This window comes from Corynebacterium humireducens NBRC 106098 = DSM 45392, from assembly GCF_000819445.1.
GTDB lineage: Bacteria > Actinomycetota > Actinomycetes > Mycobacteriales > Mycobacteriaceae > Corynebacterium > Corynebacterium humireducens.
In genome coordinates, this window is the sequence record NZ_CP005286.1 from 2,204,357 (window position 1) to 2,262,027 (window position 57,671).

Below are 57,671 nucleotides of genomic sequence, written 5' to 3' on the forward strand. Positions count from 1 at the left end.
CATACACGGGTACGGGAATATCAACCCGTTGTCCATCGACTACGCCTGTCGGCCTCGCCTTAGGTCCCGACTCACCCTGGGAAGACGAACTTGACCCAGGAACCCTTAGTCATCCGGCGGGCAAGATTCTCACTTGCCAATTCGTTACTCATGCCTGCATTCTCACTCGCACACACTCCACAGCCCCTCACGGTACTGCTTCACAGCATGCACGACGCTCCCCTACCCAAAAACTACTGTTTTTGCCGCGGCTTCGGCGGTGTACTTGAGCCCCATTACATTGTCGGCGCAGAACCACTCGACCAGTGAGCTATTACGCACTCTTTCAAGGATGGCTGCTTCTAAGCCAACCTCCTGGCTGTCTTCGCGATCCCACATCCTTTTCCACTTAGTACACCCTTAGGGGCCTTAGCCGGCGATCTGGGCTGTTTCCCTCTCGACTATGAAGCTTATCCCCCACAGTCTCACTGCTGCGCTAACTTGACCGGCATTCGGAGTTTGGCTGACATTGCTAAGATTGTGGTCCCGCTCAACCAACCAGTAGCTCTACCTCCAGCAAGCAACACGCAACGCTGCACCTAAATGCATTTCGGGGAGAACCAGCTATCACGGAGTTTGATTGGCCTTTCACCCCTACCCACAGCTCATCCCCTCAGTTTTCAACCTAAGTGGGTTCGCGCCTCCACGACGTCTTACCATCGCTTCACACTGGCCATGGGTAGATCACCCCGCTTCGGGTCCAGGACATGCCACTTACTCACCCTCGTTAGGATTCGCTTTCGCTACGACTACCCCTCACGGGTTAACCTCGCGACATGCCGCTGACTCGCAGGCTCATTCTTCCAAAGGCACGCCATCACACACAAGAGGTGCTCTGACGGATTGTAGGCACACGGTTTCAGGTACTATTTCACTCCCCTCCCGGGGTACTTTTCACCATTCCCTCACGGTACTATCCGCTATCGGTCACACTGGGTATTTAGGCTTACCGGGTGGTCCCGGCAGATTCACAGCAGATTTCACGGGCCCGCTGCTACTCGGGAACAACATCACGCACAGCTCCTGGTCTTCACGTACGGGACTCTCACCCTCTTCGGTGGGCCTTCCCAGACCACTTCCGCTAACCACGACACTGTGCGCCCGGGGGTGACAGCCCCCGGGAAGATGCATCCCACAACACCGCATGCGCAACCCCTGTCAGGTATCACACACACACGGTTTAGCCTTATCCGCGTTCGCTCGCCACTACTAACGGAATCATTGTTATTTTCTCCTCCTACGGGTACTGAGATGTTTCACTTCCCCGCGTCAACCTCCACCACGACTATGAATTCATCGTGGGGTGACCACCCATCACGGTGGCCGGGTTTCCCCATTCGGACATCCTCGGATCAACGCTCTATTGGCAACTCCCCGAGGCTTAACGCAGCCTTACACGTCCTTCATCGGCCCAGCATGCCAAGGCATCCACCATGTGCCCTTACACAAACACACAACAACCACACCCTAACGAAAAAAGGCGCAGCTGGTGAACTACAACTTGAACAAACCACCACACACCACCCAACCCCCAAAAGGAGCCAGGGATGTGCGGCACACAAAAAATAAAGATGCTCGCGTCCACTATACAGTTCTCACACAACACACCACCCACCCCCACCACCAGCACGAGGACATCCACGTCCCCCACCAGCAGGCGGGAAGAATAGGTGATCACCGGAAACAACCATGTTGTCCCAGACACCCAACAGCGTGCCAACATACCCACAAATCTGTGATCAAATCCTGGTCGTGTGAACCGCTACGGTGTGCGTCCACCCGATTACATTGTGGCCGGCGGGTCAACACTCGTGACCACCAACCGACCGACGCCACCGACGACAACTGTCAGACGTGGACTTTCAAAAAAGCTCCTTAGAAAGGAGGTGATCCAGCCGCACCTTCCGGTACGGCTACCTTGTTACGACTTCGTCCCAATCGCCGATCCCACCTTCGACAGCTCCCTCCACAAGGGTTGGGCCACTGGCTTCGGGTGTTACCAACTTTCATGACGTGACGGGCGGTGTGTACAAGGCCCGGGAACGTATTCACCGCAGCGTTGCTGATCTGCGATTACTAGCGACTCCGACTTCATGGGGTCGAGTTGCAGACCCCAATCCGAACTGAGGCCGGCTTTCAGCGATTAGCTCCACCTCACGGTGTGGCGACGCGTTGTACCGACCATTGTAGCATGTGTGAAGCCCTGGACATAAGGGGCATGATGATTTGACGTCATCCCCACCTTCCTCCGAGTTGACCCCGGCAGTCTCTCATGAGTCCCCACCATCACGTGCTGGCAACATAAGACAAGGGTTGCGCTCGTTGCGGGACTTAACCCAACATCTCACGACACGAGCTGACGACAACCATGCACCACCTGTACACCAGCCACAAGGGAAGGACCATCTCTGGCCCGGTCCGGTGTATGTCAAGCCCAGGTAAGGTTCTTCGCGTTGCATCGAATTAATCCACATGCTCCGCCGCTTGTGCGGGCCCCCGTCAATTCCTTTGAGTTTTAGCCTTGCGGCCGTACTCCCCAGGCGGGGCGCTTAATGCGTTAGCTACGGCACAGAAGTCGTGGAAGACCCCTACACCTAGCGCCCACCGTTTACGGCATGGACTACCAGGGTATCTAATCCTGTTCGCTACCCATGCTTTCGCTCCTCAGCGTCAGTTACTGCCCAGAGACCTGCCTTCGCCATCGGTGTTCCTCCTGATATCTGCGCATTTCACCGCTACACCAGGAATTCCAGTCTCCCCTACAGCACTCAAGTATTGCCCGTATCGCCTGCACGCCCGAGGTTAAGCCCCGGAATTTCACAGACGACGCGACAAACCACCTACGAGCTCTTTACGCCCAGTAATTCCGGACAACGCTCGCACCCTACGTATTACCGCGGCTGCTGGCACGTAGTTAGCCGGTGCTTCTTATACAGGTACCGTCACCAAAAGGCTTCGTCCCTGTCGAAAGAGGTTTACAACCCGAAGGCCGTCATCCCCCACGCGGCGTCGCTGCATCAGGCTTCCGCCCATTGTGCAATATTCCCCACTGCTGCCTCCCGTAGGAGTCTGGGCCGTATCTCAGTCCCAATGTGGCCGTCCACCCTCTCAGGCCGGCTACCCGTCGACGCCTTGGTAGGCCATTACCCCACCAACAAGCTGATAGGCCGCGGGCTCATCCCACACCGAAAAATCTTTCCACCCCCCACACTAAAGGAGGGTCCTATCCGGTATTAGACCCAGTTTCCCAGGCTTATCCCGAAGTGCAGGGCAGATCACCCACGTGTTACTCACCCGTTCGCCACTCGAGTACCCCAGCAAGCTGGGGCCTTTCCGTTCGACTTGCATGTGTTAAGCACGCCGCCAGCGTTCGTCCTGAGCCAGGATCAAACTCTCCACAAAAACTTCTATCAGAAGAATCAGGCAGGAAAGCCCAAACCCAACCAAAAACAAACAACCAGCACACCACCACCCCACAACGAGGCGATGATGAAAATGATTGTCCAAAATGATGATTCACAAACACCCCCACCACCAACCACCAAAGGCTGGTACCGGGGACATGTCCGCAACCCGGCCCCCACCACTTCGACGAGGAAGAAGAAGGAGGCCGGAAAAAATTCACGGCCATGATCATGCCTGCACCACAACAACTCACACCACACAACATGGTGGTGCGCATTATTTCCAGTGGCACCCTGTCATAGAAAAGGTACCACCCGGCACACACCCACCAACCCGAACATCATACGCCCGAGGCTGGCCGGCACACACAACCAATAGACCACAAACAAAAGTACATTGGCACACTATTGAGTTCTCACACAACACTTGCACACCTCGACACACACCCGGGAGAATATCCCTGGCACCGGTCTTGGCGACGAGTTACGAACTTACCGAAGTGATCCGACCGAAGTCAAATCCGTGTTCTGTTCGTGAATTTTTCTTAGCTTGTCAGGGCCTGTTTTCCTGCCGCCTACTCACATCCAGCACTCCCTGGTGGGGGTGTTGTCTGCGGGGCGTTGTCGGTCGCGCTGACTCACATAAAGTTACACACCCCCACACACCAACACAAATCCCCAGCTCACAGCACCTAAACGTCACACACCACACACACCGAAAACACGCCGGAACGACAAAGGTCCCCGGTTCACCACCAGGTGAACCGGGGACCACGTTGACGTCGAGAAGCAGTCCCTAGGAGCTGACCCGCTCGATCTGTGCCCCGAGGGAACGCATCTGTTCCACGAAGTACGGGTAGCCACGGTCGATGTGATAGACGTCGTGCACCGTGGTGACGCCGTCGGAGACCAGGGCCGCGAGCACCAGGCCGGCGCCGGCGCGGATGTCGGAGCTCCACACCTCGGTGGACGAAAGCTGCTCGATGCCGTGCACCACCACGTGATGCCCCTCGACGGTGGCGTTCGCCCCGAGGCGCTGGAGTTCGTAGACGAACTTGAAGCGGGACTCGAAGACGTTCTCGGTGATAACGCTCATGCCGTTGGCGATGGTGGAGATGCCGATGGCCATGGGCTGCAGATCCGTCGGGAAGCCCGGGAAGGGCAGGGTCTGGTAGTCGACGGCGTCGGGACGGCGGTCCATGCGGACGCGGAAACCATTCTCGTAGGTCTCGACCTCGGCGCCTGCGACCTTGAGCTTCTCCAGCGCGAGGTGGAGATGACGGGGCGCAATGCCTCCGACCGTGACATCACCCTGGGTCATGGCGGCGGCGTACGCCCAGGTTCCGGCGACGATGCGGTCACCCATGACCTCGTAGTTGGTCGGCTCCAGCTTCTCCACGCCGTCGATGGTGATGGTGGAGGTGCCGGTGCCCTCGATACGCGCACCCATGGTGACGAGCATGTCGCAGAGATCCGCGATCTCCGGCTCGCGGGCGGCGTTGTCCAGGATGGTCCGCCCCTCCGCGAGGACCGCGGCGGTGAGGATGTTCTCCGTGGCGCCGACCGAGGGGAAGTCCAGGGAGATGCGCGCACCGGTGAGGCGCTCGGCCTCGACGACGACCGCGCCGTGGGAGATGCGGGTGGTGGCGCCGAGCTTCTCCAGCCCCGACTGGTGCATGTCGAGAGGGCGGGAGCCGATGGCGTCACCGCCGGGCAGCGCCACGACGGCCCGCCCGCAGCGGGCCGTCAGCGGGCCGAGCACACAGATGGAGGCGCGGAACTGGCGGACGGCGTCGAAGTCGGCGTCCGTGGCCAGCTCCGCCGGGGTGGTGATGGTGACCGTCGAGCCGTCGATGGTCACCTCGCAGCCCAGGCCCCGCAGGACGTCGCCCATGAGAGGGACGTCGAGAATCTCCGGACAGTTCGTCAGGGTCGTGGTGCCCTCGGCCAGCAGTGCCGCGGCCATGAGCTTGAGGACGCTGTTCTTGGCGCCGCTGACCCTGACGGCACCCTGCAGGCGGGCGCCACCGGTGACGAGAAATCGATCCTTCACGTTCTCCGACACTAGCTGACCCCGCGTATCAGGGCAGGGCGCCGATACGACGTGCCGCGTTGACGGCCTCGTAGCGGGTGTGGGCGCCGAGCTTGCGCATGACGGAACGCAGGTAGGACTTCACGGTCTCCGCGCCGATGCCCATCTCCTCCGCGGCCTCCACGTTGGTGTGGCCGAGTGCCACACAGGAGAGGACGTCGAGCTCACGGGCGGACAGCTTCGTGGACTGCTTGACCCGGACCGGGGACACCATCTGGTCGCAGAGCTGCTCGAGCTCCTTGCGCAGCGCCTCGTCCTCGACGCGGTTGGCCAGCATGCGCAGCTTCGAGTGCGTGGAGCGGACCTGCTCCCACTCGGCGCCGTTCATGACGCGGCCGTTCTTCGCGGCGCCCGGCTTGCCGCCCTCGACGCGGCGCATCGCGGAGTTCACCGCGAGATCCTGCTCCAGGGTGCGGGCGGTCATGGTGACCTCCTCGATGACCTTGTCACCGAGACGGACCGGGGAGTGGACGCCGACGTAGAGGACGCCCCGGATCTCCCGGTTGACGATCACCGGCACCGCGACGATGGAGTGCAGCCCCTCGTCCTGGATGGCGCGGTCGTTCTCGTGGGAGATGATGTTCGCCCGCGTGTAGTCGGAGACGCCGACGGGGCGGCGGGTGGTGACCACGCGACCACCGACGCCGGAACCCGGCTCGATGATGAGGTTCTGCAGGGCCGGCGTCCGCAGGCCCACCCAGTGGGTGATCTGCAGGCGGTTGTCCGGGAGCAGCGTCGCGTACATGGTGACCGGAATCCCAGTCGCAGTCTTCAGGGACGTGAGGGCCGCCCGGACGGCTTCGTCGTCATCCTTGATTCTCTGGGAATCCATTATGAAAAATCGTCCTCCTCCGGGTACACCCGTACAGGTGCACCCGATGGGCACATGAACGGGGGTAACTTTCCTTTACAGATGGGCATTATAACGCGACTTCGGGGGTAAACGGAATCGAATCCGCCGTAACTTGCGCATTCAAGACCGTTCTGATCGGAACAACGGCACCCACTGAAGGGGTGATATCCCGCGCCGGAGACCACCCCCGCAACCTTGGAGAAACCATGTGGTCTGCCAGGGACATACCATCCTGTCTACTCACATGGTGTACGCTGACACCACCAACGTCAGACGAAGCAAGGAAGCAGTCACCATGAGCAAGATCTACGACAACATCCTCGACACCATCGGAAACACCCCGCTGGTGCGCCTCAACGGCCTCACCGAGGGCCTCCAGGCGGAGGTGCTCGTGAAGGTCGAGTCCTTCAACCCGGCGAACTCCGTCAAGGACCGCATCGGCAAGGCGATCATCGACGCCGCCGAGGCCGACGGGTCCCTCCAGCCGGGCGGCACCATCGTGGAGGCCACCTCCGGCAACACCGGCATCGCCCTCGCCCTCGTGGGCGCGGCCCGCGGCTACAACGTGATCCTCACCATGCCGGAGACCATGTCCAACGAGCGTCGCGTCATGCTCCGCGCCTACGGCGCTCAGATCGTCCTGACCCCGGGCGCGGCCGGCATGCAGGGCGCCGTCGACAAGGCGAACGAGATCGTCGCCGCCGAGGACAACGCCATCCTCGCGAACCAGTTCGCGCACCCGGCGAACCTGCGGATCCACCGCGAGACCACCGCCGAGGAGATCTGGAACGACACCGACGGCGAGGTCGACATCTTCGTCGCGGGCATCGGCACGGGCGGCACCGTCTCCGGCGTCGGCCAGGTGCTCAAGGAGCGCAAGCCGGAGGTCCAGATCTACGCCGTCGAGCCGGCCGCGTCCCCGCTGCTGTCCGCCGGCAAGGCGGGCCCGCACAAGATCCAGGGCATCGGCGCCAACTTCATCCCGGAGGTCCTGGACCGCAAGGTCCTCGACGACGTCATCACCGTCACCAACGAGGACGCCATCGAGACCTCCCGTCAGCTGGCGGTCAAGGACGGCATCCTGGGCGGTATCTCCTCCGGCGGCAACGTCTGGGCCGCGCTGGAGCTGGCGAAGAAGGAGGAGAACGCGGGCAAGACCATCGTCACCGTCGTCACCGACTACGGCGAGCGTTACGTCTCCACCGTCCTGTACGAGGACATTCGCGACTAGGAAACGGCTTAGGCCCCCGCAGCGCCCACCAGGCGACGGGCAAGCAAGTAGACTCTGGGCCATGCTGCTGTTGAACATCGCGAAGATGGTCCGGGAGGACCTGCGCAACGCCCGCGACCACGATCCCGCCGCCCGCGGCGACATCGAGAACGCCGTCGTCTACTCGGGCCTGCACGCCATCTGGGCACACCGTGTCTCCCACTGGATGTGGGAGCGCGGTCTCCGCGGCCCCGCGCGAATCCTCGCGCAGCTCAACCGGTTCTTCACGGGCATCGAGATCCACCCCGGTGCCACCATCGGCCGCCGTTTCTTCATCGACCACGGCATGGGCATCGTCATCGGCGAGACCACCGAGATCGGCGACGGCGTCATGCTCTACCACGGCGTCACCCTGGGTGGTCAGGTGCTCACGCAGACCAAGCGCCACCCGACCATCGAGGACAACGTCACCATCGGTGCCGGCGCCAAGGTGCTCGGCCCGATCACCATCGGCAAGGGCTCCGCGATCGGCGCCAACGCCGTGGTGACCAAGGACGTCCCGGCGGACCACATCGCCACGGGCATCCCGGCGAAGAACCGCCCGCGCCGCCAGTCCGAGCGCATCAAGCTCGTCGATCCGGACTACTACACCTCCAACGATCCGGTCGACTACAGCATCTAGACACAAGGAAGGCCCCGGTTTCCCGGGGCCTTTTTGTGCTTCACGACGTCGGCGCGTGCCCGACGTCACCCGACGAGGTCGCGGTACTCCTCGTTCTTGCTGATGAAGTGCTCGACCGCGGAACAGCTCGGGCGCACCCGCGCCCCCTCCTCCCGGGCCCAGTCGAGGGCCTCGCGGATGAGCGGGGTGGACAGCGCACGTCCGCGGTAGGCCTGGTCCACCACGGTGTGGTGGAAGTCCAGTAGGCCACCGTGGCGGACGTAGGAGGCGTAGCCGACCTCCCGGTCGTCCACGGAGATGACGAAGCGCTGCTTCGCCTCGTTGTGGGAGATATCGTAGGAGTCGGTGGAATTGGTGTTGGTGTCGTTCATGGCACCCAATTATGCCCCGCCCAGGCCACCTCGTGCACCGGATGAGCCTGCGGTGCCTGGCTGGCCCAGCAGCCTCTCCACGAGCTCCCTGGCGTCGTCCAGCTCCCCCACAGCGGTCCCGGTGTCCGGGGTCGCCTCCTCGAAGATCTGGCAGGCGTGGTCGGGGACGACCTCGGCGCTGGGGGTGATGCCCCGCTGCTCGAGATAGTCGTCCAGGTCCCGGTCGATGCTCATTCCGTCACACCCTACCCCTCCCCGCGGTCCGGTTGCGGGCAGCAAAAAAGCCCCGTCCCGGTGTGGACCGGGAGGGGGCTTGATTGTGGCCAGAGCCAGGATCGAACTGGCGACCTTCCACTTTTCAGGCGGACGCTCTACCGACTGAGCTATCTGGCCGAAGACTGTCACAAAGAACAATCTCTGCGACCCTGACGGGGCTCGAACCCGCGACCTCCGCCGTGACAGGGCGGCGCGCTAACCAACTGCGCCACAGGGCCATATTCTTTTGTACTTCTTCTCTGTGTTTCGGACCTGCCTTGCGGCTTGCTCCGTTGCACGAGATGTAACTCTACACAGAGCTTGTCATTAACCACAAATCGCCAGTTGGGGAGCTGTTTTGCGGGAGGGTGCCCGGGGGCTGGACGGGCGTCGGAAAGCATCGGAAAACACTGTGTGAGGAAAAGAAAACAGGCCCCGGCGGCTTCCTCATGGAAGCTGCCGGGGCCTGTTGACACTGGCGACCCTGACGGGGCTCGAACCCGCGACCTCCGCCGTGACAGGGCGGCGCGCTAACCAACTGCGCCACAGGGCCATATTCTCTTGCATCCGAGGTTCAGAACCTCAGCACCCCCAACGGGATTCGAACCCGTGTCGCCGCCGTGAAAGGGCGGTGTCCTAGGCCACTAGACGATGGGGGCCAGTCTTTTCGCCAGAAGGGCTCTGGGACGTGCGACTGGCTACAGATGTTACTTCATCGCCATGAAAGATCAAAACCGCTGGTTCCGCACGGTTTTGCCGACGCCTCCCCGGGGCGGCGTCGGCTACCCTGAGGGCATGAACGACCACGACACCTGCTCGTGCCATGAGCCCCACGTCCACGGCTACAACGAAAACAAGTCGAAGTACCTCGCCCGCCTCAAGCGCATCGAGGGGCAGACCCGCGGCATCCACCGCATGATCGACGAGGATCAGTACTGCATCGACATCCTCACCCAGGTGTCCGCGGTGACCTCCGCGCTGGAGAACGTCGCCCTCGCCCTGCTGCAGGACCACATCGCCCACTGCGTCACCGGGGCCGCCAAGGCCGACGGTGAGGCCGCGGAGGCGAAGATCGCCGAGGCCATGAAGGCCATCCAGAAGATGGTGAAGTCCTAGGAGTCCGCTTCCTCAGATTCCTCCGCTTCCTCGGCCAGCAGCGCCCGCAGCCGCTCCAGGGTGGAGCGGTAGCGGGGCACGGTGGCGTCGAGAAGATCCTCCACCATGGACCGCAGCGCCTGCGGCACCTGGGCGGACCCCTCCGCGTAGAGGTGGACCTCGGTGACGGATTCCTCGATGAGGGTGGTGATCTCCTGCGGGAGATGGACGATCCGGACCGGCCGGCCCACGATGTCGCCGCCGTCCTCCGCGATGTAGGGGCTCGGCTCAATGCAGGTGACCAGGTAACGCAGCACGCGGTGCAGCTCCTGGACCGACTGGACGGCGGTGGTCGGGTCGTTGGTGCCGGGGGACAGTGCGCGGTCGGCGATGTCGACGAGCTGCCGCAGCCCGAAACCGACGTCCTGCGTGAGCGTTCGTTCCATGCGCACCCCCACCGCCGCGTTGAGGTGCTTCCGGTCCTCCTCCGTGAGCTCACCGTCCCACCAGACGCGCATGACGCACTGCCCCTCGACGATGTGCTCGCCGACGCGGCGGTCCACCGTGATGACCGCGTCATTCTCCGTCGCCCAGTTCAGCAGGCGCCGGTAGTCGAACCACACGATGGAGCCGGTCTCCGTGGTCGCCACCGGCTGACGGGCGTCGCCCGGACGCGGTGACCACGTCGGCCCCTGTTCCAGCGACGCATCCCCCTCCTGCACGAGGTACATCTTCTTCGCCAGGGCGAGGGTCTCCTGGCCGATGGCGCTCACCGCGTTGGCCACCTTCATCGAGGAGAGGATGTGCCGGATGAACGCCAGGAAGAAACCCAGGCAGGTCAGCACCATGACGAAGGCCACGGTCACGGACAGACGCGGCACGAAACCGTCGTCCCCCTCGCGGCTGTTCCACACGTAGCGGGTGACGGTGAGGGCGAACACGAAGGTGGACAGCCAGATCGCCAGCGTCCCCTGGACGGTGCGGCTGCGCAGGAAACCGTCCATCATGCGGGGGCTGAAGGAGCTGTTGACCAGCTGCAGCACGACCAGCGTGATGGAGAAGACCAGACCCGTCACCGAGATCGTCGCCGAGGCGATGACGCCGAGCACCTCGCGGGCCGCGTCGGGGCCGCCCTCGAAGGCGAAACGGAGAGGGTCGCCGGCGTCCCTGGCCTCATAGGAGGGCAGGAGCACACCGAGGACGACCGCCGCGATGACGCTCACCGCGGGGATCATCCAGAACGGTGTCCACAGGCGCTGCCACCACGTCTCGCGTGGCACGTCGGGGACCGCCCCGCGGACGCGGACGGTCGCATTCCCGGTCGACTTCTCGCTCACAGTCTGCTCAGTCACACCTCCAGTATCCCTACCGCAGGCCGGTGAGGCGGGAGACCAGCCCCCGATTCGCGGCCACCCACCGGTAGCTCCCGGACCACAGTCGGTCCAGGCCCCGCAGCAGCAGGATCCGGCCGGCCGCGCGCACCCACCACGCTCCCCCGCCGGCCACCAGGGCGGACCCGATGGCGCGGTGGCCGAGTTCGTCGCCGCCTGCGGAGCGGAACACGGCGTGGTGGCGGAGGGGGAGCGGGGCGACGTCGACAAGCGGGGCGAGACCCACCAGACGTTGCGCCGCAGCGCGGCAGAAACCACAGTCCCTGTCGTAGTAGAAGGTCATGCCCGTCAAAACTACTCTGGGACGCATGGACACCCTTGCCGTGGAAGCAGTCGGCCTGACCAAGAGCTTCGGCTCCGTGCGGGCGCTGGACGAGCTCGACCTGAGTGTGCGGACGGGGGAGGTGCACGGTTTCCTCGGACCCAACGGCTCGGGTAAATCGACGGCGATCCGCGTCCTGCTGGGGGTGCTGCGACATGATTCCGGCCGGGTCCGCGTCCTCGGCGCCGACCCCTGGCGCGACGCCGTCGACCTCCACCACCGCCTGGCCTACGTCCCCGGCGACGTCGAGCTGTGGCCGAACCTGACCGGCGGTGAGGCGATCGACCTGTTCGGCCGGTTGCGGGGGCGCGTCAACCAGCGGCGCCGTGACGACCTCATCGACCGTTTCGACCTCGACCCCCGCCGCAAAGGACGCACCTACTCCAAGGGCAACCGACAGAAGGTGGCGCTCATCGCGGCACTGTCCGCCGACGTCGACCTCCTGCTTCTCGACGAACCCACGTCCGGACTCGACCCCCTCATGGAGGCGGTGTTCCAGGAGCTCATCCGCGAGGCCTGCGCCCGCGGCACGACGGTGCTGCTCTCCAGCCACATCCTCTCGCAGGTGGAGGCGCTGGCGGACCGGATCTCCATCATCCGGAAGGGGCGCGTCGTGGAGACCGGCACGCTGCTGGACATGCGGCACCTCTCCCGCACCGTGGTCACCGTCCTCACCGACCGTCCGACGGAGAAGCTGGTCCGGCACGAGGGCATCCACAACGCCCACCGGGAGGGTGAGCAGGTGCGTTTCGACGTCGATGCCGCCCACCTGCCCGCCGTCATGCAGGAACTGGCCACGCTGGGGGTGCGCGCACTCACCGCGACGCCGCCCTCACTGGAACGTCTCCTGCTGCGCCACTACGGCGACACCCCGGACGGGGTGGACCAGCCGTGAGCACCCTGACCGGTACCGGCACCCTGCTGCGGTTCATGCTCCGACGTGACCGGCTGCGCCTGCCGCTGTGGGTGCTGGGCATGGGCCTGATGGCCCTGTACATCTCCACCGCCCTGGGCACCGTCCTCGACGAGGAGTCGCTCCCTGGCATGGCGCAGATGGCCGCCACCCCGGTGATGGCCCTCATCGGCGGTCCCGGCTACGGCTTCGACGCCATCACCATCCCCCGCTTCTTCGCCGGCCTCTACGGCGCGTACCTCATGCTGGGCGCGGCCCTGATGTCGATGACCACCCTCTCCCGGCACACCCGCGTCGAGGAGCAGTCCGGACGCGGCGAACTGGTGCTCGCCGACGTCGTCGGCCGCCACGCCCAGCTCACCGCCGCCCTCCTCCTCGCGGTGCTGATGAACGTCCTGGTCGCCGTGACGATGACCGGCATCATCCTCGTCGCCCCTCTCGAACCCGCGCCCGGTGTCGGCTCGACCGCGCTGTTCACGGCGTCCATCGCGGCGGTGGGCGTCGCCTTCGCCGGCGTCGCCGCCACCACGGCGCAGCTCTCGCCCTACTCCCGCACCTGCACGGCCCTCGCGGGCGTCGTGCTGGCGGTGGCCTTCCTGGTGCGTGGCATCGGCGACATGTCCCGCAGCCAGGGCGGTGACCTCGCCTGGCTGTCCTGGCTCTCGCCCCTCGGCTGGGCCCAGCAGACCGCCCCCTACACCCTCGACCGCTGGTGGCCCCTGGTATTCCCGCTGCTCTTCGCCGCCGTCGGCGCCGGGCTGGGGTACCTGCTGCGTTCCCGGCGCGACTTCGGGGCCGGCGTCCTGGCGGACCGCCTGGGCCGGGAGCGCGCCCCCTCCTGGCTGGGCACTCCCCTGGCGCTGGCGTACCGGCTCCAGCGCGGTGCCCTCCTCGGCTGGTCCGTGGCCATCTTCCTCACCGGGCTGCTCCTCGGGGCATTCACGGACTCCATGGCGGACGTCGCCGACTCCCTGCCCCCGGAGATGCTCGCGGTCATGGGCGGTGACGGTGCCGCGGACGCCTTCGTCAACGGCTACCTCGGTTTCATGTCCGTCTACTTCGGCGTCATGTTCGCGGTGTTCGCGGTCCTCGCCGTGCAGTCGCTGCGCTCCCAGGAGACCGAGGGCCACACCGAGGCCGTGCTGGCCACCGCCGTAGGCCGGGCGCAGTGGGTGCTGTCCTGGGTGACGGTCACCGCACTGGGGGCGGTGTGGCTGGCGGTGCTCGCCGGCCTCGGCGAGGGGCTGGGGGCCGTCCTGGTCACCGGCGACGGGTCACTGTTCGCCCCGACGCTGCTGGGCCACGCCGTGCAGTTCTCCACGGTGTGGTTCTTCCTCGGCCTGGCGGTGGCCCTGTACGGCCTGGCACCCCGCCTCATCGGCCTGGTGTGGGTGCTCTACGTCGTGGGTACGGTCCTCATCTTCTTCGGCCCGATGCTGGATCTGAGCCAGGCCTGGCTCAACCTCTCCCCCTTCCAGCACACGGGCCAGCATCCGGCGACGGACGTGCAGTGGCTCGGTGTCACCGTGCTCTCGCTCGGGGGCGTGGCCCTGGCGCTGCTCGGCGCCGTTGCTTTCCGACGCCGCGATCTCAGCGCCTGAGCCACTGCCACCGCGTGTGGACGTGACGAGAGGGCCTCCCACTGGTGGGAGGCCCTCTCGGTGATGGTGGGCCCCGCGGGGCTCGAACCCGCGACCTGCGGATTAAAAGTCCGTAGCTCTACCAACTGAGCTAGAGGCCCGTGGCTCAGATAGTAGTCGCCGGGGTGTCGACAGCGAAAACTGCCCGGCACGGGCACAGGAACGGCCACCGGGAACGGGTGACGTTTCCTTTTCCGGGTTCCTTTTTGTCCGGCCAGCGTCGCCCCCCGATGCCCCTCGGCGCCGATGTCCGACCGCCCGCCGACGGCCCGACGACACGATGTGGCCAGACCACCCCCGCTACCCCCGCCCCTTCCGGACACAAATGAAACGCCTGGTCACAAGGGTGAAATCAGGCGACCGGGGTGCCCATCCATCCTTTTATCTACCCCCTTAAAAGGGTATGCCACATAGGAGACGGGTCACATCATGGAACCATTCAGGGTGACCTGACCGACTGTTTGGGTAACCTCCCCCGTTCTCATCGGGCCATGCCACAGTCACGGGCCGCCACAAGCCGACCGGATCGTCGCATGGACCGGAAAGGTATCCGCTGTGGAACTAGATCTCGTAGATGTCTCCCGGTGGCAATTCGGTATCACCACCGTCTACCACTTCATTTTCGTCCCACTGACCATCGGCCTCGCACCCCTGGTGGCCGCCATGCAGACCGCCTGGCACGTCACGGGCAAGGACCACTGGTACCGGGCGACCCGGTTCTTCGGGGTCCTGTTCCTGATCAACTTCGCCATGGGCGTGGTCACCGGCATCGTGCAGGAGTTCCAGTTCGGCATGAACTGGAGTGAGTACTCACGCTTCGTCGGCGACGTCTTCGGCGCCCCACTGGCGTTGGAGGGTCTGGCCGCCTTCTTCATCGAGTCGATCTTCCTCGGCGTGTGGATCTTCGGCTGGGGCCGCGTGCCGAAGATCCTGCACCTGCTCTCCATCTGGATGGTGGCCGTCGCCGTCAACGTGTCGGCCTACTTCATCATCGTGGCCAACTCCTTCATGCAGCGCCCGACCGGCGCGGCCTACAACCCGGAGACCGGCCGCGCGGAGCTCATCAACATCGGCGAGCTGCTCACCAACCCGATCGCCCTCACCGCGTTCCCGCACGCCGTGACCGGCGCCTTCCTGGTGTCGGGCACCTTCATCGCCGGCATCAGCGCCTTCTGGATGGTGCGCTCCCGCCTCCATGCAGCCGAGCTGTCCGCTTCAGGAGAAGACGACGCCGCCACCCTGTGGCGTCCCCTTCTGCGGATGGGTCTCTGGGTGATCATCATCGCCGCGATTGGCCTGTCGATCACAGGGGACCTGCAGGCGAAGCTCATGTTCGAGTACCAACCGATGAAGATGGCCTCCGCCGAGGCGCTGTGCCACACGGAGGAGGACCCGTGGTTCTCCATCCTGGCGATCTCCACCTTCAACGACTGTGACTCGGTCATCGAGATCTTCTCCGTGCCGTGGGTGCTGCCCTTCCTCGCGGCCGGCTCCTTCACCGGCGTCACCCTGCAGGGCGTCACGGATCTGCAGGCCCACTACGAGACCATCTACGGCCCAGGCAACTACACCCCGAATCTGTTCGTCACCTACTGGTCCTTCCGTCTGATGATCGGCCTGATGGCGGTCTCACTCATTCTTGTGGTCGTCGGTTTCTGGCTCACACGCAAGGGCCGCGTCAGCACGAACAAGTGGTTCGCGTGGGGTGCCCTGGCGGCGATCCCCTTCCCGTTCCTGTCGAACTCCTTCGGCTGGATCTTCACCGAGATGGGCCGTCAGCCGTGGATCGTGCACCCGAACGTCAGCTTCGGTCCCGACGCCCCGAACATGGAGAACGAGATCCACATGATCGTCGATTTCGGCGTTTCCAACCACTCCATCGCGACGGTGTGGACCTCGCTCATCTCCTTCACCCTCCTCTACGGTGCCCTGGCCGTCGTGTGGTTCTGGCTTATGCGCCGTCACACCCTGGTCGGGCCGCTCCCGGTCGGCGCGTCCGAGAACATCGCGGCCGACACCTACGGCCCGAAGGAGCAGGAGCTCGAGCCCCTGAGTTTCAGCACCCGCGGCGCCAACGACACAGCCACCGCCACCGGCACCACCGAGAAGGAGAAGTAGTCATGGATCTGCAGACCCTGTGGTTCATCCTCATCGCCGTCCTCTTCCTCGGGTACTTCGCCCTCGAGGGTTTCGACTTCGGCGTCGGCATGCTCCTGCCCTTCCTCGGCCGCGGGGAGGACAAGGAGGAACGCGCGCGGCGTCGTGACGCGGCGGTCCAGAGCATCGGCCCTGTGTGGGACGGCAACGAGGTGTGGCTCATCACCGCCGGTGGTGCGCTGTTCGCCGCGTTCCCGGAGTGGTACGCGACGATGTTCTCCGGTTTCTACCTGCCACTGCTGCTCATCCTGCTGGCCCTCATCATCCGTGGTGTGTCGCTGGAGTGGCGCACGAAGGTGGACACGCCGCAGTGGCGCCGTTACTCCGACATCGGCATCGGCATCGGTTCCTGGGTGCCGGCGATCCTGTGGGGCGTGGCGTTCGCGAACCTCGTGCGCGGTGTGCCGGTCGACGCGGCCCGGCAGATCCCCTCGGGTCTCGACGGCCTCGTCCAGCTCCTCAACCCCCTCGGCCTGCTCGGCGGCCTGGCGTTCGTGGGGGTCTTCGCCCTGCACGCCGCCACGTTCCTGGGGCTGAAGACCGCGGGTCCCCTGCGTGCCGACGCCCACCGCCTCGGCCGTCTCCTCACCGCCCCGGTGATCCTCCTGGTCGGCGGCTTCGCCCTGTGGCTGCAGCTGTCCCACGGCCGCCCGGAGACCTGGATCGCGGTGGCCGTGACGCTGGCCTGCCTGCTGCTCACCGTGGTTCTGCTGCTGCGTGGCCGGGACGGCCTGGCGTTCACCGCCACCTTCGTCGCCGTGCTGGGCCTCGGCGCGCTCATCTTCGGCGCGATGTTCCCGTACCTCATGCCGACCACGCTGGCCGACGGCGTCAGCCTCGACATCTGGAACTCCTCCAGCTCCGACTACACGCTGAAGATCATGTCCTGGGCGGCACTCTTCCTGGTGCCGGTCGTGCTCATCGCCCAGGGCTGGACCTACTGGTCCTTCCGTCAGCGCATCCGCGCCTGATGGCCACCGGGAGTGCCCGCCGCGCCCCGGTCGACCCGCGCCTGCTGCGGCTGGCGCCCCCGGTCCGGCGGCTGATCCTCCGGGCGGGTGCGGCCCAGGCCCTGACGACGGTGCTCGTCCTGGCCCGGGGCGTGCTGCTCGGGTGGGGTGCGGCCGAGCTCATCGTGGAGCGGGCCCTGCCGGGCTGGGTGCTGCCCGCGCTGCTGGCGGTCGTCCTCGCCCACGGCGGGGTCGCCTGGGTGGCGCAGCGCTGGTCCGCGGAGGGGGTCGGCGCGACCGTCGACACGCTGCGGTCCGCGGCGCTGCAGGCGCTGCGTCACCGTGACCCCCGCGCGGTGCAGGAGCAGTCCGGGCACTGGCGCACGGTGCTCACCTCGGGTCTGGATGACTTCCGCCCCTACCTCAGCGAGTTCCTGCCCGCCCTGGTCGCGGTCGTGCTGGCCACGCCGGCCGCACTGGCGGTGGTGTTCTGGGCGGACCCCGTCTCGGGGTTCCTGGCGCTGGTGACGCTGCCGCTCATCCCGGTGTTCATGATCCTCATCGGCACCCTCACCCGCGCGCACACCGAACGCCGCCTGCGCATCACCGCCGCCCTCGGCGGACAACTGGCGGACCTGCTCTCCGGGGCGCTCACGCTCCGCGCGCTGGGCAACACGGCGGGCCCGGCGCGGGAGGTGGAGGCGGCGGGGCGTCGGCACGCGAACGCCACGATGTCCGTGCTCAAGCTGGCGTTCCTGTCGTCCTTCGCCCTGGAGTTCATCGCGACGCTGTCCGTCGCGCTCGTCGCGGTCGGCATCGGACTGCGGCTTCTCGACGGCGGCCTCACCCTCGCCGCCGGCCTCATCGCACTCATCATCATCCCGGAAGTCTACAACCCGGTCCGGCAGGTCGGCACGAGCTTCCACGCCGCGGTCGACGGTCTCGCGGCCGTCGAGGAGGTCCTCGAACTCGTCGACGCCCCCTCCCCCACCCCCTTCCTCCCGGAGCGGGTGCCGGGGGTCGGCCTCCGCATCGAGGACCTCTCGGTGCGCGGCCGCGACGGCGTGACACCGCACGGACTCTCCTTCGACGCCGCGCCGGGCGAGGTCACCGTCCTCCACGGCCCCAACGGCTCGGGCAAGTCGACGGTCTTCCTCGCCGCCCTGGGTGTCCTGCCCGCCGGGCTGGTCGAGGGCCGGATCGAGGCCCCCGCCTCGGAGCTGATCTCCTTCCTCCCGGCGCGCCCGGTCCTCGTGCCCGGCACGGTGGCCACCAACCTCGCCCTGCTGGGTGCCCCGCCGACGGACACCGGAGTCGACATCGGGGTGCCCCTCGACCGGGAGATCGGCGCCCACGGGGCGGGCGTCTCCGCCGGTCAGGGGCAGCGCCTGGCGGTGTCACGCACCCTGGCGCGCGGTTCCGGTGAGCCGCACCTGCTGCTTCTCGACGAACCCACCGCCCACCTCAACGCCGAGCTCGTCATCGAGCTCGGGAGGCTGCTGCGCGACCGGGCGGCCGCCGGCGACACCGTCGTCGTCGCGTCGCACGACCCCCGCATCCTCGACATCGCCGATCAGGTGGTGACGCTGTGACTCTTCCGACCCGGCCGACCATGCCGACCATGCTCCACCTCGCCGGCGTCCGCCGCCGCGACCTCGTCCTCTCGATCCTCGCCGGGGCGGTCACGCTGCTCTCGGCGCTGAGCCTGACGGTGCTCTCGGGCTGGCTCATCACCCGCGCCTGGGAGATGCCGCCGGTGCTCGACCTGTCGGTGGCCATCACCGCGGTCCGCGCACTGGGCATCTCGCGGGCGGTGTTCCGCTACCTCGACCGGCTGGTGTCCCACCGGCTGGCACTCGACGCCCTGGCCACCCTGCGGTCGCGGCTGTTCTCCTCGCTCGTGCGGGACGGCCACACCCGCACCCGCGGCGACGGTCTTGTCGCCCTGGTCGCGGACGCCGAACGCATCACCGACCTCATCGTCCGCTCCCTCGTCCCGCGCGGCGTGGCCGTGGTGCTCTCCGTCGCGGCGGTGCTCGCCGCCGGTTGGCTGCACCCGCTCGCCGGGCTGACCCTGGCCGTGGCCTACCTGGTCACCGGCCTGCTCATCCCCCGCCTGGCGGTCCGCGCCGCCCGCACGGCGCGCCGCAGCGAGGCCGACGACGAGTGGGCCGTGGAGCTCGACCGGGTCCTCGACCACCGCGTCGAGTTCGAGGCCGCCGGCCTCGGCGAGGCCCGTACCGCGCAGGCCGCGGACGCCTCCACCCGCAGCAGCCGCGCGCGGGTGGCCGCCGAGAGGCCGCTGGCCCCGGCCGCCGCCGCCGAGGCGTGGACCACGGGTGTCACCGTGGTGGTGCTGCTGGCCATCGGTGCCCTCAGCTACACCGGCGACCCCACGTGGCTGGGCATGCTCATCATGCTGCCGCTGGCCGCCTTCGAGGCGCACGGGCCGCTGGCCGCCGCCGCCATCCACGCCGATGAGGCGGCCGCGGCGGAACGCCGCCTGTCCGCCCTGCTCTCGCCGCACGCACCGGAGACGACGGAGACAACGGCGGCGGTGGACGGGGGGACGTCGGCAAGCGGGGAGCCGGAGGCCCTGCACGCCGCTGACCTGCGCTGCGCGTGGGGCGACCGCACGTGGAACCTCGACCTCGCGCCCGGCGCGCGGCAGGTCATCCGGGGGCCGAGCGGCTGCGGCAAGACGACGCTGCTGCTCACCCTCGCCGGGTTGCTGGAGCCGGCCGCGGGGGTGGTGACGCTGGGCGGTTCGCCGGATCCGGAGCTGCGCCGCCGGATGGTGCGGGTGCACACCGAGGACGAGTGGATCTTCGCCACCACCGTGCGGGAGAACCTGCGCGTGGCCAACCCGGACGTCACCGAGGAGGTCATGTGGGAGGCGCTCGAAGCCGTCGGTCTGCGCCCCTGGCTGGAGGCGGCGGGCGGCCTGGATCTCGAGCTCGCCGACGGCGCGGGGTCGCTGTCCTCCGGGCAGCGGCGTCGTCTGCTGCTGGCCCGGGCGCTGTGTTCGGAGACTCCGGTGCTGCTTCTCGACGAACCCACCGCCCACATCACCGCCGCCGACGCCGGCCCGCTGCTGGAGATGCTCACCGGGGGTCCTCTGCCGGGTCAGCGGGCGGAGCGGACCGTCGTCGTGGTCACCCACGAGGATTGATAGGTACGTCACTCTTTTCCAAATCCATTGACAGCTGCAGCCAATATTGCTACCATTGAGGTATACCCCATAGGGTATCGATAAATCCCATTTCCCCCACCCCGAGAAGGAGCGATCTCATGACCGAGACCACCACCGACACCCAGCAGACCTACCACATGCCCCGCATCGGAGACGCAGCTCCGGAGTTCACCGCCGAGTCCACCCAGGGCCCGGTCAACTTCCCCTCCGACTACAAGGGCAAGTGGGTCATCCTCTTCTCCCACCCCGCCGACTTCACCCCGGTGTGCACCTCCGAGTTCATGACCTTCGCGGTCATGGAGGACGAGTTCCGCAAGTACAACACCGAGCTGGTCGGCGTCTCCGTGGACGGCCTGTACAGCCACATCGCCTGGCTGCGCACCATCCGCGAGAAGATGGAGTTCCGCGGCTGGAAGAACGTGGACGTCAAGTTCCCCCTCATCGACGACGTGTCCATGAACGTCTCCCGCAAGTACGGCATGATCATGCCGGGCGAGGCCGAGACCTCCGCCGTCCGCGCGGTCTTCATCATCGACCCCGAGGCCAAGGTCCGCACCATCCTCTACTATCCGCTGTCGACCGGCCGTAACTTCGACGAGATCCTGCGCGTGGTCAAGGCCCTGCAGACCGCCGACGAGTTCAACGTCGCCACCCCCGCCGACTGGCGTCCGGGTGAGCGCGTCATCGTGCCGACCGCCGGCTCCTGCGGCGTCGCCGAGAACCGCATGACCGGTGGCGAGGAGGACGTCGAGTGCGTCGACTGGTTCTTCTGCACGAAGGCGATCGACGAGGAGACCGTCGAGAAGGCCATCCAGAAGTAACCCCCGCTTATCGACGCCCCGGTGCTCCCCGAGCAGCGGGGCGTTTTCGCACCCCACCAGAAAGGCCGCAGTGAGCGACACCCACTCCCTCCTCCGACACGTCCCGGTCCCCCTCTTCGCCGCCGTCATGGGCCTCGGCGGCCTGTCCCTCGCCTGGCGACGCGCCGCCCTCGTCTGGGACCTCCCCTCCTGGCCCTGGCACATCCTCTTCGGCGTGACGGTCGCCGTCTTCCTCCTCGTCGCCGGCGCCTACCTGGCCAAGCTCATCCGCCACCCCGACGCCGTCCGCGCGGACGTCACCCACCCGATCCGCATGGCCTTCGTGCCGACGATCACCATCTCCCTGCTGCTCCTCGCCACCGGCTTCAGCGACATCGCCCCCGCCCTCGCCCGGGGCCTGTGGTGGACCGGCGCGGTCGGCCACCTCGTGGCCACCCTCTACGTCATCAGCTCCTGGTTCGGCCGGAAGGACATCAACCGCGACACCATGACCCCGGCGTGGCTGATCCCCATCGTCGGCAACGTGGTCACGCCGCTGGCCGCCCCCACCGTGGGCAACCTGGAGCTGGCCTGGTTCTCCTTCGGCATCGGCGTCATCTTCTGGCTGGGGCTGTGGCCGATGCTGCTCAACCGCGTCCTCGTCCACGACAACCCGCTGCCGACGAAGCTGACCCCGACGATCGCCATCTTCCTGGCCCCGCCGTCGGTCATCGCCCTGTCCTGGCAGCAGCTCACGGGCCACCTCGCCGACCCCGTCGGCGTCATCCTGCACGCCGCCGCCGTGTTCTTCGCCCTCCTGCTGCTCAGCCAGGTCCCCCGCCTGGTGCGACTGCCCTTCTCCCTGCCGATCCTCGCCTACACCTTCCCCGTGGCCACCGTCGCCACCGTCACCGTCGCGATGGCCGGCGCCACCGGCTCCGGTTTCCACGCCGCCCTGGCGGTCATCGCCCTGGCCGCCGCCACCGGCATCGTCCTCGGCGCCGTCGTCCGTGTCGCCTGGGGCACCGTCCGGGGTGAGGTCCTCGTCGCCGAGTGACCCCCGGGAACGGCGAACCCCCGCCGCCCGCGGTGATGCGGGTGACGGGGGTGTCGTCGACAAGCGGCAGGTGCTACTTCTGCATGGAACCGGTCTCCAGCAGGCGCTGGTGGAAGGAGAACGCGGTTGCCAGGTCGTGCGGGGTCTGCTGGAACTTGGACTTGTTCGCACGCTCGACGTACTCCTCGAGCAGCGGGCGGTAGGACGGGTGCGCGACGGAGATCATCTTGGCGACACGGTCACGCGGAGCCAGGCCACGCAGGTCGGCGACACCGTACTCGGTGATGACGACCATGGCGTCGTGCTCGGTGTGGTCGATGTGCGACGCGAACGGGACGATCGAGGAGATCGCGCCGTCCTTGGCGTCGGACGGGGAGATGAAGGTGGAGATGCGCGCGTTACGGGTGAAGTCACCGGAACCGCCGATGCCGTTCATGATGCGCTGGCCGGCGACGTGGGTGGAGTTGATGTTGCCGTAGATGTCGGCCTCGATCATGCCGTTGGAGGAGATCAGGCCCACGCGGCGGATGACCTCCGGGTGGTTGGACACCTGCAGCGGACGCAGGATGATCGACTCGCGGTAGCGCTTGGCCTCCGCGTTCATCTTCTCGGCGTACTCCGGGGAGAGGGAGAAGGAGGTGGCGGACGCGACGGTCATCTTGCCGGCGTCGATCAGGTCGACCATGCCGTCCTGGATGACCTCGGTGTAGGCCTCGATCTTCTCGAACTTGGAATCCAGCAGGCCGGCCATCACGGCGTTCGGGACGTTGCCGACACCGGACTGCATGATGTAGTTGTCGTACGCCAGGCGGCCGCCCTTGACCTCGCCCTCCAGGAAGTCGAGGAAGTAGCCGGCGATCTTCTGGGAGGTCTCGTCGACCGGCTTGAACGGGGCGTTACGGTCCGGGGCGTTGGTCTCGACGACGGCGACGACCTTGGAGATGTCGATGTCGATGTAGGTCTTGCCGATGCGGTCACCGGAGTTGATGATCGGGATCGGGGTACGGTTCGGCAGGTGACCGATGCGGTAGACGTCGGCCATGCCCTCCAGGTCGACGGACTGCCACTCGTTGACCTCGATGATGATCTTCTTGGCGGCGTCCAGGTAGTCGACGTTGTTGCCGACACCGGAGGACGGGATCAGGTGGCCCTCCTCGGTGATGCGGGTCGCCTCGACGACGGCCACGTCCAGCTGGCCGAAGAAGCCGTGCTCCACGTACTGGCCGGAGTGGGACAGGTGGATGTCCTGGTACTTCATCTCGCCGGAGTTGATGGCGTTACGCATGACCGGGTCCGACTGGTACGGCATGCGGTAGTTGATCGCACCGGCCTCAGCCATGACGCCGTCACAGTCCGGGGCGGTGGAGGCGCCGGTGTAGACGTCGATCTTGTAGGTCTCGCCCTTGGCCTGTGCCTCCTTGGCACGGTTGGCGATCGCGGTCGGGAGCGCCTTCGGGTAGGCAGCACCGGTGAAGCCGGACATACCGACCTTGTCACCGTGGTCGATGAACTGTGCAGCCTCGTCAGCGGACATGACCTTGCCACGCAGAAGGGCGTTGGCGATGCGATCGGACATGAAGTACCTCCTGATTACCGGGCCCGGACATAGGTGTCCACGGCCCGCAGTGTCTGTGAGAGTTGTCGGCCGGCTCCCCGCCCGAGGAGATGTAGTGTCAGCTCGGTTACATTGGGGGCCGTTTAGTTACGGTGACCACATTAGCGGAAATAGCGTGATCCCGCCTAAAAGCACGCAACTGTGTTAATTCTACGGCACCAACTGCGGAAACGTCCGGAAAAGACCGCTCCTGGTTTGGGGGTTACCACCCCCGCGGGGGAGAATGGGGGCTGTGACTGTGAAGATCGGATCCCTGACGCTCAACTCCCCCGTGGTACTGGCCCCCATGGCCGGTGTCACCAACGTGGCGTTCCGCACGCTGTGCCGTGAGCAGGAGATCGAGAAGACGGGCACCGTCTCCGGCCTCTACGTCTGCGAGATGATCACCGCCCGCGCCCTCGTGGAACGCAACGAGAAGACGCTCCACATGACGACCTTCGCCCCGGACGAGAACCCGCGCAGCATGCAGCTGTACACCACCGACCCGGAGTACACCTACAAGGCTGCGAAGATGATCGTCGACGAGAACATGGCCGACCACATCGACATGAACTTCGGCTGCCCCGTCCCCAAGGTGACCCGCCGCGGCGGCGGTTCGGCCCTCCCCTACAAGCGCCGCCTCTTCGGCAACATCGTCGCCGCCGCCGTCCGGGCCACCGAGGGCACGGATATCCCGGTGACCGTGAAGTTCCGCGTGGGCATCGACGACGAGCACCACACGCATCTCGACGCCGGCCGCATCGCCGTCGAGGAGGGCGCTGCCGCCGTGGCGCTGCACGCCCGCACCGCCGCCCAGCGCTACTCCGGTGCCGCGGACTGGTCCCAGATCACCGCCCTCGTCGAGCACCTCGACGGTTCCGGCATCCCCGTCCTGGGCAACGGCGACATCTTCGCCGCCGGCGACGCCCGCCGCATGATGGAGGAGACGGGCTGCGACGGGGTCGTCGTCGGCCGCGGCTGCCTCGGCCGCCCGTGGCTGTTCGCCGAACTCTCCGCCGAACTGCGCGGGGAGCCGCTCCCACCCACCCCCACACTCGGGGAGGTGACCCGGATCATCATCCGGCACGCGGAGCTGCTCGCGGAACACAACGGCGAGGAGCACGCCTGCCGCGACCTGCGCAAGCACATGGGATGGTACCTGCGCGGCTTCCCGGTCGGCGGCGAGGTCCGCTCCCAGCTGGCCCGCATCTCGACGCTGGCTGACCTGCGGGAACTGCTCGCCCCCTGGGCCGACTCCGAGGTCATCGCGGAGGATTCCGACGGCGCCCGCGGACGTCAGGGCTCCCCCTCGAAGGTGGCGCTGCCCGACGGTTGGCTCGACGATCCCGAGGACGACACCGTCCCGGAGGGCGCCGAGATCATGCACTCCGGCGGATAACGGGTCCGACTTTCATCAGCGTGTCCCCGCGCTGGACAGGCGATTCCCTTCTCCACCTCTTATGATTGTCTCCATGCGTATCGCCTACCGTGAACATCTTGACAACTTCGCCCATGACCTCATCGTCATGTGCGACACGGTGCGTTCCATCATGCACAACGCCTCCGAGGCCCTCCTGACGGTCTCCCTGGAGTCCGCCGAGGACTCCCTCAGCAGTGCCGACGCACTCGAGGAGATCCGCCAGCGCTGCGAGGACCGCGCCGTCCAGCTCCTCGCCCTCGAGGGGCCGGTCGCCCGCGACCTGCGTCAGGTCGTCTCCTCCATCTACATCGTGGAGGACTTCGACCGCATGGGTGCCCTGGCCATGCACATCGCCAAGGCCGCCCGCCGCCGCCACCCGGAGCACGCCGTGCCGGACCAGCTCCTCGGCTACTTCAAGGAGATGGCCCGCCTCGTCGACGAGATGGGCGAGAAGACCCGCGACATCCTCGTCGACCCCAACGCCGACGTCGCGCTCGTGCTCAACGAGGATGACGACGCCATCGACGACCTCAACGAGTACATGCTCACCATGCTCACCATGCGTGAGTGGACGCACACCACCCGCGCGGCGGTCGACGTCGCCCTGCTCTCCCGCTACTACGAGCGTTACGCGGACCACTGCGTCAACGTCGCCGCCCGCATCGTCTACCTCACCACCGGGCTGAGCACCGACGAGTACCGGGAGAAGAAGGAACGCGACCGCGCCGACGCCGACATGGCGGCCCGTTTCGCGGAGCTGGAGCGGCAGTTCTCCCACCGCGGCAACCAGCGTCCCCCGCTGTAACCCACTCCAGGATCCCACGACGAAAGCCCGCAGGCCCCTCGTGCGCTGTGCACGAGGGGCCTGCGGGTTGACTGTGCTGATCTGCGGTCAGCGGTGCTCGGACCTTGAGCGGGGGCAGGTCGCCTATCCGAAGCGGCCTGCGATGTAGTCCTCGGTCTCCTTCTGGTCCGGGTTCTCGAAGATCTTCTTCGTGTCACCGAACTCGACGAGGCGGCCCGGCTTGCCGGTGGCCTCGAGGGAGTAGAAGGCGGTCTTGTCGGACACACGGGCTGCCTGCTGCATGTTGTGGGTCACGATGACGATGGTGAACTCCTCCTTGAGCTCGTGGATGAGGTCCTCCACGGCCAGGGTCGAGATCGGGTCGAGGGCGGAGCAGGGCTCATCCATGAGGAGGACCTCCGGCTCGACGGCGATGGCGCGGGCGATGCACAGACGCTGCTGCTGACCACCGGAGAGGCCGCCGCCCGGCTTGTCGAGGCGGTCCTTGACCTCCTCCCACAGGTTGGCGCCGCGCAGGGACTTCTCCGCGACCTCCTTGAGCTTCTTCTTGTTCTTCTCACCGGAGAGCCTGAGGCCGGCGACGACGTTGTCCTCGATGGACATGGTCGGGAACGGGTTGGCCTTCTGGAAGACCATGCCGATGGTGTTGCGGACGGAGACCGGGTCGACCTTCGGTCCGTAGATGTCCTCACCGTCGAGGAGGATCTGCCCCTTGACGTAGGCGCCCGGGATGACCTCGTGCATGCGGTTGAGGGTACGGAGGACGGTGGACTTGCCGCAGCCGGACGGGCCGATGAAGGCGGTGACGGCCTGGGCCGGGATCTGCAGGTTGACGTTCTGCACGGCGTGGAAGTCACCGTAGTAGATGTTGACGTCGTTCAGTTCGAGCTTGGACATCAGTAACTCCTTGTTTCTTGCTTTTCGACGGGCCGAAGCTACTGCTTGACCGAGAACTTGGCGGAGATGACACGGGCGGCGATGTTGAGCACCGCGATGATGAGGACCAGGGTGAGGGCGGCGCCCCACAGCTTGTCCAGGACGGCCGGGGAGGTACCCGCCTTGAACATGTCGAGCATCATGAGCGGCAGCGAGGACTGCGGGCCGGTCAGCGGATCGACGTTCAGCGCCTGGGTGGAGCCGACGAGGATCAGGACCGGTGCGGACTCACCCATGACGCGGGCGATGGCCAGCATGACGCCGGTGACGATGCCGGACAGTGCGGTCGGGAGGACGATCTTGGCGATTGTCTTCCACTTCGGCACACCCAGTGCGTAGGAGGCCTCACGCAGGTCCATCGGGACCACGCGGAGCATCTCCTCGGTGTTACGGACGACAACCGGCACCATCAGCAGCACGAGCGACAGGGCCACGGCCATACCGGAGCGCTGGAAGCCGAAGAGGGTGATCCAGGTGGTGAAGATGAACAGTGCGGCGACGATGGACGGGACACCGGTGAGGATGTCCACCATGAAGGTCGTGATGCGGCCGAGACGGTTGCCGCCCGCGTACTCGACCAGGTAGATCGCGGTGAAGATGCCGATCGGGATGGAGAGCAGCGAGGCCATGCCGGCCTGCATGAGCGTACCGATGATCGCGTGGAGCGCACCGCCACCGGCGGAGTGGTAGAGCGTGCCCTGCTGGGAGCTGGTCCACCAGTCGGCGGTGAGGATCGGGCTGATGCCGCGGGAGATCACGGTCCACAGCACCCACACCAGCGGGATGAGCGCGGTGAGCATGGTGCCGTACACCAGGATGGTGGCCAGCGTGTTGGTGGTCTTACGCGACTGCGAGATGTGGGTGAAGGCGGACTGGCCGCCGAGCTTGGTCGAGGCCGGGTCGATGGTGTTGACGTTGTTGGTCATGGTGTTTTCCTCCGCCTTCTACTTCTTGGCCACGATGGCGCGGGCGATGGAGTTGACGACGAAGGTCAGCAGGAAGAGCACCAGACCGGCGGCGATGTAGGCGCCGGCGCGAATGTCGTCGTTGAACTCCGGGGCGGCGTTGGCGATCGCGGTTGCAAAGGTGGTGCCGCCGTCGAACAGGGAGAATCGGAATGCCGAGGACGGGGAGACGACCATGTAGAGAGCCATGGTCTCACCCAGCGCACGGCCGAGGCCCAGCATGGAGCCGGAGATGTAGCCGGACAGACCGAACGGCAGCACGGTCATGCGGACGACCTCCCAGCGGGTGGCGCCGAGTGCCAGGGCGGCCTCGATCTGGCCGCGCGGGGTCTGGACGAAGACCTCGCGGGCGGTGGCTGCGATGACCGGGAGGATCATCACGGCCAGGACGATGCCACCGGTGAGGATGTTACGGCCCGTCGCGAAGGACGGGGAGTTGGAGTAGGTGGCGAAGAGGAAGAAGCCGCCGGCCCAGCCGTGGAACCAGTTGTAGAAGTCCGACAGGAAGGGGCCGAGCACCTGCCAGCCCCACAGGCCGTAGACGATCGACGGGACCGCGGCGAGCATGTCGACGAGGTAGCCCAGCGGCTTGACGGCCTTCTTGGGTGCGTAGTTGGACAGGAAGACCGCGATACCGAGCGCCACCGGCATGGCGATGAGCAGCGCCACGACGGAGATGAGGACGGTCACCGCGAAGAGGTTCGGGATGCCGAAGAGCATCGCCTCGGTGTTTGCGGTGTTCCACGGACCGGTGTAGGTGAAGAAGCCGAGGTAGCCCTCCGCGTTGCGGTTCAGGGAGGGGACGGCGCGCCAGATGAGGAAGGCGCCGATCGCTCCGATGAGAACCGTGATGAAGGTCGCGGAGGCGGTGGAGAGGAACTCGAAGATGCGGTCACCGGGGCGCTTGACGCTGCCGCCGGCCTTGATGCCCGTATGACCCGGGGTGGCTGGCTGTGCGGTGCCGGGAAGGACCGCGGAGCCGGTGCCGAGGGACTGTCCTGCCTCGGTCACCTGGGCCTCTGCGGCCGGTCGATTGCTTGCCATGTGGCACAGATCCTTTGGAGAGATAGTGATGAAACTACTGGGGTGCTGTCACGCTTCGAACACGTGCGTTCTGTTCCGGTTCTGGTGTCCCTTGTCACACGGATTCGGAACGTGACAGCGCCCCCGAATGCGGGAACGCGAACGGGGGCTGCTTCATGTTCAACCGCATAAACTTTATTGCGGTGCGGTCGCGTCACCGGGTGACATGCATCACCCGGATCGGCGTCCGGTTGTTGCTACTGGATGGCCTCGACTGCGGCGGCCAGGCGCTCTGCGTGAGTGCCGGTGACCGGGATGTAGCCGAGCTCAGCCAGACCCTCGTCCTGGTTGTCCAGCGCGACGGTCAGGAAGTCCTTGACCATGGCGGAGGTGGACTCGTCGTAGCCTGCGGAGCAGACGATCTCGTAGGTGGTGAGGATGAGCGGGTAGGAACCTGCGGCGTCGGAGGCGAAGAGAGCCTCGGTGTCGACGACCATGTCGTGGCCCTCGGAGGTGAACTGCAGGTTGTCCAGGGCGACGCCCACGGACTCGGTGTTCAGCTCGACCGGGCCGTTGCCGAAGTCGAGGTTGGCGACGCCCAGGCCCTGCTGGGTGGCGAAGCCGGCCTCAACGTAGGTGATGCCGCCGTCGATGGCGGCGACCTGGGAGGCGACACCGTTGGAGCCGTTGGCACCCTCGCCGACGGCGGTCGGGAAGACCTGGCCCTCGGTCTCCCAGATGTCGGTGGCGGCACCGAGGAACTTCTGGAAGTTGTCGGTGGTGCCGGACTCGTCGGAGCGGTAGACGACGGAGATGTCGGTGTCCGGGAGGTCGACGCCCTCGTTCTCGGCGGCGATCTCAGCGTCGTTCCACTTGGTGATGTCGCCCTTGAAGATCTTGGCGACGGTGTCGACGTGCAGGTTCAGGTTCTCGACGCCCTCGAGGTTGTAGGCGATGGCGACCGGGCCGATGACGAACGGCAGGTGCCATGCCTCGTTGCCACCGCAACGCTGTGCGGCACCCTCGACCTGGTCCTCCTTCAGCGGGGAGTCGGAGCCTGCGAAGGCGACCTGGCCACCGACGAAGTTGGTGCGGCCGGAGCCGGAACCGGAGGCGGTGTAGGCCAGGGACGCGCCGGAGACGGTCTCGCCGTACTTCTGGCCGAAGTAGTCCATGGCGTTCTGCTGGGAGGATGCACCCTCGCCGACGAGCTGACCGGTGGTGCCGGACAGGCCCTCAGCGGAACCGGCAGCGGTGCCCTCAGCGGCGGTGGTGGCGGTGGAGTCGGTGCCGTTGTCGGAGTCGCCGCAGGCGACGAGAGCGGCGGAGCCGACGGCGACGACGCCGAAGATGGCAGCGGTGCGCTTGAAGTTACGGATCACGGGAAAGCCTTTCCGGTGCAGATCAGTCAGTTTGGTGGTCCGAGCAACGCGTGAAACCAGTCAAGTGCGTCACCCCGTCAATCACAGCGTTTTCACACCGAACACAGACGGGTTGTTGCTCACATCAACCTAAACTAAGGGCCGGACGTTAACCGCAGTGGTCCACTTCCGTGAACAGATCGTTAACAGTTGAAGAGCATTTGCCAAACTTCCGCCCTCTGACCGGGGGTTTTGTTAGCGGGGTCACCGCCTTCTGAATGAGCGGTGCAGATCACAGTCAATTCCCAGCGTGTGCCGCACTCTCAGGAAACACGCCTCCCGCACCCCCCCCCGGGCGTCGCCGTTCTCCTATTCCGCAGGTTCACTCCACACCGCGTGTTCCTCCGCGACATGGAACCCGAGCCCCTCGTAGACCCGCACGGCAGGCTCGTTGTCGGCCTCCACGTAGAGGATCACGCGGTCCGCACCCTTGTCCGCCAGGTGCTGCAGTCCCAGACGCAGCAGCGGATCCCCCAGGCCGCGGCCCCGGAACGCGGTGGCCAGCCCCACGACATAGACCTCACCGAAGGCCCGGGTCTCCTCGGTATGCCACTTCGTCCAGTGGAATCCCGCCAGCCGCGGCTCCCGCGGTGACCCCGCGTCCCAGAGGAGGAGCACGTCCTCCTCCGCGAACCAGTCCGTCTCCTGTGCCCGGGACAGACGCGCCCGGTCCCATCCACCCTGCTCCGGATGCCAGGAGAAGGCCTCGTTGTTGGCCGCCAGCCACGCCTCCTCCACGGCGTCGCGTCCGTGACGCCGCACGGACTCCGCGAGGTCGAGGGCCTCGACGTCGTCACGCGCCTCATAACGGGCGACCGCCCGCAGCTGCTCCCCCTCCACCGCCATGACCAGCAGGCGACGCGTCATCTCCCGGCCCTGCCCCCGGGCGAGCGCCTGCGCGGCGGGCAGATTCCCGTGGGCCCACACGTCGGCCCCGTCGACGGCGCCGAGGAGGGCGGTGCCGACCCCGCGGCGCCGATAAGCAGGGGCGACGACGAGCTCGCAGGAGGCGGCGTCGCAGGCGGCGAGACCCAGCACCTCGTCATCCTCGACCGCCAGGAGGTGACGGTGCCCGGCGCGGGGGTCGGCCAGCCCGAGGAGGAACTGCTCGGAGAAGGCGTCGACGCCGTCCGCGCGGGAGGCCGCGGCGAGCACGTCGCGCACGGCCGCGAGACGGGCGGGGGAAGTGGGCAGGTCACAGGTCTCGATCTTCATGGCCCCCAGCGTAACGCTGGTACATATATAGAGGTGTACGTTCCCCGTCTCCTGGTCATCGCCGTCACCACGGTCGCAGTGCTGCTGGGCGCCGGCTGGCTGGTCGACAGCCTCGCCGCCGCCCGCTTCGAGCGCACGATCTCGCAGAAGGTCGAGGAGGCCGCGCGTCTCGACGTCAGCCCGCGGGTCAACGTCGGCGGCTTCCCCTTCCTCGCCTCGCTGGTCACCGGCGAACTCCCCTCCGTGGACGTGCACGCGCTCGACGTGGACGTCGCGGAGCTGGGAATGGTCAACGCCACGACCCGCATCAGTGAGGTCGCGGTCACCCGGGAACAGATCCTCAACGGTGACCTCACCGGTTCCGCCGCCCGCTCCTACAGCCGGACCATCCGGCTCGACGGGGTGGCGCTGGGGCGGCTCCTCGACATGACGGACCTGGACATCTCCAACCCCTACGACATCTCCCCCGCTGGCGGGAACGCCGCCGAAGCGCAGCTCACGGGCACGCCCTTCAACAAGCGGGAGCCCTCCACCGTGGTGGTGGACCTGCGCCTGGTGGGCAACGAGTTCCACATGACTCCCCGCGAGCTTGTCGACGCCCCCGCCGACCAGACCCCCGCCGAGGCCCGGGAGATCCTCGACGCCTTCACCCTGACGCTCGACACCCGGAGGCTGCCGCTCGCGGGCCGCGCCAGCACCGTCAACATGTCCGGCGGCTCCGTCTTCTTCGAGGCCCAGCGCTTCAACGTGCCGGTCCGCATGTCGGCGCTGTCCCCCATCGAGGTGGCCACCCCGGAGGACTAGTGCACGCGGAACACGTCGCGGACCACCTGCCGCCACGTGCGTGAGGTCACCGGGTAGGCCCGCCGTGGCGCGAACACCTCGATCGCGTCCCGCCGGCTGCCCAGCTCCGCCCGCGCGAACTCCCCCTCGTACTCGCCGTCCGCCTGGAAACGCTGCGGCGCGGGGCACTCGAGGACGACGTCCGCGGCGTCGTCGAACTGCACGGTCCGTCCCCGGATCCAGTCCTCGAAGAAGCTGCGGTGCCCGAAGCCGACGAGGTGCAGCATGCTCGCCACGCCCCGCGCCCCCTGCAGGCTGGTCAGCCCGAACAGCCCCAGCCCCTGGTCGAAGGAGTTGCGCGGGTTGGTCACCACCGGCAGCGGGCCGAGGAAGGTCCACGGGTTGGTGTTGGAGGCCACGAAGAGGGGGACGCCGCGCAGGTCGAGGGTGCGGCCGTCGTCGGCACGCGCGCGGACGTCGATATGCGGGGGTCGGCGCTGGGCACGCGTCCACACGAGCAGGCAGACAGCGAGGTAGCGCAACGGGGTCGCGGCGAAGCCGAGGGTGCGGGCCTCATCGACGCGGGCGACGACGTCGGCGTCCATCCCGAAGCCCGCGTTGACTGCGAACCAGCGGTCGTTCCACGTGCCCAGGCAGATGGTGCGGCGCAGGTCCGCGCGGATGAGCCGGGCCAGCATCCGCGCCGCATCCACCGGCCCCGGCGGGAAGCCGAGCGCCCGGGCGAAGACGTTCGCCGAGCCGGTCGGGATGACGGCCAGGGCCGGCAGTTCCCGGGGGTCGGGATGCCCCTCCCCCACCTTCCCGAGCAGCCCGTTGAGTGCCTCGTTGACCGTGCCGTCCCCGCCGACGACGAGCACCACGTCCCAGTCGCGCCTGGTCAGGCCGCGGCAGATCTCCTCCGCATGGCCGGGGTGGTGGGTGAAACGTCCCGTGAGACGAAGCCCTTCGACGGTGCGCAGCAGCGGGATGATCCGGCGGAACAGGTCGGCGCTCTGACTGGTCGAGTAGGGGTTGGCGATCATGAGGACGCGCATGATGAATCAGCCTAGCCCGCCGGATACTAGGCTGTAGCGCATGACTGATCAGCCGATGAACACCCCGTCCGATACCCCTGGCGATGCTGCCGCCGCAGCCGGTACCACCGGCGCTTCCGGCACTGCCGGCCCTGCCGGCCACCCCGAGCAGCAGGGCCTCAGCGGCAGCGATGCCGTGAACCTGGCCGCCGAGCAGTCGAAGAACACCGCCCACCGCAACATCCCGCCGCTGGATCTCGGCGAGCTGCCGATCCCCGACGACACCGCCAACCTCCGCCACGGCCCCAACATCCACGACGGCCTGCTGGCGCTGCTGCCGCTCGTCGGCGTGTGGCGCGGCGAGGGCCAGGCCGACATGCCGGGCGAGGGCCAGTACGCCTTCGGCCAGCAGCTGATCTTCGCCCACGACGGCGAGAACTACCTCACCTACGAGTCGCGCATCTGGAAGCTGGACTCCGAGGGCAACCCGGTCGGCCCGGACCACCGTGAGTCCGGTTTCTGGCGTATCTCCCTGCAGGACGAGATCGAGTTCGTGTGCACCCACTCCACGGGTGTCGCCGAGATCTTCTACGGGGAGCCGATCAACGAGCGTGCCTGGCAGGTCGAGACCGCCTCCACCATGGTCACCTCGAGCTGCTCCGCCACCCTCGGCGCCGGCAAGCGCCTCTACGGCCTCCTGCCGAACAACGATCTCGGCTGGGTCGATGAGCGCCTCATCGACGGCGAGATGCACCCGCGCATGTCCGCGCAGCTCACGCGCGTCGCGGGCTAGTTCCTACTCCGCGCCCAGCGCGGCGTTGATGAGCTCCCGCACCTCGTCCTCGTTGGCGGGTGCCGGGAGCACCCGGCCGTCCAGCTCCGTGACACGGACGGCCACCCGGACGGAGGAGACGAGCCAGACGGACTCGGCGTCGAGAAGGCTCTCGACGGTCATGTCCTTCTCCTTGCAGCGCCAGCCCTGCTCCTCGGCGTACTCGAAGAGTGCGGCCTGCGTGGTGCCGGGGAGGATGTCGCCGCCGGGCGTCGGGGTGCGCAGCTTGCGGCCCGGACGTGCGACGATGACCGTGGACGTCGCCCCCTCGAGCACGCGGCCGGTCGCGGGGTCGACGTAGATGACGTCGTCGAGGCCCTGTGAACACGCGTAACGCAGTGCCGCCATGTTCGCGGCGTAGTTGAGGGTCTTCGCGCCGACGGTCAGCCACGGGGCCGGCTCCGGGGTACCTCCCTCGGTGGCCTCCTCGACGCCGGGCAGGGAGGTGTCGATGGTGAAGCCGCGGGGGCTGGTCATCACCTTGACGCCCTTTTTCCGCTGCTTCAGCACCGTCTCCCCGAGCGGGGTGATGGTCAGCCAGGCGCTCGGGTGGCCGGTGGACTCGCGGCCGCGGGTGTAGGTCCAGACGCACTTCGCGTCGGCGTCGGTACGCTGCGACCACTCCTCCACCGCCTGCCGGGTGGCGTCGATCCAGTCCGCGACGTTGGGTTCCGGCAGTTCCATGAGGCGTGCCGAGGACTGGAAGCGGTCGAGGTGACGCTGCAGGTTGGCGGGGTGTCCGTCGCGGATGAGGAGCGTCTCGAAGACACCGTCGCCGCGGGTGACGGCGGCGTCGTCCCAGTAGATGTGCGGGAGTGCCGCGTTGTGGCGGCGGATGGAGCCGCCGTAGGGCTCGACGATGTAGATCAGCGGTGTGGAGGAGTCCATATCCTTGCATTATGCCCCGTCACGCGGACTACCATCGGGTGTGTGACATCGACTACGTACCGTTCCCCCCTGCTCGACCTCCCCGGTGCCGCCCCGCTGCAGGACACCGAGGCCCTCATCGACGCCACCGGTGTCGCCTGGCACTACGGCGATCCGCTCGGGGAGCAACGCCGCGCGCACTCCGGGGTGGTGGTCGTCGACCGCTCGCACCGCCGCGTCGTGCAGGTGACCGGGCCGGACACCGAGGAGTTCCTCAACAACCTGCTCTCGCAGAAGTTCCTCGACACCGCCGAGGGCTTCGGCGCGAGCGCCCTCGACCTGGACATGCAGGGGCGTGTCCTCCACCACGCGGACGTCGTCCGCACCGCCGAGGGCGTGCTTCTCGACGTCCCGTCCGCCCAGCTCGAGTCCTTCCTGTCATTCCTGCAGAAGATGGTCTTCTGGTCGCAGGTGGAGGTCGCGGAGGCGGAGCTGGCGGTGCTCACCCTGCTGGGTGCGTCCGGCGACGTGGCGTTGCCGGCCGCCGTGGTGGCCTCCCGCCAGGTCGATTGGTCAGCTGTTGAACGCCGTGACCTGCTGGTTCCCCGCTCCGAGCTGAAGGCCGTGGTCGCCGAGCTCAGGGCCGCGGGCGTGGAGCCGGCCGGTCTCATGGCCTTCACCGCGGAGCGCGTGCGGGCCCTCGAGCCGGAGCGCGCCGCCGACCTGGACGAGAAGTCCATCCCCCATGAGGTGCCCTCCTTCATCGGCCGCGGCGACCGCGCCGGCGCCGTGCACCTGGAGAAGGGCTGCTACCGCGGGCAGGAGACGGTCGCGCGCGTCGAGAACCTCGGCCGCTCCCCCCGCGTCCTGGTCATGCTCCAGCTCGACGGTTCGGCGCCGGAGAACCCCACCCCGGGTTCCGACATCGCCGGTCCCGCCGGTGGTCGTGCCCTCGGACGCATCGGGACCGTCGTCGACGACTGTGATTTCGGCCCCATCGCCCTGGCCCTCATCAAGCGCAGCGCGCTGACCGGGCAGGAGCTCTGTGTCGGGGACGTCGCCGTCATGGTGGACCCCGCCTCCCTGCCGGAGGAGCAGGGGGAGCAGGCCGGGCGGGCGGCGGTGAACCGTCTCCGGGGGCGGTGAACGGCCTCTTCGCCACATTCGCAGCCGTACCCCCGGCCACCCCCGGATTCGTCACAGTGATCTTGCATTTTTCTCTATTTATGACCTGTTTCCCGTGCTCAGCGACACGGTGAGGCATTTTCCGGCCATACGCGCTATTGTGTTCTTCAGGAATACACACAGACGTAAAGCCGATGGGGCATCCGAATTCCCTGGATAGCCCTCACATACCTCAAGGGGGTCAGGCCATGGGACGCGGTCGCGCAAAGGCAAAGCAGACCAAGGTTGCACGCCAGCTCAAGTACAACACGCCCGAAATGGATCTGGACTCACTCCAGCGCGAACTTGCTTCGCAGAGTCCTCGCCGTTCCTACGATGACACTGGAGTAGATGACGACTACGACGACCAGTACGCGGACTACGCGGACTGGTCCGATGAGGACGAGGACCCGCAGAGCGAGTCCTACTCCGGCCGCTAGTCCTGACGGCCGGGCGGCACTCTCCCGCCCCTCATGAACACCGACGGCGCGGCGCCTTCCCCTCACGGGGCGGGCGCCGCGCCGTTTGTGCTGTTCAGACGGCTCAGTAGCCGGGGTGCTCGCCGTTGAGCACGGCGCGCTTCTCCTCGCCCTCGGCTGCGGTGCGGACGGTGCCGAGCTCCCATGCGTCGATGTGACGGGCGGTGAGCATGGCGAGTGCGCGGTCGCGGTCCTCCGGGGACACGATGGCGACCATGCCGACACCCATGTTGAAGGTCTTCTCCATCTCCTCGCGCGAGACCTTGCCCAGGTCGGCGATGGTGCGGAAGATCTGGCCCGGGGTCCAGGTGGCGCGGTTCATCTCGGCGACGAGGCCCTCGGGGATGATGCGCTCCATGTTGCCGGCCAGGCCACCGCCGGTGACGTGGCAGAAGGTGCGGACGGTGCACTCGGCGGCCAGCGCCAGGCAGTCCTTGGCGTAGATGCGGGTCGGCTCGAGCAGCTCCTCGCCGAGGGTGCGGCCGAGCTCCTCCATGTAGCCGTCGAGCGGCAGGCCGGCCTTCTCCAGGAGGACGTGACGGGCCAGGGAGTAGCCGTTGGAGTGCAGGCCGGAGGAGGCCATGCCGATGATGACGTCACCGGAACGCACCAGGTGGGGGCCGAGCAGCTCATCGGCCTCGACGACGCCGACCGCGGTGGCGGAGACGTCGTAGTGGCCGGGCTCCATCACGCCGGGGTGCTCGGCGGTCTCGCCGCCGAGGAGGGCGCAGCCGGCCTGGACGCAGCCCTCGGCGATGCCGGCGACGATCTGCGCGACGTGCTCGGGGACGACCTTGCCCACGGCGATGTAGTCCTGCAGGAACAGCGGCTCGGCGCCGCAGACGACGAGGTCGTCGACGCACATGGCGACGAGGTCGATGCCGATGGTGTCGTGCTTGTCCATGGCCTGGGCGACGGCGAGCTTGGTGCCCACGCCGTCGGAGCCGGCGGCCAGGAGCGGCTCCTTGTACTTGCCGAGTGCGAAGAGACCGGCGAAGCCGCCGAGTCCGCCGCGGACCTCCGGCCGGGTGGCGCGCTTGGCCAGCGGGGCGAAGAGCTCCACGGCGCGGTCACCGGCTTCGATGTCGACTCCGGCGGCGGCGTAGGAGGCACCCTGGTTGTCGGTCATGGGTTCTTCTTTCTGTGTAAGGAGTTCTAGAGGCTCTGCATCCGGGCGACGAGGTCCGCGTTGGCGTTGCCCGAGGGCAGGCCGAGCGGGTACTTCCCGTCGAAGCAGGCGACGCAGAGCTGGTCACGGGACTGCTCGGTGGCCTCGACCATCTCGTCGATGGTGACGAAGCCGAGGGAGTCCGCGCCGATGGCGCTGCGGATCGACTCGGTCAGCGCGGCGGTGCCGTTGGGGGCGTCGCCGGCGATCGCGTTCGCGATGAGCTCACCGGGGCTGGCGAAGTCGATGCCGTAGAAGCACGGCCACTTCACCGGCGGGGAGGCGATCCGGACGTGTACCTCCGCCGCCCCGGCCTCGCGCAGCATGCGGATGAGCGCGCGCTGCGTGTTGCCGCGGACGATCGAGTCGTCGACCACGATGAGCCGCTTGCCGGCGATGACCTGCTTGAGCGGATTCAGCTTGAGGCGGATGCCCAGCTGGCGCAGCGTCTGCGAGGGCTGGATGAAGGTGCGCCCGACGTAGGCGTTCTTCACCAGGCCCTGGCCGAAGGGGATGCCGGACTCGCGGGCGTAGCCCACGGCGGCCGGGGTGCCGGAGTCCGGCACCGGGATGACCAGGTCACCCTCGGCGGGATGCTCACGGGCCAGGCGGCGCCCGATCTCGATGCGGGTCGCGTTGACCGGGCGGTTGCGGATCACGGTGTCCGGGCGCGCCAGGTAGACGTACTCGAAGATGCAGCCCTTGTGCTGGGTCTCCGCGAAACGCTCGGTGCGCACGCCACCGGCGTCGATGGCGACGAGCTCACCGGGCTCGATCTCGCGGACGAAGGCGGCGCCGACGATGTCGAGGGCACACGTCTCGGAGGCGACGACCCAGCCGCGCTCGAGGCGACCGAGGACGAGGGGGCGCACGCCGTGCGGGTCGCGGGCAGCGTAGAGGGTGCGACCGTCGGTGAAGGTCAGGCAGTAGGCGCCCTTGATCCGCGGGAGGAGCTCGCGGGCGGACTCGAACACGGTCCGGCCGTCGCGGACGGAGTCGGCCAGCAGCGCCGTGATGACGGCGGTGTCAGAGGTGGCCGCCTCGCCGTCGCCGGCGAACTCGCCGAGGCCACGCTCGACAGCCTCCTGGCGCAGCTCCACCGGATTGACCAGGTTGCCGTTGTGCCCGAGGGCGACGTCGGTGCCGTCGGGGGAGGTACGGAACATCGGCTGGACGTTCTCCCACTTCTTGCCACCGGCGGTGGAGTAGCGGGTGTGTCCGAGGGCGATGTCACCGTGCAGGGAGCTGAGGATCGACTCGTCGAAGACCTGGGAGACGAGTCCCATGTCCTTGAACACGACGATCCTCTCGCCGTCACCGACGGCGATGCCCGCGGCCTCCTGGCCGCGGTGCTGCAGGGCGAAGAGCCCGAAATAGGTCAGCTTGGCGACTTCCTCGCCTGGAGCCCACACACCGAAGACGCCGCACTCCTCGCGCGGCTCGGTCTCGCCGCGGTCATCGAGCGGGGCAAGAGGGGCAGAATCGGTCCGGGAACGGTCCTTAATTACCACGCCCACCACTGTAGTCCGTCACAGCGTCACAGACTAATGACCGGCAGAAGCTCCCCCACCTCAGCGACCCGCGGGCCGGAGGCGTCGACGAGGCCGCGGGCGAGGGCGTCGTCGACAAGCAGTGTCCCGGTGGCCAGCCGGAGCCAGGTGAGGGGATCCGTCTCGAAGACGTTGGGCGGGGTGCCGCGCGTGTGCGCGGGACCGGCGATGCACTGCACCGCCACGAACGGCGGGACACGGACCTCCACGGCCTTCCCGGGCGCCTTCTCCGCCAGGGCGCGGGCGGTCTGTCGGACGGCATCGGCGAGCACCGCACGCGGGGGCTTCTCGACGCCCTCCGGGTCGCGGACCCACTCCAGAACTTCGCAAGGCAGCATAGACCGAGTCTAGTAAGGTAACGCTGAACCCCTGAAAGTTCGCCTAGAGAAAGCTTGTCCGCATGTCGAACAACCACAAGTCCCCCAAGGTCACCCTCCGATTCCTCGCCGCCCCCACCGATGTCCTCATGGCCGGCAACCAGGGAGTCAGCGGTGGACGTGTCCTGGAGTGGATCGACAAGGCGGCCTACGCCTGCGCGGTCCAGTGGTCGGGAACCTACTGCGTCACCGCCTACGTCGGCCACATCCACTTCAACCGCCCCATCCCCTCCGGGCACATGGTCGAGGTCCGCTCCCGCATCGCGATGACCGGCCGCTCCTCCATGCACATCGTCAACGAGGTGTTCTCCGCGGACCCGCGTGAGGGTGTGTTCACCCGCGCCTGCGACTGCCTGGTCATCTTCGTGGCCAAGGACACCGCCACCGGCAAGACCCAGGCCGTGCCGGAGTTCGTCCCGGCGAACGACGAGGAGCGCCGCGTCCTCGACGCCGCCCTGTCCCGCATCGACCTGCGCAAGGCCATCGAGACCGAGATGAGCCAGCAGACCTACGACGGCCCCTCCGAGGCCCCGCGCCTCATCCACCGTTTCCTGGCCAAGCCGACCGACATCAACTGGGGCGGCAAGGTCCACGGCGGCACCGCCATGGAGTGGATCGACGAGGCCGGCGCGGCCTGCACCATGGAGTGGTCCGGGGAGCACACCGTCGCGGTCTACGCCGGCGGCATCCGCTTCTACCGCCCCATCGCCATCGGCGACCTCATCGAGGTCGACGCCCGCATGATGCGCACCGACTCCCGTTCCATGCAGATGTCCGTGCACGTGCGCTCCGGCAACCCGCGCGGGGGCCGCGAGAACCTGCAGACCGCCATCCACGCCACCGTCACCTACCTGGCGACGGACGCCGACGGCAACGCCCTGCCCGCCCGCCAGTTCGTCCCCCGTACCACCGAGGACGTCCGCCTCTCCGAGCACGCCCGGAAGCTGCGCGAGCTGCGTGCCGAGTACGCGCCGATGCCGCTGGTGTCGCCGTCGACGCCGGCGCACGTGGAGTAGGAGGGTATCCGAGCAGGGGCATTCATCGGGAGGCGCGGAACTCGCACCCGATGAATGCCCCTACTCAACTACCCCCATCAGAGGAGGTGCTGCGCGAGCATCCCTGCCGCGACACACATCATCGCCCCGCCGGCCACGCCGGTGAGGATCCGGGAGGCCCGCTCCGAGCCCGCCAGCACCCGCCCGGCGAAAACGCCGAGCAGCGCGTAGAACACGGTCGCCGAGGCGATGAACACCAGTCCGAGGACGAACATCTGCGTCCACACCGGCCACGTCGCCTCCGCGCCCACGAACTGGGGCAGCAGCGCGATGAACAGCATGAGCCCCTTGGGGTTGAGGCCACTCACCGCGGCCCCGGTGACCACCGCGTGCTTCTCGACGCCCACCTGCGGGCGCGTCAGCGTCGCCACTCCCCCGCCGGCCGGCCCCTCCGGGACAGCCGGGTCCGCGGTGTCCACCTCCACCGTGACGGGCCCGGCCAGCGCCGCGCGCATCATCTGCCAGCCGAGACGCAGGAGCACCAGGACACCGGCGACGGTGACGAGCGTGAGCAGCGCGGGGTGACGGGCCACGAGCGCCCCGAGGCCGCCGGCCACCACGGTGGTCAGGCCGAGGTAGCCCAGGCCGATGCCGAGAAGGGGCGGGGCGAGGGGGCGGCGTCGGAAAGCGTGCCCGAGCACGAACGCCCAGTCGGGGCCCGGGGTGACGATCAGCAGGAGGCTGACCGCCCAGAAGCTCAGGAGGTCCGTGATGTCCATGCCCGGTATCGTGCCCGCCCGGCGCCGCGGCCGATACTCCTGAACTTTTCATTCACCGGGGGACGCCGGGACTGCACGTGTGACAGAATCCGGCGTATGGACGACATTGACCGCATGATTCTGTCACTGATCCAGAACAATGCACGCATCACCGCCGCAGAACTGGCGCATCATACGGGGGCGTCGTCAAGCACCTGCCTGCGGCGGCTGCGGGCGCTGGAGAACGGGGGCGTGATCACCGGCTTCCACACGCGCCTCGACCCGGCGGCGGTGGGCTACGGCATCCAGGTGATCGCCTTCATCACCCTCGAGCGGGAGGACCGCGCCACCGTCGCCACCCTGGAGGACGGCCTGGCCGCGCTCCCCCAGATCCTGTCCGCGGAACGGCTGTTCGGCGACCCGGACTTCCTGGTGCGCGTCGTCGCCCGCGACCTGGCCGACTACCAGCGCATCCGCGATGAGCACCTCAGCGAGCTGCCGGGCGTCGCCAGGATCACGTCGACCCTGGTGATGCGGGAGATCGTCCGGGACGGGCCGATCCCGCTCTAGGCGCCGACGACCACCATCCACACCGCCACCTGGTGCACCGCGGCGGCGATGATCGTCGCGATGTGGAAGTGCTCGTGGTAGCCCAGCACGCGCGCCTCCCGGCCGGGCCAGCGCAGGCCGTACATGAGGGCCCCGAGCGAGTAGACCACGCCGCCGGCCGCCAGCAGCCACACGACGGTCGGCCCCGCCCCCGCCCACAGCTGGGGGATGAGCGGCACGATCAGCCAGCCGAGGACCAGGTACACCGTGACCGCCAGCCACCGCGGGTGCGTGATCCACAGGAGGTTGAGCGCGACCCCCGCCAGCGCCCCCGCCCAGGCTATGCCCAGCATCCAGGCGGCCTGCCCGGGCAGCAGCACGATGAGACACAGCGGCGTGTAGGTGGCGGCGATGAACAGGGCGATGGTGGCGTGGTCGGCGCGTCGCCACCACTGCACCGTCCGGGCGCTGCGCCAGTAGCCCAGGTGATAGGCGGCGGACACCCCGAAGAGCACGACCACCCCCACCGCGTAGAGGGTGACCCCGAGCGCCTGCCACCAAGGCACCGTCATCCAGGCGAAGGTGGACAGGACGGAACCGGCCACCACCGAGGCGACGGCCGCGAAGAAGTGGAACCAGCCACGGGTGACGGGCCGGGGACCGCGGTTGAGCACCGATCTGCTCAGGGTGATGGTGTCGGACATGCGACGGAGACCTCCTACGCAACCGTAAATTACGGCCACGTAGGCCACGGTACACCCGCCTGACCTCACACACCAGAGCCTCAGGAAACAACGATGCCCCGTGCCGTGGCACGGGGCATCGACAGGTGCGGTGCTACTCGACGACCGCGTTGGCGCCCACTGCGTGACCGAAGAGGTTCGGCAGGGTCGCCTTCCAGGCGTCCTTCAGCTCATCCAGGTCGACGGTGACGTCGCCGAAGGTGAGCTCGCGGGCCTCGGTGGTCTCACCGATGCGCACGGCCGGCACACCGAACTCGGCGGCGCGGGCCAGGACGGCGTCGACCTTGTCCTCGGTCGTGGCGACCAGGGCGCGGGAGGCGGACTCGGAGAACAGGGCGACGAACTCGTCCTCGTGGACGCCGGACAGGTCCAGCGCCACGCCACCCGGTGCACGGAAGGCCATCTCGACGACGGCCTGTGCCAGGCCACCCTCGGAGAGGTCGTGCGAGGCGGTGACGTCGCGGTTGCCCACGAAGAAGTCCGCCAGACGCTCCTCGTTGGCCAGGTCGACCTTCGGCGGCATGCCGTTGAGGCCGCCACCGGAGATCTTCTGCCAGATGGAGCCGCCGAACTCGTCGAAGGTCTCACCCAGGAGGATGAGCACCTCCTTCTCCTCGACGGTGCCCAGGTCGTGGGCGATGGCGTCGTGGACGTCCTCGATGACGCCGAGGACACCGACGACCGGGGTCGGCAGGATCGGGGTGTCACCGGTCTGGTTGTAGAAGGAGACGTTGCCGCCGGAGACCGGGATGTTCAGCTCCTTGGCGCCGTCGGCGAGGCCGTGGACGGACTCGCGGAACTGCCACATGACGTCCGGGTTCTCCGGGGAGCCGTAGTTGAGGCAGTTGGTCACGGCCACCGGGCGGGCGCCGGTGACGGCGACGTTGCGGTAGGCCTCGGCCAGCGCCAGGCGGGTACCGGTGTTCGGGTCCAGCTTGGTGTAGCGGCCGGAGGCGTCGGCGGAGACGGCGACGCCACGGCTGGTCTCCTCGTTGATGCGCAGGACACCGGCGTCGGAGTACTTCGCCTTGACGGTGTTGCCGCGGACGTAGCGGTCGAACTGCTCGGTGATGAAGTCACGGGAGCACAGGTGCGGGGAGGAGACCATGTCCTTGAGGGCCTGTCCGAGGTCCTCCGGGCGCTCCACCGGGACGTACTGCTGCAGCTCGTCCTGCCACACGGGACGTGCGTACGGGCGCTGGTAGACCGGGCCCTCGTCGATGGTGGACGGCGGGGCGTCCATGACGACCTCACCGTTGTGGACCACGAGGAGACGGTCCGGCTCGTCGGTGACCTCACCGATCTCGGCGCAGGTGACCTCCCACTTGTCGCAGATCGCCTTGAACTTCTCGACGTTCTCCGGGGTCACGATCGCGCACATGCGCTCCTGGGACTCGGAGGCGAGGATCTCGGCGGCGGTCATGTTCTCGGCGCGCAGCGGCACGTTGTCGAGGTTGACGCGCATGCCGCCGTCACCGGCGGCGGCCAGCTCGGAGGTGGCACACGCGAGGCCGCCACCGCCGAGGTCCTGGATGCCGACGACCACGCCGGCGTCGTAAAGCTCGAGGCAGCACTCGATGAGCACCTTCTCGGCGAAGGGGTCACCGACCTGGACGGCCGGCAGCTTGCGCTCCTCGCCCTCCTCGAAGTTCGCGGAACCGAGGACGGAGACACCACCGATGCCGTCGAGGCCGGTACGGGAACCGAAGAGCATGACCTTGTTGCCGGCGCCGGAGGCGAAGGCCAGCTTGAGGTCCTCCACCTTGAGGGTGCCCACGCACAGTGCGTTGACCAGCGGGTTACCCAGGTAGGCCTCGTCGAAGATGGTCTCGCCGCCGATGTTCGGCAGGCCGAGGGAGTTGCCGTAGCCGCCGATGCCGGCGACGACGCCGGGGAGGACACGGCTGGTGTCGGCGGCGTCAGCCGGGCCGAAGCGCAGCTGGTCCATCACGGCGATGGGACGGGCGCCCATGGCCATGATGTCGCGGACGATGCCGCCGATGCCGGTGGCGGCACCCTGGTACGGCTCGACGAAGGACGGGGAGTTGTGGGACTCGACGCGGAAGGTGACGGCGTCGCCGCCTCCGATGTCGACCACGCCGGCGTTCTCGCCGATGCCGGCGAGGATCTTGGAGGCCATCTCCGGGGTGGTGGTCTCACCGAAGTAGCGCAGGTGCACCTTGGAGGACTTGTAGGAGCAGTGCTCCGACCACATGACGGAGTAGGTGGTCAGCTCAGCGTCCGTGGGACGGCGGCCGAGGATGCCCTTGATCTTCTCGTACTCGTCCTCCTTGAGGCCGAGCTCCTCCCAGGGCTGCTCGAGCTCCGGGGTCTCCAGGGCGGCGTCGACGGTGTCATTGTGAACGGTCATTTATTCAAGCCCTCCTAGGCTGCGATCGTGCCGATGGCGGACAGGAACATCCCCAGACCGTCGGTGGACGGGCCGGTGAGGACCTCGACGGCGTGCTCCGGGTGCGGCATGAGGCCCACGACGCGGCCGGTCTCGTTGGTGATGCCGGCGATCGCGTTGAGGGACCCGTTGTAGTTGTCGGTGTAGCGGAAGACCACGCGGCCCTCGCCCTCGAGCATCTCGATGGTGTCCGGGGCGGCCTGGAAGCGGCCCTCACCGTGCTTGGCGGGGACGAGGATCCTCTGGCCGGCCTCGTAGTTGGAGGTCCACGCGGTGTCCGCGTTGACGACCTCCAGGTAGGTGTCGGTGCAGTGGAAGTGCAGACCCTCGTTGCGGGTCAGGGCGCCCGGCAGCAGGCGGGCCTCGGTGAGGACCTGGAAGCCGTTGCAGATGCCCAGGACGGGCATGCCCTTGCCGGCGGCGTCGACGACGGCACGCATGACGGGGGCGATGGCGGAGATGGCTCCCGAACGCAGGTAGTCGCCGTAGGAGAAGCCACCGGGAACGACGACGGCGTCGATGCCCTTCAGGTCCTCGTCGGCGTGCCAGAGGTTGACCACCTCGGCGCCGGCGATGCGCACGGCGCGGGCCGCGTCGACGTCGTCCAGGGTGCCGGGGAAGGTGATGACTCCGATCTTGGCGGTCACTTGGCGACCTCCACGCCGACGACCTCGAAGTCCTCGATCACGGTGTTGGCGAGCAGCGTCTCAGCGAGCTTCTCGAGATCGGCGGTGGTGACGGAGTCGTCCACCTCCAGCTCGAAACGCTTGCCCTGACGTACGTCGCTGACGCCTGTGACGCCGATGCGTCCCAGTGCGCGGTGGACAGCCTGTCCCTGGGGGTCGAGGATCTCCGCCTTCGGCATGACATTCACAACAACACGGGCCACAGTTTTCCCTTATCTTCGCCGGAATTGGTCGGTCTCAGCATAGCGCGTCAACGCCCCGGTTAATACTCGGCAAACGCTCCTGCAACCGACGCCACACTCCCCCGCCGGGTGAACCCCCGATGAATTCTTGGTTCTCGGGATGCGAGTAGGTGTGATCAAGGGTTAGGTATGCGCGTGGCCGAATGTGCCCAGACACATTCGGGTCAACCGTCATTCCGCCGATTTCATTCCCAGAGGGTCACACTGATGTTCCGTCCTGCCGCAGGACTGATCGCCGCCGCCACCACCGGCCTGGCGCTCGTCCTCGTCCCTGTCACCGCCACCGCCGCCCCCGACGGCTCCAACGTCGTCATCAACGAGGTCTACGGAGGTGGCGGCAACTCCGGTTCCGTCTACTCCCACGACTTCGTCGAGCTGTACAACCCGACCGACCGCGACATCGACCTGTCCGGCTGGGCCATCGACCAGCGTTCCGCCGCCGACAACCGCGGCACCCTGCACACCATCACCGAAGGTGTCATCCCGGCCGGCGGCTACTTCCTCATCCAGGGCGCGGCCGGCAACAACGCCACCGGCGAGCTGCCCACCCCGGACTCCGTCGGCACCTTCAACTACTCGGGCACCAACGCGATCTCCGAGCTTTTCGACGCCACCGGCACCGCCGTCGACCTCGTCGGCTGGGGCTCCGCCACCCGCTTCGAGACTGCCCCGGCCCAGTCCACCACCAACGCGACCTCCACCGCGCGCATCAACGACGGCGTGGACACCGACAACAACGCCCTAGACTTCGCCCGTTCCACCCCGACCCCGCAGAACTCGGGCATGGCCGGCGAGCCGACCGACCCGACCGAGCCGGGCGAGACCGAGGACCCGACCGTGACCATCGCGGAGATCCAGGGCACCGGCGACGTCACCCCGTACGCCGGCCAGCAGGTCACCACCGAGGGTGTCGTCACCGCCGTCTACGACGAGGGCGGCCGCAACGGCATCATCATCCAGACGCCGGGGACGGGCGGCGTCGAGAAGCAGGTCGGGGACGCCTCCGACGCGATCTTCGTCTACCTGGGCTCCCGCGGCGAGTTCCCGGAGATCGGCGACTCCCTGATCGTCACCGGTCAGGCCGAGGAGTACTACAACGTCACGCAGCTCAACCGCCCGACGATCACCCTCCCGGACACCGCGTTCGCCCCGGTCGTCCCGACCGAGATCGAGCAGCTGCCCGCCGGCGATGAGGCCCGCGAGCCCTACGAGCACATGCTCGTCCTGCCGACCGGTGCGCACACCGTGACCAACAACTACTCGCTGAACACCTACGGCGAGATCGGCCTGGCCCCGGGCACCACCGCCCACCGTCAGCCCACCGACCTGTACGCCCCGGACACCGACCCGGCCTCCGCTGTGCAGCAGCTCGCCGCCGAGCAGCTCGCCGAGCTGGTGCTTCTCGACGACGGCCGCACCCGCAACTACATGACCGGCGACCAGAACACCCCGCTGCCGTACGTCGCCGTCGACGGTGCCCCGCACATGTCGATCCGCACCGGCGCGGCCGTGGACTTCCAGCACCCGGTCACCGTGGACTTCTCCCACAACTACTGGCGCTTCCAGCCGACCACCCCGATCACCGGCCACAACTCCGCCGCCGAGCTCCCCATCACCTGGGAGGACACCCGCACCGCTGAGATCGGCGCCATGGACACCGTCGCCGGTGACTACTCCATCGCGTCCTTCAACGTGCTGAACTACTTCACCTCCCTCGGCAAGGACGAGGCCGGCTGCCGCGCGTACACCGACATGTACGGCAACCCGGTCGCCACCAACTACTGCGACGTCCGCGGCGCCTACTCCGAGTCCGCGTTCCAGGACCAGCAGACCAAGATCGTCGCCGCCATCAACGCCCTCGACGTCGACGTCCTCGGCCTCGAGGAGATCGAGAACACCTACGCCCTGACCGGTGACATCGAGCGTCGCGACGAGGCGCTGTCCCTGCTGGTCGACGCCCTCAACGCCGACGCTGGCTTCGAGCGCTGGGCCTACGTCACCTCCCCGGCGCAGGTCGGTACCGACGAGGACGTCATCCGCGTCGGCTTCATCTACAACCCGGCCACCGTCGAGACCGTCGGCGAGTCCCGCATCTTCGACGACGCCCGCTTCACCGGCACCGCCCGCCAGCCGCTGGCCCAGGAGTTCCAGCCGGTCGGCGGCGGCCAGTCGTTTGTCGCCGTGGTCAACCACTTCAAGTCCAAGGGCTCCGTCGCCATGGGTGACTCCGACCAGGGCGACGGCCAGGGCAACAACGCCACCGTCCGCGCCAACCAGTCCCAGGCCCTCATCGAGCACCTCGGCGACCAGGCCGACTGGGTCGAGCTGCCGACCTTCATCCTCGGTGACATCAACGCCTACTCCCGCGAGACCGCGATCTCCGTCCTGGAGAACGCCGGCTACACCAACATCGCCGCCCAGTACGACCCGGAGCACACCACCTACCAGTTCAGCGGCCTGCTCGGTTCCCTGGACCATGCCCTGGGTAACGCCGCCGCGATGGAGCTCGTCGAGGACGCGCGCATCTGGAACATCAACGCCGATGAGCCGATCATCTACGAGTACTCCCGCCGCCTCTACAACGTGGTCGACTTCCACGAGGACAACTACTTCCGTTCCTCCGACCACGACCCGGTGAAGGTCGGCTTCCACCTGACCACCACCCAGGAGCCGGAGGAGCCGGTTGAGCCGGAGGAGCCGGTTGAGCCGGAGGAGCCGAAGCAGAACGGCCGCCCGGCCCACTCCTCCGAGAACGGTCGCCCGGCGCACTCCTCCTTCCACAACAACGGTCGCCGCTAAGCGTCTGACAGCACGAACCCCGGCTCCCTCCTCGCGAGGGGGCCGGGGTTCTTTCTGGTTCTACTTCACGACGTCGCGGTAGTCACCCGGGTCAGCGCCTGCGGCGACGGCGGCGCGGGCGGCCCGCAGGAAGTCATTCGCGACCTTCTTGTCCAGGAGGTTACGGCCGGAGACCGACAGGCGGATGGTGTTGCCGCGTGCCGCGCCCCGCTCGGCGGCGCGGATGACGTTGCGGCGCCACCACTTCGCCGCGCCGAAGCCCTCACCGACGGAGAGGTTGCGGCACTGGAGGAAGCGGCCGTCGTCAAGCACGTGGAGGCCGCGGGTGCTGGCGGCGAGGGTGAACCCGAAGTCGGGCAGCACCTCGAGGGTGCCGGGTGACATGCGCCAGCGGGGCGGGGCGAAGATGTCGGTCTCGAAGCCGATCTTCCGCATCTGGCGGGTGGCACCGGCAACGCGGAGACGGGCCTCGTGGGCCCCGAGGTTCGCGAACTCGGCGCGACGGCCCTGCACCGCCTGGTCGAAACCGTTGAGGATGAGCACCCGCCCGGACTCCTGCTGCCCCCGCAGCCAGTCCCGGGTGCGGGCGTCCTTGGCGAGGTGCCAGTTGCCGTCGATATGCGGCGCGACCAGCAGCGACACCGGGATTCCCTCGGCGTCGAGGGAGGTGACCATGCCCGCCACAGCTCCCCGTGTGTCACTGAAGATACTGGAGATGGATACCAGGAGCCGGCCACGCATAAGGGGGATTATCGCACGACCTGCCCCGGCTGTCCTGCCGAGGTGACGACGGCCCCGGAGGCCCGCAGGGTCCACGCGTACTCGTAGGCGGTCTGACGCCAGCGGGCGTAGCGGCCGGACACGCCGCCGTGACCGGCGGACATCTCGGTCTTGAGCAGGAACTCCCCGCCGGTCGCGGTGGCCCGGAGGGCGGCGATCCACTTGGCGGGTTCGACGTAGAGGACGCGCGTGTCGTTGAGCGAGGTGATGGCGAGGATGTCGGGGTAGTCCTGGGCCGTGACGTTCTCGTAGGGGGCGTAGGAGGCCATGTAGTCGTAGACCTCGGCGTCGTCGTAGGGGTTGCCCCACTCGTCCCACTCGGTGACCGTGAGCGGCAGCTCGGGCTTGAGCATGGAGGTCAGCGGGTCGACGAAGGGGACGACGGCCTGGATGCCGGCGAAGCGGTCGGGGGCCAGGTTGGCGATCGCACCCATGAGCATGCCGCCGGCGGAGCCACCCTCGGCGACGAGGCGGTCGGGGGCGGTGAAGCCGCGACTGATGAGGTCGTCGGCGACGGCGATGAAGTCGGTGAAGGTGTTCTTCTTGCTCAGCTGCTTGCCGGTGTCGTACCAGGCGCGGCCCATCTCGCCGCCGCCGCGGACATGGGCCACGGCGAAGATCATGCCGCGGTCCATGAGGGAGAGACGGGCGATGGAGAAGCCCGGGTCGATGCTGGACTCGTAGGAGCCGTAGGCGTAGAGCAGCGTCGGCTGCGGTTTCGTCAGGTCGAGGTCGGCGCGGTGGACCAGGGAGACGGGGATCTCGGCACCGTCGTCGGCGGTCACCCACAGGCGGTAGGCGGTGTACTCGGCCGGGTCGTAGCCGCCGCGGATCTCCTGCTCCTTGAGGAGGGTGAACTCGCCCGTCGCGACGCGGTAGTCGAACAGCCGGGCCGGGGTGGTGAACGAGCCGTAGGAGATGCGGATCACCGGGGCGTCCCACTCCGGGTTGCCGAGGGAGCCGGCGGTGTAGAGCTCCTCGTCGAACTCGAGTTCCGTGAAGTGGCCGTAGCCGTGCTCGGGCAGGACCATGAGGGCGAGGCGGCCGATGGCGCCGCGTCGATAAGCAGCGACCAGGAAGTCGCGGAACGTGTCGACGCCCTCGATCCGCCAGTCGTCGCGATGCGGGATGAGCACGTTGAGGTCCCGCAGGTGCGGGAGCTTATCGACGCCGCACTCACCGACCTCGAAGTTCGGGCCCGACGCGTTGTGCGTGACGATCCACCGGCTCTCCCCGTCGATGACGGCATGGTCGACGGCGTACTCGATGCCCTTCTCACGCGGCCACAGCACCTGGAACTCCCCCTCCGGGTCGTCCATGCGCAGGACACGCGTCTCAGAGGTGATCTTGGAGGCCGCCTCGATGATGAGCCACTGCTCGCAGCGGGTCGCGCCGACGCCGGTGAAGAACTGCTCGTCCTCCTCCCGGAAGACACACACGTCCTCCGCCGGGTCGGTGCCGATGCGGTGCCGCCACACGGTGTCGGGGCGCCAGGCGTCGTCGACACGCTGGTAGAAGAGGTACTCCTCCCCCGCCCAGGTGGCGCCGTAGTAGATGTTCTCCAGGACGTCCGGCAGCAGCTCCCCGGTCTCCAGGTCCTTGATGCGCAGGGTGAAACGCTCATCACCGGTCGTGTCCACGGAGTACGCGAGGTAACGCCCCGACGTGGTCACCGAGGAGGCGCCGACCGAGAAGAACTCGTGCCCCTCCGCCAGCTCGTTGAGGTCCAGCAGGACCTGCTCCCCCTCGGGGCGGCCCTCCTCCGGGATGACCGGCGGGGTCCACGGATCCTGGCCCTCCGCCACGGGGATGCGGCAGCTCAGGCCGTAGCTCTGCCCCTCGATGGTGCGACCGTAGTACCACCAGTCGCCGGCCCGCTGCGGGACGGACATGTCCGTCTCCTTGATGCGGCCCTTCATCTCCTGGTAGACCTCCTCCGTGAGATCCTCCAGGTCGGCGGTCTGCTGCTTCGTGTACTCGTTCTCCGCCTCGAGGTACGCGATGGTCTCCGGGGACTCCTTGTCGCGCATCCACTCGTAGTTGTCGGTGAACGTGCGGCCGTGGAACTCACGGACCACGGGATGGCGCGGGGCGATCGGGGGCGTCACAGTCATGCCCACCGATCCTAGTGCCGCCGGCGGGGACGCCCGTGACAGGCCTCCGCCCATGAAAAAGACCCCGGGCAGATGCCCGGGGTCTAAGAGAGGGTTACACGCACTGGCCGACCCAGGTGCAGAACTTCTCACCCGACAGACGCTCGTACGCCTCGATGTAGCGCTCCCGGGTCGCCTCGACGACGGAGCCCGGCAGCACCGGCGGCGGGGTGTCGTCGGACTGGTCCCACCCCGACTTCGGGGAGGTCAGCCAGTTGCGCACGTACTGCTTGTCGAAGCTCGGCTGGACCTTGCCCTCCTCATAGGAGTCGGCCGGCCAGTACCGGGAGGAGTCCGGGGTCAGGACCTCATCGGCCAGCACCAGGGTGCCGTCCTCGTCGAGACCGAACTCGAACTTCGTGTCCGCCAGGATGATGCCCTTCTCCTCGGCCAGCGCGGCGGCCTCCGAGTAGATGCGCAGGGTCGCGTCGCGCAGCTCGTTGGCGCGCTTCTCACCGAGCTTCTCGACGACCACCTCGAAGCTCACATTCTCGTCGTGGTCACCCTGCTCCGCCTTGGTCGCCGGGGTGAAGATCGGCTCCGGCAGCTTCGAGGACTCCACGAGTCCCTCCGGCAGCTCGATGCCGCAGACGGTGCCGTCCGCCTGGTACTCCTTCAGCCCGGAGCCGGTGAGGTAGCCACGGGCGACGCACTCGAACGGCAGCATCTTCAGCTTCTTCACGATCAGCGCCCGACCCAGCACCTCCTCCGGGATCCGCGGGTCGTCGATGGGGCCGGCGAGGTGGTTCGGGAAGTCGATGGCGTTGAAGAAGAACACGCTCATCGCCGTGAGCACCCGCCCCTTGTCGGGGATCTCCGGCTCGAGCATGTGGTCGTAGGCCGAGATACGGTCGGAGACCACCATCAGCAGGGTGTTGTCATCAACCTCGTAGATCTCGCGGACCTTGCCGGCGGAGATGTGGTTGTAGTCGGACAGCTCAGGACGCATGACAGGGGAGTCTATTACAGAATCTCCCCGGGCTTGTACTGGGCCGCCTCGGGGTGGGCGTCGACAAGCACCTGGACGCGACGCAGCACGTGGTCGACCTGGGACTCCGCCGCGCCGATGAAGGCGTGACGGTCGGCCAGGGCGGCGTCGAGATCCGCCTGCGACATGGGCAGACGCTCATCCGCGGCGAGACGCTCGATGAGATCCTGGTCACCGCCGTTCTCACGCATGTTGAGCGCCACGGCGACGGCGTTCTCCTTGATGACCTCGTGCGCCGTCTCACGGCCGACGCCCGCGCGGACCGCCGCCATGAGGATGCGGGTGGTCGCCAGGAACGGCAGGTAACGCTCCAGCTCACGGTTGATCATCGCCGGGAAGGCGCCGAACTCGTCGAGGACGGTGAGGAAGGTCTCGAACATGCCGTCAATGGCGAAGAACGCGTCCGGCAGCGCCACACGGCGGATGACGGAGCAGAACACGTCACCCTCGTTCCACTGCTGGCCGGCCAGATCCGCGGTCATGGTCAGGTAGCCACGCAGGATGACCTGCAGACCACCGACGCGCTCGCAGGAACGGGCGTTCATCTTGTGCGGCATCGCGGAGGAGCCGACCTGGCCCTCCTTGAAGCCCTCCGTCACGGTCTCCGTGCCGGCCATGAGGCGGATCGTGTGCGACAGCGAGGACGGGCCGGAACCCAGCTGCACCAGCGCGGACACGGCGTCGAAGTCCAGGGAACGCGGGTACACCTGACCGACGGAGTCGAAGATGCGGGAGAAGCCGAGGTGGTCGGCGATGGAGGTCTCCAGGGCGGCGAGCTTGTTCTGGTCGCCGTCCATGAGGTCGAGCATGTCCTGCGCGGTGCCCATCGGACCCTTGATGCCGCGCAGCGGGTAACGGTCCAGGAGGTTCTCGGTGCGCTCGATGGCGACGAGCATCTCGTCGGCCGCCGTGGCGAAACGCTTGCCCAGGGTCGTGGCCTGCGCCGCGACGTTGTGGGAACGGCCGGCCATGACCAGGGACTTGTACTGGGCGGCGCGGTCCGCGATGCGTGCGACGACGGCGATGGACTTGTCGCGGATGAACTCCAGGGAGCGGTAGATCTGCAGCTGCTCGACGTTCTCCGTCAGGTCGCGGCTGGTCATGCCCTTGTGGATGTGCTCGTGCCCCGCGAGGTCGTTGAACTCCTCGATGCGGGCCTTGACGTCGTGGCGGGTGACCCGCTCACGGTCGGCGATCGACTCGAGGTCGACCCGGTCGATGACGGCCTCGTAGGCGTCGATGGCCTCAGCCGGGATGTCGACACCCAGATCCTTCTGCGCCTTCATCACGGCGATCCAGAGCTGACGCTCCAGGATGATCTTGTACTCCGGGCTCCACAGGTTGCTCAGCTCCGCGGAGGCGTAGCGGTTGGACAGGACGTTCGCGATCTTCTTCTTCTCAGCCACGCCCCCGATTATCGCATGACCAGCGGCGGGGGTGGCCCGGGAGTCCCCGGATCCGGGCCGTTTCCCCCGCGCCGCAGGTCGCCGCGCGGTCAGCGACGCACGTACTCGCCGAGGCGCCGGATCGCCTCGCGGGTCTCCTCCTCCGGGGCGCACAGCGTGAGGCGGACCCACTTGTGACCGTTGATCGGGTCGAAGTCGACGCCCGGCGCGAAGGCCACGCCGATCTCCTCGACGAGCTCGTGGCACCAGGCCTCGGAGTCGTCGGTGACGTGGGAGACGTCGAGCCACAGGTAGAGCCCGCCGTCGGGTTCCGCCATGGTGGTGAAACCGGCCGCCGGCAGCTCCTCGAGCAGCACCGCGCGGGCGGCGCGGTAGCGCTCGACGTGGGAGTCGAGTTCGGCGCGCGCCTCCGGGGTGAAGGCGGCACGCCCGGCGACCTGCGAGATCGCCGGCGGGCAGAGCGCCAGCGAGGCCTGCAGGTTCTCCACGGGGGTGACCAGCTCGTCGGGGAGGATGAGCCAGCCGACGCGCCAGCCGGTCATGGAGTAGTACTTCGACAGCGTGCCCACGACGATCGCCCGGTCGGAGAACTGGCGTGCGGTGGCCAGGGGGCGGCCGAAGGACATGCCGTGGTAGTCCTCGTCGGAGATGAGCACGGCGTCGTTGTCCTCGCACCAGCGGGCGATGCGCTCGAGCTCCGCGGGGTCGATGGTCGTGCCGGAGGGGTTGCCCGGGGAGGTGACGATCACCGCCCGCGGCCTGTCAGCCTCCGGCAGTGCCTCGAGCATCGCGGCCGTCGGCTGGAAGCGGGTCGACTCGTCGCACACGAGGTTGACCACCCGCGCCCCGAGGGACTCCAGGATGTTGCGGTACGCCGGGTAACCGGGGCAGGACAGGGCGACGGCGTCGCCGTGGTCGAGCACGGCCAGGAAGGACGCGACGAAGCCACCGGAGGAGCCGGTGGTGATCACCACGTTGTCCGCGCTGGTGTGCACGCCGTAGGTGTCGGAGTGCCAGGCCGCGACGATCTCCCGGAGGTCGCGGTCACCGACCACCTCGGTGTACCCGAGGGGCGAGGCGTGGAGGGACTCCTCCGCCGCGGTCAGGACCGGGGCCGGGGCACCCGTGGAGGGCTGCCCGGCGCACAGCATGATGGTGTGCTTCCCCTCGCGGGCGCGTCGGTGCACGATGTCGAGCATCTGCATGACGCGGAAGGGCTGGACCTGGCCGCGGTCGCTGACGAGCTGCCGACCGGTCACAGGGAGATCCGTCCCTCCACGGCCGGCAGTGCGATGTCGCCGCGGTAGAAGGAACCCTCGAGCTGGATCTGCTCGATGGTGGCGTAGGCGTCGTCACGCGCCTCCTCGAGGGTCTTGCCGACGCCCACGATGTTGAGCACGCGGCCACCGGCGGAGACCAGCTCGCCGGCCTCGTTGCGCGCGGTACCGGCGTGGAGGACCTTGGACGGGTCATTCACGACGTCACCGGTGATGACCCCACCGGTGACCGGGGCGGCCGGGTAGTTCTCGGCGGCCAGGACGACGGTGAGCGCGTAGGCGTCCTCCCACTCGAGCGGCGGGTGCTCGGCGAGGGTGCCGGACGCGACGGCGTCGAGAAGCGTGGCCAGCGGGGTCTTCAGCAGCGCGAGGATCGGCTGGGTCTCCGGGTCACCGAAGCGGGCGTTGAACTCGACGACCCACGGGCCGTCGGTGTCCCACGCGAGGCCGGCGTAGAGCAGGCCGGAGTACGGGGTGCCGCGCCTGACCATCTCCTTCGCGACGGGCACGCACACCTCGTCGACGATGCGCTGGACGCCCTCGGCGGGCAGCCACGGCAGCGGGGTGTAGGCACCCATGCCGCCGGTGTTCGGGCCCTCGTCGTTGTCGTAGGCGCGCTTGTGGTCCTGGGCCGGGATGAGCGGTACGACGGTCTCGCCGTCGACCAGGCAGAAGAGGGAGACCTCGGGGCCGTTGAGGAAGGACTCGAGCAGGACCGGGTTGCCCAGCTCGTGGACGGCGCGGACGTGCTCGAGCGCGGCCTCCCGATCGGGGGTGACCACGACGCCCTTGCCGCCGGCCAGTCCGTCGTCCTTGACCACCCAGGTGGGGCCGAAGCGGTCGAGGGCGGCCTCGATGTCGGCGTCCGGGGTGCCCGGGACGAGCTGCTCGGCGCGGGCGGTCTTGACGCCGGCGTCGGCCATGACGTCCTTGGCGAACTGCTTGGAGCCCTCGATCTGGGCGGCGTCCCGGTTCGGTCCGAAGACGCGGAAACCGGCCTCGCGCAGGGCGTCGGCGACGCCCGCGACCAGCGGGATCTCCGGGCCGATGACGACCAGGTCGGCCTCGATCCGCTGGGCGAGGGCCACCATCGCGGCCGGGTCATCCGCCCGGCCGGCGTCGGCGTGGACGGTGGCCAGGCCCGTCATCCCGGCGTTTCCGGGGCAGACGTGGAGGTCAGTGGTGGCGGGGTCGGCGGACAGACCCTGGAGGAGGGCGTGTTCGCGGCCGCCCGAACCGATCACGAGAATGCGCATGACCATCAAGTCTAGGAGACGCCCGCCTCCGGCGGTGGGATGAGTTCGGGAAACCGCCCACGGGGCGACCCGGAAGGTAGCCTGGGCGCCATGACTACCGTGTTCACCAGGATCATCAACGGCGAGCTGCCGGGTCGTTTCGTCTACCGCGACGACGAGGTCGTCGCCTTCCTCACCATCGAGCCCCTGCGGTACGGCCACGTGCTGGTCGTCCCCGTGGAGGAGGTCGACCGCTGGACCGACCTCTCCCCCGCCCTGTGGGCGCGCCTCAACGAGGTGGCGCAGCAGGTCGGCGTCGCGGTCCGGGAGGCCTTCGGCTCCGCCCGCGCCGGGTACATCATCGCCGGCTTCGACGTCCCCCACACCCACATCCACGTCTTCCCGACGGACCGGATGTCCGAGTACGACTTCTCCCGGGCCATGGCCATGGACGCCACCGACCCGGAGCTCATGGACGACGCCGCCAACCGTATCCGCGCCGCTCTCGGCACCGACGCCGAGGGCCGCCCGCAGTAGTGTCCCTGCTGCGCTGGGTGCCGCACCGGGGGACCCTGCCGCCGCTGCCCCCGCTG

Annotated in this window: 50 protein-coding genes, 5 tRNA genes and 2 rRNA genes (2 of these 57 running past the window's edge); 22 read left to right on the forward strand and 35 right to left on the reverse strand. The window is 67.7% G+C overall.

Translation table 11 applies throughout. From position 1 onward, the window contains the following. The 4 genes from B842_RS10880 to ramA all read right to left on the reverse strand — a co-directional run. Positions 1-1,494, reverse strand: a 23S ribosomal RNA gene (locus tag B842_RS10880); it reaches 1,582 nt to the left of the window's first position. A gap of 424 nt (positions 1,495-1,918) precedes the next feature. Then, positions 1,919-3,441 (reverse strand): 16S ribosomal RNA (locus B842_RS10885). Together the 16S and 23S rRNA genes form the textbook arrangement of a ribosomal RNA operon. A gap of 798 nt (positions 3,442-4,239) precedes the next feature. Continuing rightward, positions 4,240-5,496, reverse strand: a complete 1,257-nt coding sequence (gene murA, locus B842_RS10890; RefSeq protein ID WP_040087634.1) for a UDP-N-acetylglucosamine 1-carboxyvinyltransferase — start codon at positions 5,494-5,496, stop codon at positions 4,240-4,242. A gap of 28 nt (positions 5,497-5,524) precedes the next feature. Continuing rightward, positions 5,525-6,367 (reverse strand): acetate metabolism transcriptional regulator RamA, encoded by an 843-nt coding sequence (gene ramA / locus B842_RS10895; RefSeq protein ID WP_040086654.1) that lies wholly within the window; start codon positions 6,365-6,367, stop codon positions 5,525-5,527. A gap of 316 nt (positions 6,368-6,683) precedes the next feature. Between ramA and cysK the strand changes: the two genes are divergently transcribed. Both cysK and epsC read left to right on the forward strand, forming a co-directional pair. Then, a complete protein-coding gene (gene cysK, locus B842_RS10900; protein ID WP_040086656.1) occupies positions 6,684-7,619 on the forward strand; it encodes a cysteine synthase A in 936 nt (311 codons plus the stop codon). Positions 7,620-7,686: 67 nt separating this feature from the next. Beyond that, positions 7,687-8,280, forward strand: coding sequence for a serine O-acetyltransferase EpsC (gene epsC / locus B842_RS10905; RefSeq protein WP_174520245.1), 594 nt, complete (start codon positions 7,687-7,689; stop codon positions 8,278-8,280). A gap of 65 nt (positions 8,281-8,345) precedes the next feature. Here epsC and B842_RS10910 read toward each other — a convergent pair whose 3' ends face one another. The 6 genes from B842_RS10910 to B842_RS10935 all read right to left on the reverse strand — a co-directional run bounded on the left by B842_RS10910 (position 8,346) and on the right by B842_RS10935 (position 9,565). Further along, positions 8,346-8,651, reverse strand: coding sequence for a GNAT family N-acetyltransferase (locus B842_RS10910; protein ID WP_040086660.1), 306 nt, complete (start codon positions 8,649-8,651; stop codon positions 8,346-8,348). Positions 8,652-8,660: 9 nt separating this feature from the next. Beyond that, positions 8,661-8,885 carry a hypothetical protein gene (locus B842_RS10915; protein WP_040086662.1) on the reverse strand — a complete coding sequence of 75 codons (225 nt, stop codon included), beginning with the start codon at positions 8,883-8,885 and terminating at the stop codon, positions 8,661-8,663. Positions 8,886-8,971: 86 nt separating this feature from the next. Then, a tRNA-Phe gene (locus tag B842_RS10920) sits at positions 8,972-9,044 on the reverse strand. 27 nt (positions 9,045-9,071) lie between these two features. Continuing rightward, positions 9,072-9,145: transfer RNA gene (locus B842_RS10925), tRNA-Asp, on the reverse strand. A 237-nt stretch (positions 9,146-9,382) separates the two neighbouring features. After that, positions 9,383-9,459, reverse strand: a tRNA-Asp gene (locus B842_RS10930). 33 nt (positions 9,460-9,492) lie between these two features. Beyond that, positions 9,493-9,565 (reverse strand) — tRNA-Glu (locus tag B842_RS10935). A 136-nt stretch (positions 9,566-9,701) separates the two neighbouring features. Here B842_RS10935 and B842_RS10940 point away from each other — a divergent pair. Then, positions 9,702-10,022, forward strand: a complete 321-nt coding sequence (locus B842_RS10940) for a metal-sensitive transcriptional regulator (RefSeq protein ID WP_040086664.1) — start codon at positions 9,702-9,704, stop codon at positions 10,020-10,022. Here B842_RS10940 and B842_RS10945 read toward each other — a convergent pair. Then, positions 10,019-11,353, reverse strand: a complete 1,335-nt coding sequence (locus B842_RS10945) for a DUF2254 domain-containing protein (RefSeq protein WP_052437896.1) — start codon at positions 11,351-11,353, stop codon at positions 10,019-10,021. The two genes, B842_RS10940 and B842_RS10945, sit on opposite strands and share 4 nt — an antisense overlap. A 13-nt stretch (positions 11,354-11,366) precedes the next feature. After that, positions 11,367-11,675, reverse strand: a complete 309-nt coding sequence (locus B842_RS13265; RefSeq protein WP_052437897.1) for a thiol-disulfide oxidoreductase DCC family protein — start codon at positions 11,673-11,675, stop codon at positions 11,367-11,369. 25 nt (positions 11,676-11,700) lie between these two features. Between B842_RS13265 and B842_RS10955 the strand changes: the two genes are divergently transcribed. Then, positions 11,701-12,609: an ABC transporter ATP-binding protein gene (locus B842_RS10955; protein WP_040086668.1), complete on the forward strand. Its 909-nt coding sequence runs from the start codon at positions 11,701-11,703 to the stop codon at positions 12,607-12,609. After that, the gene (locus B842_RS10960) at positions 12,606-14,228 is read left to right on the forward strand and encodes an ABC transporter permease (RefSeq protein ID WP_040086670.1); all 1,623 of its coding nucleotides are present in this window, start codon (positions 12,606-12,608) and stop codon (positions 14,226-14,228) included. Before B842_RS10955 ends, B842_RS10960 begins: the two co-directional genes overlap by 4 nt. Before the next feature lie 64 nt (positions 14,229-14,292). Here the strand turns inward: B842_RS10960 and B842_RS10965 are convergent. Next, positions 14,293-14,368 (reverse strand) — tRNA-Lys (locus tag B842_RS10965). 454 nt (positions 14,369-14,822) lie between these two features. Here B842_RS10965 and B842_RS10970 point away from each other — a divergent pair. From B842_RS10970 to B842_RS10995, 6 genes are all read left to right on the forward strand, one after another. Beyond that, positions 14,823-16,385 (forward strand): cytochrome ubiquinol oxidase subunit I, encoded by a 1,563-nt coding sequence (locus B842_RS10970; protein WP_040086671.1) that lies wholly within the window; start codon positions 14,823-14,825, stop codon positions 16,383-16,385. Positions 16,386-16,387: 2 nt separating this feature from the next. Beyond that, positions 16,388-17,395: a cytochrome d ubiquinol oxidase subunit II gene (cydB, locus tag B842_RS10975; RefSeq protein ID WP_040086673.1), complete on the forward strand. Its 1,008-nt coding sequence runs from the start codon at positions 16,388-16,390 to the stop codon at positions 17,393-17,395. Next, positions 17,395-18,966 (forward strand): ABC transporter ATP-binding protein/permease, encoded by a 1,572-nt coding sequence (locus B842_RS10980; RefSeq protein WP_040086675.1) that lies wholly within the window; start codon positions 17,395-17,397, stop codon positions 18,964-18,966. The genes cydB and B842_RS10980 overlap by 1 nt, the downstream gene beginning before the upstream one ends. A gap of 29 nt (positions 18,967-18,995) precedes the next feature. Next, positions 18,996-20,546: a thiol reductant ABC exporter subunit CydC gene (cydC, locus tag B842_RS10985; protein WP_082028518.1), complete on the forward strand. Its 1,551-nt coding sequence runs from the start codon at positions 18,996-18,998 to the stop codon at positions 20,544-20,546. A gap of 119 nt (positions 20,547-20,665) precedes the next feature. Further along, positions 20,666-21,388, forward strand: a complete 723-nt coding sequence (locus tag B842_RS10990) for a peroxiredoxin (protein WP_040086679.1) — start codon at positions 20,666-20,668, stop codon at positions 21,386-21,388. A 70-nt stretch (positions 21,389-21,458) separates the two neighbouring features. Next, the gene (locus B842_RS10995) at positions 21,459-22,424 is read left to right on the forward strand and encodes an SLAC1 anion channel family protein (RefSeq protein WP_040086681.1); all 966 of its coding nucleotides are present in this window, start codon (positions 21,459-21,461) and stop codon (positions 22,422-22,424) included. A gap of 73 nt (positions 22,425-22,497) precedes the next feature. Here B842_RS10995 and scpC read toward each other — a convergent pair whose 3' ends face one another. Beyond that, the gene (scpC, locus tag B842_RS11000) at positions 22,498-24,000 is read right to left on the reverse strand and encodes a succinyl-CoA:acetate CoA-transferase ScpC (protein ID WP_040086683.1); all 1,503 of its coding nucleotides are present in this window, start codon (positions 23,998-24,000) and stop codon (positions 22,498-22,500) included. A 271-nt stretch (positions 24,001-24,271) separates the two neighbouring features. On the opposite strand from scpC, the gene dusB reads away from it, so the two are divergent. After that, complete coding sequence (dusB, locus tag B842_RS11005) at positions 24,272-25,417, forward strand: tRNA dihydrouridine synthase DusB (protein WP_082028442.1); 1,146 nt, start codon at positions 24,272-24,274, stop codon at positions 25,415-25,417. 73 nt (positions 25,418-25,490) lie between these two features. Further along, positions 25,491-26,243, forward strand: a complete 753-nt coding sequence (gene phoU, locus B842_RS11010; RefSeq protein ID WP_040087636.1) for a phosphate signaling complex protein PhoU — start codon at positions 25,491-25,493, stop codon at positions 26,241-26,243. Positions 26,244-26,366: 123 nt separating this feature from the next. Here phoU and pstB read toward each other — a convergent pair whose 3' ends face one another. The 5 genes from pstB to mshD form a co-directional block, all read right to left on the reverse strand. Beyond that, complete coding sequence (gene pstB, locus B842_RS11015; protein ID WP_040086685.1) at positions 26,367-27,140, reverse strand: phosphate ABC transporter ATP-binding protein PstB; 774 nt, start codon at positions 27,138-27,140, stop codon at positions 26,367-26,369. Positions 27,141-27,178: 38 nt separating this feature from the next. Then, positions 27,179-28,105, reverse strand: coding sequence for a phosphate ABC transporter permease PstA (gene pstA / locus B842_RS11020; protein ID WP_040086687.1), 927 nt, complete (start codon positions 28,103-28,105; stop codon positions 27,179-27,181). 18 nt (positions 28,106-28,123) lie between these two features. After that, positions 28,124-29,188: a phosphate ABC transporter permease subunit PstC gene (gene pstC / locus B842_RS11025; protein WP_040086689.1), complete on the reverse strand. Its 1,065-nt coding sequence runs from the start codon at positions 29,186-29,188 to the stop codon at positions 28,124-28,126. A gap of 236 nt (positions 29,189-29,424) precedes the next feature. Then, positions 29,425-30,549 carry a phosphate ABC transporter substrate-binding protein PstS gene (gene pstS / locus B842_RS11030; protein ID WP_040086691.1) on the reverse strand — a complete coding sequence of 375 codons (1,125 nt, stop codon included), beginning with the start codon at positions 30,547-30,549 and terminating at the stop codon, positions 29,425-29,427. 348 nt (positions 30,550-30,897) lie between these two features. Continuing rightward, positions 30,898-31,803 carry a mycothiol synthase gene (mshD, locus tag B842_RS11035; protein ID WP_040086692.1) on the reverse strand — a complete coding sequence of 302 codons (906 nt, stop codon included), beginning with the start codon at positions 31,801-31,803 and terminating at the stop codon, positions 30,898-30,900. A gap of 33 nt (positions 31,804-31,836) precedes the next feature. Between mshD and B842_RS11040 the strand changes: the two genes are divergently transcribed. Further along, positions 31,837-32,607: an LmeA family phospholipid-binding protein gene (locus B842_RS11040; protein ID WP_052437898.1), complete on the forward strand. Its 771-nt coding sequence runs from the start codon at positions 31,837-31,839 to the stop codon at positions 32,605-32,607. On the opposite strand, the gene B842_RS11045 is transcribed toward B842_RS11040, so the two are convergent. Beyond that, positions 32,604-33,641: a diacylglycerol/lipid kinase family protein gene (locus B842_RS11045; protein ID WP_040086694.1), complete on the reverse strand. Its 1,038-nt coding sequence runs from the start codon at positions 33,639-33,641 to the stop codon at positions 32,604-32,606. The two genes, B842_RS11040 and B842_RS11045, sit on opposite strands and share 4 nt — an antisense overlap. A gap of 40 nt (positions 33,642-33,681) precedes the next feature. Between B842_RS11045 and B842_RS11050 the strand changes: the two genes are divergently transcribed. Next, the gene (locus tag B842_RS11050; protein WP_040086696.1) at positions 33,682-34,413 is read left to right on the forward strand and encodes a heme-binding beta-barrel domain-containing protein; all 732 of its coding nucleotides are present in this window, start codon (positions 33,682-33,684) and stop codon (positions 34,411-34,413) included. A gap of 3 nt (positions 34,414-34,416) precedes the next feature. Here the strand turns inward: B842_RS11050 and B842_RS11055 are convergent, their stop codons facing one another. Then, positions 34,417-35,340 carry an aminodeoxychorismate lyase gene (locus B842_RS11055; RefSeq protein WP_040086698.1) on the reverse strand — a complete coding sequence of 308 codons (924 nt, stop codon included), beginning with the start codon at positions 35,338-35,340 and terminating at the stop codon, positions 34,417-34,419. A gap of 42 nt (positions 35,341-35,382) precedes the next feature. On the opposite strand from B842_RS11055, the gene ygfZ reads away from it, so the two are divergent. Next, entirely contained in the window at positions 35,383-36,465 is a 1,083-nt protein-coding gene (gene ygfZ / locus B842_RS11060; RefSeq protein ID WP_040086700.1) for a CAF17-like 4Fe-4S cluster assembly/insertion protein YgfZ, read from the forward strand. 227 nt (positions 36,466-36,692) lie between these two features. Next, a complete protein-coding gene (locus tag B842_RS11065) occupies positions 36,693-36,923 on the forward strand; it encodes a DUF3073 domain-containing protein (RefSeq protein WP_040086702.1) in 231 nt (76 codons plus the stop codon). A 103-nt stretch (positions 36,924-37,026) separates the two neighbouring features. Here B842_RS11065 and purM read toward each other — a convergent pair whose 3' ends face one another. From purM to B842_RS11080, 3 genes are read right to left on the reverse strand one after another with little or no spacing between them, the layout of a single operon-like run. Beyond that, complete coding sequence (purM, locus tag B842_RS11070) at positions 37,027-38,091, reverse strand: phosphoribosylformylglycinamidine cyclo-ligase (RefSeq protein ID WP_040086703.1); 1,065 nt, start codon at positions 38,089-38,091, stop codon at positions 37,027-37,029. Between the two features lie 26 nt (positions 38,092-38,117). Next, positions 38,118-39,641: an amidophosphoribosyltransferase gene (gene purF / locus B842_RS11075; RefSeq protein WP_082028519.1), complete on the reverse strand. Its 1,524-nt coding sequence runs from the start codon at positions 39,639-39,641 to the stop codon at positions 38,118-38,120. Positions 39,642-39,667: 26 nt separating this feature from the next. Next, on the reverse strand, positions 39,668-40,018 hold the full coding sequence (locus tag B842_RS11080; RefSeq protein ID WP_040086707.1) for a sterol carrier family protein: 351 nt from the start codon (positions 40,016-40,018) through the stop codon (positions 39,668-39,670). Positions 40,019-40,080: 62 nt separating this feature from the next. Here B842_RS11080 and B842_RS11085 point away from each other — a divergent pair, with 62 nt between their 5' ends. After that, complete coding sequence (locus B842_RS11085; protein WP_040086709.1) at positions 40,081-41,073, forward strand: acyl-CoA thioesterase; 993 nt, start codon at positions 40,081-40,083, stop codon at positions 41,071-41,073. Positions 41,074-41,150: 77 nt separating this feature from the next. Here the strand turns inward: B842_RS11085 and B842_RS11090 are convergent, their stop codons facing one another. Then, entirely contained in the window at positions 41,151-41,831 is a 681-nt protein-coding gene (locus tag B842_RS11090) for a LysE family translocator (protein WP_040086710.1), read from the reverse strand. 96 nt (positions 41,832-41,927) lie between these two features. Here B842_RS11090 and B842_RS11095 point away from each other — a divergent pair, with 96 nt between their 5' ends. Further along, a complete protein-coding gene (locus B842_RS11095; protein ID WP_040086711.1) occupies positions 41,928-42,380 on the forward strand; it encodes an Lrp/AsnC family transcriptional regulator in 453 nt (150 codons plus the stop codon). On the opposite strand, the gene trhA is transcribed toward B842_RS11095, so the two are convergent. From trhA to purS, 4 genes are all read right to left on the reverse strand, one after another. Continuing rightward, positions 42,377-43,063, reverse strand: a complete 687-nt coding sequence (gene trhA / locus B842_RS11100) for a PAQR family membrane homeostasis protein TrhA (RefSeq protein ID WP_040086712.1) — start codon at positions 43,061-43,063, stop codon at positions 42,377-42,379. The genes B842_RS11095 and trhA overlap by 4 nt on opposite strands. Before the next feature lie 133 nt (positions 43,064-43,196). Then, on the reverse strand, positions 43,197-45,473 hold the full coding sequence (purL, locus tag B842_RS11105) for a phosphoribosylformylglycinamidine synthase subunit PurL (protein WP_040086713.1): 2,277 nt from the start codon (positions 45,471-45,473) through the stop codon (positions 43,197-43,199). Positions 45,474-45,487: 14 nt separating this feature from the next. Further along, on the reverse strand, positions 45,488-46,159 hold the full coding sequence (gene purQ, locus B842_RS11110; RefSeq protein ID WP_040086715.1) for a phosphoribosylformylglycinamidine synthase subunit PurQ: 672 nt from the start codon (positions 46,157-46,159) through the stop codon (positions 45,488-45,490). Further along, on the reverse strand, positions 46,156-46,401 hold the full coding sequence (gene purS, locus B842_RS11115; protein WP_040086716.1) for a phosphoribosylformylglycinamidine synthase subunit PurS: 246 nt from the start codon (positions 46,399-46,401) through the stop codon (positions 46,156-46,158). The genes purQ and purS overlap by 4 nt, the downstream gene beginning before the upstream one ends. Before the next feature lie 246 nt (positions 46,402-46,647). Here purS and B842_RS11120 point away from each other — a divergent pair, with 246 nt between their 5' ends. Then, positions 46,648-49,239, forward strand: coding sequence for an ExeM/NucH family extracellular endonuclease (locus B842_RS11120; RefSeq protein WP_052437899.1), 2,592 nt, complete (start codon positions 46,648-46,650; stop codon positions 49,237-49,239). A 60-nt stretch (positions 49,240-49,299) separates the two neighbouring features. Here the strand turns inward: B842_RS11120 and B842_RS11125 are convergent, their stop codons facing one another. The 6 genes from B842_RS11125 to purD form a co-directional block, all read right to left on the reverse strand. Continuing rightward, positions 49,300-49,980: a DUF2334 domain-containing protein gene (locus tag B842_RS11125; RefSeq protein WP_040086717.1), complete on the reverse strand. Its 681-nt coding sequence runs from the start codon at positions 49,978-49,980 to the stop codon at positions 49,300-49,302. Positions 49,981-49,988: 8 nt separating this feature from the next. Further along, complete coding sequence (locus B842_RS11130; protein ID WP_052437900.1) at positions 49,989-52,133, reverse strand: S9 family peptidase; 2,145 nt, start codon at positions 52,131-52,133, stop codon at positions 49,989-49,991. A gap of 94 nt (positions 52,134-52,227) precedes the next feature. Continuing rightward, positions 52,228-53,121, reverse strand: coding sequence for a phosphoribosylaminoimidazolesuccinocarboxamide synthase (locus B842_RS11135; protein WP_040086718.1), 894 nt, complete (start codon positions 53,119-53,121; stop codon positions 52,228-52,230). Positions 53,122-53,135: 14 nt separating this feature from the next. Continuing rightward, entirely contained in the window at positions 53,136-54,575 is a 1,440-nt protein-coding gene (gene purB / locus B842_RS11140) for an adenylosuccinate lyase (RefSeq protein WP_174520243.1), read from the reverse strand. An 80-nt stretch (positions 54,576-54,655) separates the two neighbouring features. After that, positions 54,656-55,771: a pyridoxal phosphate-dependent aminotransferase gene (locus tag B842_RS11145; protein ID WP_040087643.1), complete on the reverse strand. Its 1,116-nt coding sequence runs from the start codon at positions 55,769-55,771 to the stop codon at positions 54,656-54,658. Between the two features lie 50 nt (positions 55,772-55,821). Continuing rightward, positions 55,822-57,099: a phosphoribosylamine--glycine ligase gene (gene purD, locus B842_RS11150; RefSeq protein WP_040087645.1), complete on the reverse strand. Its 1,278-nt coding sequence runs from the start codon at positions 57,097-57,099 to the stop codon at positions 55,822-55,824. 90 nt (positions 57,100-57,189) lie between these two features. Between purD and B842_RS11155 the strand changes: the two genes are divergently transcribed. Continuing rightward, positions 57,190-57,615, forward strand: coding sequence for an HIT family protein (locus B842_RS11155; protein WP_040086721.1), 426 nt, complete (start codon positions 57,190-57,192; stop codon positions 57,613-57,615). Beyond that, positions 57,615-57,671, forward strand: partial view of an alpha/beta fold hydrolase gene (locus B842_RS11160; RefSeq protein ID WP_040086722.1) — the 5' portion only. The gene runs 564 nt beyond the window's last position; the window shows 57 of its 621 coding nt (coding positions 1-57); the start codon lies at positions 57,615-57,617; its stop codon lies beyond the right edge, outside the window. The genes B842_RS11155 and B842_RS11160 overlap by 1 nt, the downstream gene beginning before the upstream one ends.

Excerpts from the sequence above, each read along its gene's own strand:
- ramA (WP_040086654.1), bottom strand. The coding sequence starts at position 6,367 with ATGGATTCCCAGAGAATCAAGGATGACGACGAAGCCGTCCGGGCGGCC.
- cysK (WP_040086656.1), top strand. The coding sequence starts at position 6,684 with ATGAGCAAGATCTACGACAACATCCTCGACACCATCGGAAACACCCCG.
- B842_RS10910 (WP_040086660.1), bottom strand. The coding sequence starts at position 8,651 with ATGAACGACACCAACACCAATTCCACCGACTCCTACGATATCTCCCAC.
- B842_RS10915 (WP_040086662.1), bottom strand. The coding sequence starts at position 8,885 with ATGAGCATCGACCGGGACCTGGACGACTATCTCGAGCAGCGGGGCATC.
- B842_RS10940 (WP_040086664.1), top strand. The coding sequence starts at position 9,702 with ATGAACGACCACGACACCTGCTCGTGCCATGAGCCCCACGTCCACGGC.
- B842_RS13265 (WP_052437897.1), bottom strand. The coding sequence starts at position 11,675 with ATGACCTTCTACTACGACAGGGACTGTGGTTTCTGCCGCGCTGCGGCG.
- B842_RS10955 (WP_040086668.1), top strand. The coding sequence starts at position 11,701 with ATGGACACCCTTGCCGTGGAAGCAGTCGGCCTGACCAAGAGCTTCGGC.
- cydB (WP_040086673.1), top strand. The coding sequence starts at position 16,388 with ATGGATCTGCAGACCCTGTGGTTCATCCTCATCGCCGTCCTCTTCCTC.
- B842_RS10980 (WP_040086675.1), top strand. The coding sequence starts at position 17,395 with ATGGCCACCGGGAGTGCCCGCCGCGCCCCGGTCGACCCGCGCCTGCTG.
- cydC (WP_082028518.1), top strand. The coding sequence starts at position 18,996 with ATGCTCCACCTCGCCGGCGTCCGCCGCCGCGACCTCGTCCTCTCGATC.
- B842_RS10990 (WP_040086679.1), top strand. The coding sequence starts at position 20,666 with ATGACCGAGACCACCACCGACACCCAGCAGACCTACCACATGCCCCGC.
- scpC (WP_040086683.1), bottom strand. The coding sequence starts at position 24,000 with ATGTCCGATCGCATCGCCAACGCCCTTCTGCGTGGCAAGGTCATGTCC.
- phoU (WP_040087636.1), top strand. The coding sequence starts at position 25,491 with ATGCGTATCGCCTACCGTGAACATCTTGACAACTTCGCCCATGACCTC.
- pstB (WP_040086685.1), bottom strand. The coding sequence starts at position 27,140 with ATGTCCAAGCTCGAACTGAACGACGTCAACATCTACTACGGTGACTTC.
- pstA (WP_040086687.1), bottom strand. The coding sequence starts at position 28,105 with ATGACCAACAACGTCAACACCATCGACCCGGCCTCGACCAAGCTCGGC.
- pstC (WP_040086689.1), bottom strand. The coding sequence starts at position 29,188 with ATGGCAAGCAATCGACCGGCCGCAGAGGCCCAGGTGACCGAGGCAGGA.
- mshD (WP_040086692.1), bottom strand. The coding sequence starts at position 31,803 with ATGAAGATCGAGACCTGTGACCTGCCCACTTCCCCCGCCCGTCTCGCG.
- B842_RS11045 (WP_040086694.1), bottom strand. The coding sequence starts at position 33,641 with ATGCGCGTCCTCATGATCGCCAACCCCTACTCGACCAGTCAGAGCGCC.
- B842_RS11050 (WP_040086696.1), top strand. The coding sequence starts at position 33,682 with ATGACTGATCAGCCGATGAACACCCCGTCCGATACCCCTGGCGATGCT.
- B842_RS11055 (WP_040086698.1), bottom strand. The coding sequence starts at position 35,340 with ATGGACTCCTCCACACCGCTGATCTACATCGTCGAGCCCTACGGCGGC.
- B842_RS11065 (WP_040086702.1), top strand. The coding sequence starts at position 36,693 with ATGGGACGCGGTCGCGCAAAGGCAAAGCAGACCAAGGTTGCACGCCAG.
- purM (WP_040086703.1), bottom strand. The coding sequence starts at position 38,091 with ATGACCGACAACCAGGGTGCCTCCTACGCCGCCGCCGGAGTCGACATC.
- B842_RS11080 (WP_040086707.1), bottom strand. The coding sequence starts at position 40,018 with ATGCTGCCTTGCGAAGTTCTGGAGTGGGTCCGCGACCCGGAGGGCGTC.
- B842_RS11085 (WP_040086709.1), top strand. The coding sequence starts at position 40,081 with ATGTCGAACAACCACAAGTCCCCCAAGGTCACCCTCCGATTCCTCGCC.
- B842_RS11090 (WP_040086710.1), bottom strand. The coding sequence starts at position 41,831 with ATGGACATCACGGACCTCCTGAGCTTCTGGGCGGTCAGCCTCCTGCTG.
- B842_RS11095 (WP_040086711.1), top strand. The coding sequence starts at position 41,928 with ATGGACGACATTGACCGCATGATTCTGTCACTGATCCAGAACAATGCA.
- trhA (WP_040086712.1), bottom strand. The coding sequence starts at position 43,063 with ATGTCCGACACCATCACCCTGAGCAGATCGGTGCTCAACCGCGGTCCC.
- purL (WP_040086713.1), bottom strand. The coding sequence starts at position 45,473 with ATGACCGTTCACAATGACACCGTCGACGCCGCCCTGGAGACCCCGGAG.
- B842_RS11120 (WP_052437899.1), top strand. The coding sequence starts at position 46,648 with ATGTTCCGTCCTGCCGCAGGACTGATCGCCGCCGCCACCACCGGCCTG.
- B842_RS11125 (WP_040086717.1), bottom strand. The coding sequence starts at position 49,980 with ATGCGTGGCCGGCTCCTGGTATCCATCTCCAGTATCTTCAGTGACACA.
- B842_RS11130 (WP_052437900.1), bottom strand. The coding sequence starts at position 52,133 with ATGACTGTGACGCCCCCGATCGCCCCGCGCCATCCCGTGGTCCGTGAG.
- B842_RS11135 (WP_040086718.1), bottom strand. The coding sequence starts at position 53,121 with ATGCGTCCTGAGCTGTCCGACTACAACCACATCTCCGCCGGCAAGGTC.
- B842_RS11145 (WP_040087643.1), bottom strand. The coding sequence starts at position 55,771 with ATGCAGATGCTCGACATCGTGCACCGACGCGCCCGCGAGGGGAAGCAC.
- purD (WP_040087645.1), bottom strand. The coding sequence starts at position 57,099 with ATGCGCATTCTCGTGATCGGTTCGGGCGGCCGCGAACACGCCCTCCTC.
- B842_RS11155 (WP_040086721.1), top strand. The coding sequence starts at position 57,190 with ATGACTACCGTGTTCACCAGGATCATCAACGGCGAGCTGCCGGGTCGT.